This window comes from Chryseobacterium sp. SIMBA_029 (genome assembly GCF_046535275.1).
Taxonomy (GTDB): Bacteria; Bacteroidota; Bacteroidia; order Flavobacteriales; family Weeksellaceae; genus Chryseobacterium.
Genome location: NZ_JAWRXA010000004.1, coordinates 230,687 through 288,357, shown reverse-complemented (window position 1 = coordinate 288,357; position 57,671 = coordinate 230,687). Strand labels below are relative to the sequence as shown.

Annotated in this window: 56 protein-coding genes and 1 tRNA gene (2 of these 57 running past the window's edge); 21 read left to right on the top strand and 36 right to left on the bottom strand. The window is 37.9% G+C overall.

What is annotated here, in order from left to right:
* Positions 1-1,392: the 3' portion of a conjugal transfer protein MobC gene (gene mobC, locus SB679_RS09085; RefSeq protein WP_410701930.1), read on the top strand. The gene continues 609 nt to the left of window position 1, outside the view; the window shows 1,392 of its 2,001 coding nt (coding positions 610-2,001); its start codon lies off the left edge, out of view; the stop codon is at positions 1,390-1,392.
* Between the two features lie 76 nt (positions 1,393-1,468).
* On the opposite strand, the gene SB679_RS09080 is transcribed toward mobC, so the two are convergent.
* Positions 1,469-2,365, bottom strand: coding sequence for a helix-turn-helix domain-containing protein (locus tag SB679_RS09080; RefSeq protein ID WP_410701929.1), 897 nt, complete (start codon positions 2,363-2,365; stop codon positions 1,469-1,471).
* 225 nt (positions 2,366-2,590) lie between these two features.
* Between SB679_RS09080 and SB679_RS09075 the strand changes: the two genes are divergently transcribed.
* From SB679_RS09075 to SB679_RS09060, 4 genes are all read left to right on the top strand, one after another.
* Positions 2,591-3,343: an SDR family NAD(P)-dependent oxidoreductase gene (locus tag SB679_RS09075; protein ID WP_410701928.1), complete on the top strand. Its 753-nt coding sequence runs from the start codon at positions 2,591-2,593 to the stop codon at positions 3,341-3,343.
* Complete coding sequence (locus tag SB679_RS09070; protein WP_410701927.1) at positions 3,321-4,574, top strand: aldo/keto reductase; 1,254 nt, start codon at positions 3,321-3,323, stop codon at positions 4,572-4,574. The genes SB679_RS09075 and SB679_RS09070 overlap by 23 nt, the downstream gene beginning before the upstream one ends.
* A gap of 13 nt (positions 4,575-4,587) precedes the next feature.
* On the top strand, positions 4,588-5,076 hold the full coding sequence (locus SB679_RS09065) for a cupin domain-containing protein (protein ID WP_410701926.1): 489 nt from the start codon (positions 4,588-4,590) through the stop codon (positions 5,074-5,076).
* Positions 5,077-5,152: 76 nt separating this feature from the next.
* Positions 5,153-5,929: a carboxymuconolactone decarboxylase family protein gene (locus SB679_RS09060; protein WP_410701925.1), complete on the top strand. Its 777-nt coding sequence runs from the start codon at positions 5,153-5,155 to the stop codon at positions 5,927-5,929.
* A gap of 61 nt (positions 5,930-5,990) precedes the next feature.
* Here SB679_RS09060 and SB679_RS09055 read toward each other — a convergent pair whose 3' ends face one another.
* On the bottom strand, positions 5,991-6,812 hold the full coding sequence (locus tag SB679_RS09055) for a helix-turn-helix domain-containing protein (RefSeq protein ID WP_410701924.1): 822 nt from the start codon (positions 6,810-6,812) through the stop codon (positions 5,991-5,993).
* 168 nt (positions 6,813-6,980) lie between these two features.
* Between SB679_RS09055 and SB679_RS09050 the strand changes: the two genes are divergently transcribed.
* The 7 genes from SB679_RS09050 to SB679_RS09020 all read left to right on the top strand — a co-directional run bounded on the left by SB679_RS09050 (position 6,981) and on the right by SB679_RS09020 (position 12,903).
* Positions 6,981-8,024: an alpha/beta hydrolase gene (locus SB679_RS09050; RefSeq protein ID WP_410701923.1), complete on the top strand. Its 1,044-nt coding sequence runs from the start codon at positions 6,981-6,983 to the stop codon at positions 8,022-8,024.
* Positions 8,025-8,060: 36 nt separating this feature from the next.
* Positions 8,061-9,041, top strand: coding sequence for a quinone oxidoreductase family protein (locus SB679_RS09045; protein WP_410701922.1), 981 nt, complete (start codon positions 8,061-8,063; stop codon positions 9,039-9,041).
* 61 nt (positions 9,042-9,102) lie between these two features.
* On the top strand, positions 9,103-9,879 hold the full coding sequence (locus SB679_RS09040) for an SDR family NAD(P)-dependent oxidoreductase (protein ID WP_410701921.1): 777 nt from the start codon (positions 9,103-9,105) through the stop codon (positions 9,877-9,879).
* A 129-nt stretch (positions 9,880-10,008) separates the two neighbouring features.
* On the top strand, positions 10,009-10,362 hold the full coding sequence (locus SB679_RS09035) for a hypothetical protein (protein ID WP_410701920.1): 354 nt from the start codon (positions 10,009-10,011) through the stop codon (positions 10,360-10,362).
* Positions 10,353-11,093 (top strand): alpha/beta hydrolase, encoded by a 741-nt coding sequence (locus SB679_RS09030; RefSeq protein WP_410701919.1) that lies wholly within the window; start codon positions 10,353-10,355, stop codon positions 11,091-11,093. The genes SB679_RS09035 and SB679_RS09030 overlap by 10 nt, the downstream gene beginning before the upstream one ends.
* Positions 11,094-11,100: 7 nt before the next feature.
* Entirely contained in the window at positions 11,101-11,835 is a 735-nt protein-coding gene (locus SB679_RS09025) for an SDR family NAD(P)-dependent oxidoreductase (RefSeq protein ID WP_410701918.1), read from the top strand.
* Between the two features lie 12 nt (positions 11,836-11,847).
* A complete protein-coding gene (locus SB679_RS09020) occupies positions 11,848-12,903 on the top strand; it encodes an NAD(P)-dependent alcohol dehydrogenase (protein WP_410701917.1) in 1,056 nt (351 codons plus the stop codon).
* Between the two features lie 422 nt (positions 12,904-13,325).
* Here SB679_RS09020 and SB679_RS09015 read toward each other — a convergent pair whose 3' ends face one another.
* Entirely contained in the window at positions 13,326-13,490 is a 165-nt protein-coding gene (locus SB679_RS09015) for a hypothetical protein (protein WP_410701916.1), read from the bottom strand.
* A gap of 386 nt (positions 13,491-13,876) precedes the next feature.
* On the opposite strand from SB679_RS09015, the gene SB679_RS09010 reads away from it, so the two are divergent.
* Positions 13,877-14,218, top strand: coding sequence for a hypothetical protein (locus SB679_RS09010; protein WP_410701915.1), 342 nt, complete (start codon positions 13,877-13,879; stop codon positions 14,216-14,218).
* A gap of 160 nt (positions 14,219-14,378) precedes the next feature.
* On the opposite strand, the gene SB679_RS09005 is transcribed toward SB679_RS09010, so the two are convergent.
* The 3 genes from SB679_RS09005 to SB679_RS08995 all read right to left on the bottom strand — a co-directional run bounded on the left by SB679_RS09005 (position 14,379) and on the right by SB679_RS08995 (position 20,837).
* A complete protein-coding gene (locus SB679_RS09005; protein ID WP_410701914.1) occupies positions 14,379-15,011 on the bottom strand; it encodes a TetR/AcrR family transcriptional regulator in 633 nt (210 codons plus the stop codon).
* Positions 15,012-15,091: 80 nt separating this feature from the next.
* Positions 15,092-20,413: an N-6 DNA methylase gene (locus SB679_RS09000; RefSeq protein WP_410701913.1), complete on the bottom strand. Its 5,322-nt coding sequence runs from the start codon at positions 20,411-20,413 to the stop codon at positions 15,092-15,094.
* Positions 20,400-20,837: a DUF1896 domain-containing protein gene (locus SB679_RS08995; protein ID WP_410701912.1), complete on the bottom strand. Its 438-nt coding sequence runs from the start codon at positions 20,835-20,837 to the stop codon at positions 20,400-20,402. The genes SB679_RS09000 and SB679_RS08995 overlap by 14 nt, the downstream gene beginning before the upstream one ends.
* Before the next feature lie 147 nt (positions 20,838-20,984).
* On the opposite strand from SB679_RS08995, the gene SB679_RS08990 reads away from it, so the two are divergent.
* On the top strand, positions 20,985-21,161 hold the full coding sequence (locus tag SB679_RS08990) for a histone H1 (RefSeq protein WP_410701911.1): 177 nt from the start codon (positions 20,985-20,987) through the stop codon (positions 21,159-21,161).
* An 81-nt stretch (positions 21,162-21,242) separates the two neighbouring features.
* On the opposite strand, the gene SB679_RS08985 is transcribed toward SB679_RS08990, so the two are convergent.
* The 4 genes from SB679_RS08985 to SB679_RS08970 form a co-directional block, all read right to left on the bottom strand.
* On the bottom strand, positions 21,243-23,327 hold the full coding sequence (locus tag SB679_RS08985) for a DNA topoisomerase 3 (RefSeq protein ID WP_410701910.1): 2,085 nt from the start codon (positions 23,325-23,327) through the stop codon (positions 21,243-21,245).
* Positions 23,328-23,358: 31 nt separating this feature from the next.
* Positions 23,359-24,855 (bottom strand): DUF3945 domain-containing protein, encoded by a 1,497-nt coding sequence (locus tag SB679_RS08980; protein WP_410701909.1) that lies wholly within the window; start codon positions 24,853-24,855, stop codon positions 23,359-23,361.
* Positions 24,856-24,952: 97 nt separating this feature from the next.
* Entirely contained in the window at positions 24,953-25,243 is a 291-nt protein-coding gene (locus tag SB679_RS08975; RefSeq protein WP_410701908.1) for a helix-turn-helix domain-containing protein, read from the bottom strand.
* Between the two features lie 380 nt (positions 25,244-25,623).
* Positions 25,624-26,469 (bottom strand): RteC domain-containing protein, encoded by an 846-nt coding sequence (locus SB679_RS08970; RefSeq protein ID WP_410701907.1) that lies wholly within the window; start codon positions 26,467-26,469, stop codon positions 25,624-25,626.
* Positions 26,470-27,291: 822 nt separating this feature from the next.
* Here SB679_RS08970 and SB679_RS08965 point away from each other — a divergent pair.
* Both SB679_RS08965 and SB679_RS08960 read left to right on the top strand, forming a co-directional pair.
* A complete protein-coding gene (locus SB679_RS08965; RefSeq protein WP_410701906.1) occupies positions 27,292-28,035 on the top strand; it encodes a LytR/AlgR family response regulator transcription factor in 744 nt (247 codons plus the stop codon).
* A 100-nt stretch (positions 28,036-28,135) separates the two neighbouring features.
* Positions 28,136-28,519 carry a carboxypeptidase-like regulatory domain-containing protein gene (locus SB679_RS08960; RefSeq protein ID WP_410701905.1) on the top strand — a complete coding sequence of 128 codons (384 nt, stop codon included), beginning with the start codon at positions 28,136-28,138 and terminating at the stop codon, positions 28,517-28,519.
* A 25-nt stretch (positions 28,520-28,544) separates the two neighbouring features.
* On the opposite strand, the gene SB679_RS08955 is transcribed toward SB679_RS08960, so the two are convergent.
* On the bottom strand, positions 28,545-28,754 hold the full coding sequence (locus SB679_RS08955; RefSeq protein ID WP_123984067.1) for a DUF6965 family protein: 210 nt from the start codon (positions 28,752-28,754) through the stop codon (positions 28,545-28,547).
* A gap of 28 nt (positions 28,755-28,782) precedes the next feature.
* On the opposite strand from SB679_RS08955, the gene SB679_RS08950 reads away from it, so the two are divergent.
* On the top strand, positions 28,783-29,271 hold the full coding sequence (locus SB679_RS08950; protein ID WP_410701904.1) for a helix-turn-helix domain-containing protein: 489 nt from the start codon (positions 28,783-28,785) through the stop codon (positions 29,269-29,271).
* A 306-nt stretch (positions 29,272-29,577) separates the two neighbouring features.
* Here the strand turns inward: SB679_RS08950 and SB679_RS08945 are convergent, their stop codons facing one another.
* The 5 genes from SB679_RS08945 to holA all read right to left on the bottom strand — a co-directional run bounded on the left by SB679_RS08945 (position 29,578) and on the right by holA (position 34,344).
* Positions 29,578-31,056 carry a site-specific integrase gene (locus tag SB679_RS08945; RefSeq protein WP_410701903.1) on the bottom strand — a complete coding sequence of 493 codons (1,479 nt, stop codon included), beginning with the start codon at positions 31,054-31,056 and terminating at the stop codon, positions 29,578-29,580.
* A 273-nt stretch (positions 31,057-31,329) separates the two neighbouring features.
* Positions 31,330-31,414: transfer RNA gene (locus tag SB679_RS08940), tRNA-Ser, on the bottom strand.
* Between the two features lie 198 nt (positions 31,415-31,612).
* Complete coding sequence (locus tag SB679_RS08935) at positions 31,613-31,828, bottom strand: glyceraldehyde-3-phosphate dehydrogenase (RefSeq protein WP_410701902.1); 216 nt, start codon at positions 31,826-31,828, stop codon at positions 31,613-31,615.
* A 294-nt stretch (positions 31,829-32,122) separates the two neighbouring features.
* Complete coding sequence (gene trxB, locus SB679_RS08930; RefSeq protein ID WP_410701901.1) at positions 32,123-33,064, bottom strand: thioredoxin-disulfide reductase; 942 nt, start codon at positions 33,062-33,064, stop codon at positions 32,123-32,125.
* A 242-nt stretch (positions 33,065-33,306) separates the two neighbouring features.
* Complete coding sequence (gene holA, locus SB679_RS08925) at positions 33,307-34,344, bottom strand: DNA polymerase III subunit delta (RefSeq protein WP_410701900.1); 1,038 nt, start codon at positions 34,342-34,344, stop codon at positions 33,307-33,309.
* Positions 34,345-34,351: 7 nt separating this feature from the next.
* Here holA and SB679_RS08920 point away from each other — a divergent pair, with 7 nt between their 5' ends.
* Both SB679_RS08920 and SB679_RS08915 read left to right on the top strand, forming a co-directional pair.
* Entirely contained in the window at positions 34,352-34,783 is a 432-nt protein-coding gene (locus tag SB679_RS08920; protein ID WP_034709750.1) for a type I restriction enzyme HsdR N-terminal domain-containing protein, read from the top strand.
* Between the two features lie 388 nt (positions 34,784-35,171).
* Positions 35,172-35,915, top strand: a complete 744-nt coding sequence (locus tag SB679_RS08915; RefSeq protein WP_410701899.1) for a dienelactone hydrolase family protein — start codon at positions 35,172-35,174, stop codon at positions 35,913-35,915.
* A 184-nt stretch (positions 35,916-36,099) separates the two neighbouring features.
* Here SB679_RS08915 and SB679_RS08910 read toward each other — a convergent pair whose 3' ends face one another.
* The 4 genes from SB679_RS08910 to SB679_RS08895 form a co-directional block, all read right to left on the bottom strand.
* Positions 36,100-36,477 carry a PEGA domain-containing protein gene (locus SB679_RS08910; RefSeq protein ID WP_410701898.1) on the bottom strand — a complete coding sequence of 126 codons (378 nt, stop codon included), beginning with the start codon at positions 36,475-36,477 and terminating at the stop codon, positions 36,100-36,102.
* 152 nt (positions 36,478-36,629) lie between these two features.
* Positions 36,630-36,992 (bottom strand): cupin domain-containing protein, encoded by a 363-nt coding sequence (locus SB679_RS08905; protein WP_034709747.1) that lies wholly within the window; start codon positions 36,990-36,992, stop codon positions 36,630-36,632.
* Positions 36,979-37,518, bottom strand: coding sequence for a GNAT family N-acetyltransferase (locus tag SB679_RS08900; protein ID WP_410701897.1), 540 nt, complete (start codon positions 37,516-37,518; stop codon positions 36,979-36,981). The genes SB679_RS08905 and SB679_RS08900 overlap by 14 nt, the downstream gene beginning before the upstream one ends.
* 4 nt (positions 37,519-37,522) lie before the next feature.
* Positions 37,523-38,128 carry a DUF2911 domain-containing protein gene (locus SB679_RS08895; RefSeq protein ID WP_034709745.1) on the bottom strand — a complete coding sequence of 202 codons (606 nt, stop codon included), beginning with the start codon at positions 38,126-38,128 and terminating at the stop codon, positions 37,523-37,525.
* Between the two features lie 229 nt (positions 38,129-38,357).
* On the opposite strand from SB679_RS08895, the gene SB679_RS08890 reads away from it, so the two are divergent.
* Positions 38,358-39,209, top strand: a complete 852-nt coding sequence (locus SB679_RS08890) for a hypothetical protein (RefSeq protein ID WP_410701896.1) — start codon at positions 38,358-38,360, stop codon at positions 39,207-39,209.
* Positions 39,210-39,294: 85 nt separating this feature from the next.
* Here the strand turns inward: SB679_RS08890 and SB679_RS08885 are convergent, their stop codons facing one another.
* The 8 genes from SB679_RS08885 to SB679_RS08850 form a co-directional block, all read right to left on the bottom strand.
* Complete coding sequence (locus SB679_RS08885; RefSeq protein WP_410701895.1) at positions 39,295-40,344, bottom strand: bifunctional transcriptional activator/DNA repair enzyme AdaA; 1,050 nt, start codon at positions 40,342-40,344, stop codon at positions 39,295-39,297.
* The gene (locus tag SB679_RS08880; RefSeq protein ID WP_410701894.1) at positions 40,341-41,120 is read right to left on the bottom strand and encodes an isocitrate lyase/phosphoenolpyruvate mutase family protein; all 780 of its coding nucleotides are present in this window, start codon (positions 41,118-41,120) and stop codon (positions 40,341-40,343) included. The genes SB679_RS08885 and SB679_RS08880 overlap by 4 nt, the downstream gene beginning before the upstream one ends.
* A 66-nt stretch (positions 41,121-41,186) precedes the next feature.
* A complete protein-coding gene (locus SB679_RS08875) occupies positions 41,187-41,657 on the bottom strand; it encodes a DUF1203 domain-containing protein (protein ID WP_410701893.1) in 471 nt (156 codons plus the stop codon).
* A gap of 91 nt (positions 41,658-41,748) precedes the next feature.
* Positions 41,749-42,609, bottom strand: a complete 861-nt coding sequence (locus SB679_RS08870) for a hypothetical protein (RefSeq protein WP_410701892.1) — start codon at positions 42,607-42,609, stop codon at positions 41,749-41,751.
* Between the two features lies 1 nt (position 42,610).
* The gene (locus SB679_RS08865) at positions 42,611-43,324 is read right to left on the bottom strand and encodes a hypothetical protein (protein ID WP_410701891.1); all 714 of its coding nucleotides are present in this window, start codon (positions 43,322-43,324) and stop codon (positions 42,611-42,613) included.
* Between the two features lie 84 nt (positions 43,325-43,408).
* Positions 43,409-46,591, bottom strand: a complete 3,183-nt coding sequence (gene carB, locus SB679_RS08860; protein ID WP_410701890.1) for a carbamoyl-phosphate synthase large subunit — start codon at positions 46,589-46,591, stop codon at positions 43,409-43,411.
* A 193-nt stretch (positions 46,592-46,784) separates the two neighbouring features.
* Complete coding sequence (locus SB679_RS08855; RefSeq protein ID WP_410701889.1) at positions 46,785-47,858, bottom strand: carbamoyl phosphate synthase small subunit; 1,074 nt, start codon at positions 47,856-47,858, stop codon at positions 46,785-46,787.
* An 82-nt stretch (positions 47,859-47,940) separates the two neighbouring features.
* Positions 47,941-48,831 carry an aspartate carbamoyltransferase catalytic subunit gene (locus SB679_RS08850; protein ID WP_410701888.1) on the bottom strand — a complete coding sequence of 297 codons (891 nt, stop codon included), beginning with the start codon at positions 48,829-48,831 and terminating at the stop codon, positions 47,941-47,943.
* Positions 48,832-49,074: 243 nt separating this feature from the next.
* Between SB679_RS08850 and SB679_RS08845 the strand changes: the two genes are divergently transcribed.
* On the top strand, positions 49,075-49,536 hold the full coding sequence (locus SB679_RS08845) for an Lrp/AsnC family transcriptional regulator (RefSeq protein ID WP_034709737.1): 462 nt from the start codon (positions 49,075-49,077) through the stop codon (positions 49,534-49,536).
* Positions 49,537-49,623: 87 nt separating this feature from the next.
* Here SB679_RS08845 and argH read toward each other — a convergent pair whose 3' ends face one another.
* The 8 genes from argH to SB679_RS08805 all read right to left on the bottom strand — a co-directional run.
* Positions 49,624-50,928 carry an argininosuccinate lyase gene (gene argH / locus SB679_RS08840; RefSeq protein ID WP_410701887.1) on the bottom strand — a complete coding sequence of 435 codons (1,305 nt, stop codon included), beginning with the start codon at positions 50,926-50,928 and terminating at the stop codon, positions 49,624-49,626.
* A gap of 257 nt (positions 50,929-51,185) precedes the next feature.
* On the bottom strand, positions 51,186-52,268 hold the full coding sequence (locus tag SB679_RS08835) for a M20 family metallo-hydrolase (RefSeq protein ID WP_410701886.1): 1,083 nt from the start codon (positions 52,266-52,268) through the stop codon (positions 51,186-51,188).
* Positions 52,243-53,037 (bottom strand): acetylglutamate kinase, encoded by a 795-nt coding sequence (gene argB / locus SB679_RS08830; RefSeq protein WP_410701885.1) that lies wholly within the window; start codon positions 53,035-53,037, stop codon positions 52,243-52,245. The genes SB679_RS08835 and argB overlap by 26 nt, the downstream gene beginning before the upstream one ends.
* 39 nt (positions 53,038-53,076) lie before the next feature.
* Positions 53,077-54,036, bottom strand: a complete 960-nt coding sequence (locus tag SB679_RS08825; protein WP_410701884.1) for an N-acetylornithine carbamoyltransferase — start codon at positions 54,034-54,036, stop codon at positions 53,077-53,079.
* 117 nt (positions 54,037-54,153) lie between these two features.
* Positions 54,154-55,293, bottom strand: coding sequence for an aspartate aminotransferase family protein (locus SB679_RS08820; RefSeq protein ID WP_410701883.1), 1,140 nt, complete (start codon positions 55,291-55,293; stop codon positions 54,154-54,156).
* A 138-nt stretch (positions 55,294-55,431) separates the two neighbouring features.
* The gene (argC, locus tag SB679_RS08815) at positions 55,432-56,394 is read right to left on the bottom strand and encodes an N-acetyl-gamma-glutamyl-phosphate reductase (RefSeq protein WP_410701882.1); all 963 of its coding nucleotides are present in this window, start codon (positions 56,392-56,394) and stop codon (positions 55,432-55,434) included.
* On the bottom strand, positions 56,391-57,587 hold the full coding sequence (locus tag SB679_RS08810; RefSeq protein WP_410701881.1) for an argininosuccinate synthase: 1,197 nt from the start codon (positions 57,585-57,587) through the stop codon (positions 56,391-56,393). Before SB679_RS08810 ends, argC begins: the two co-directional genes overlap by 4 nt.
* Positions 57,559-57,671: the 3' end of a GNAT family N-acetyltransferase gene (locus SB679_RS08805; protein ID WP_410701880.1), read on the bottom strand. Its footprint extends 562 nt past the window's final position; 113 of the gene's 675 nt are visible here — the last part of the coding sequence; its start codon lies beyond the right edge, outside the window — the gene reads right to left on this strand; the stop codon is at positions 57,559-57,561. The genes SB679_RS08810 and SB679_RS08805 overlap by 29 nt, the downstream gene beginning before the upstream one ends.

Here is a 57,671-nt window from a genome sequence, read left to right as displayed (position 1 = left end):
TTGGGTACTCCGGGTTCAGGAAAATCTTATGCAATCGTAAACAATTACATCAAGCAGCAGATTGAGAAAGGCTTCTCAATGTACATCTACGATTTCAAGTTTGACGACCTATCTACCATTGCTTACAACCATTTATTGAAGCATCGGGATAAATACAAAGTTCAGCCGAAATTTTATGTGATAAATTTTGACGACCCACGCAAGAGCCACCGTTGTAATCCTTTGAACCCCGACTTTATGACGGATATTTCGGATGCTTATGAAGCGGCTTATACTATAATGCTTAACCTCAATCGAAGCTGGATACAGAAGCAAGGGGATTTTTTCGTGGAAAGCCCAATTATCCTATTAGCTGCCATTATTTGGTATCTGAAAATCTATGAGGACGGTAAGTATTGTACATTCCCACACGCCATTGAATTACTGAATAAAAAGTATTCGGACGTATTCACGATTTTAACTTCCTATCCCGACTTAGAAAACTATTTATCGCCGTTTATGGATGCGTGGCAAGGCGGAGCGCAAGACCAATTACAGGGACAGATTGCATCTGCCAAAATTCCTTTGTCAAGAATGATTAGCCCACAATTGTATTGGGTTATGACTGGCGATGACTTTTCACTTGACATCAACAACCCGAAAGAACCTAAAATTTTGTGCGTTGGTAACAATCCCGACCGTCAAAATATCTATTCCGCAGCATTGGGTTTATACAATTCAAGAATTGTAAAGCTCATCAACAAAAAGGGACAATTAAAGAGTTCAGTAATCATAGATGAGTTGCCTACGATATATTTTAGAGGACTGGACAATCTTATCGCAACAGCAAGAAGTAATAAGGTAGCAGTCTGTTTGGGCTTTCAGGATTTCTCGCAATTAACAAGGGATTACGGCGACAAGGAAAGCAAGGTAATTCAGAATACCGTTGGTAATATTTTCTCCGGGCAGGTAGTTGGCGAAACGGCAAAAAGCCTTTCGGAACGTTTCGGAAAAGTATTGCAGAAACGCCAAAGTATGACGATTAACAGGAATGATAAATCTACCTCTATTTCCACACAGTTAGATAGCCTTATTCCGGCTTCCAAAATTTCAACGCTTACACAAGGTATGTTCGTGGGTTCTGTATCAGACAACTTCGATGAGCGCATTGAGCAAAAAATCTTCCACGCTGAAATCGTGGTGGATAATGAAAAGGTCGCTTCCGAAACCAAAGCCTATCAAAAGATACCTCAAATTTTATCATTTGTAGATGAGCAGGGCGAGGATAAAATGAAACAGCAAATTGAAAGCAATTACCGTCAGATAAAATCGGATATTCTGCATATTGTTGAAAGCGAATTGGAACGCATCAAGAATGACCCGGATTTGCAACATTTGGTACAACAGGGATAGGCAATCAAAATGAACAAATAAAAAAGGGGCTTTTTTTTCAAAGTCCCTTTTTTATTCATCTAAACTAAAGTACACCTTAATTCAATGACCTGTATTCGATGGGCGTAATGCCTGTACTCTTTTTGAAAGCCCTCGTAAAATGTGCCGGATATTTAAACCCCAAGTCGTAAGCAATCTCATTGATAGTTTTTTGATTATCCAATATCTTTTGTTTAGCCAACGCCATTATTTTCAATTGGATGTATTCCAAAGCCGTTTTACCTGTTTCCTTTTTTATCAAATCGCCAAAATAATTGGTAGAAAGATTTAATTGCGCCGCACACCAGGTAACAGATGGCAAGCCTATCGTTTGCGGTTTATCGGATTGGTAATATTCGCTCAATAACTTTTCAAACTGAACTAATAAATCGGTATTGGCATCATTCCGTGAAATGAACTGGCGGTCATAAAACCGTATGCAATAGTTTAAAAACAATTCAATATTATCAACAATCAGCATTTTGCTATGCTTATCCACACCACGTTCCAATTCATAGCTGATTTTTTCGAAACAATCCAGTACAATTTTTCTTTCCCTTTCAGACAAGTGCAACGCTTCATTCGATTGGTAAGAAAAGAACGTATATTCATCAATGTGCCTGCCCAATGATGTGCCACGTATCAGGTCAGGATGGAACAGCAAAGCGTAGCCCTGCGGTTTATAATCCTTGTTAATATCCACGTTGATGATTTGCCCCGGAGCAACAAAAACCAATGTCCTGTCCTGATAGTCATAGGTATGCTTTCCGTATTTCATATCACCGCACATCACTTCCTTTAAATACACGGCATAAAAACCAAAATTCATTTTGGACGCATAGATTTCCGGCACTCTGCCGTCAAAATCCATAATGCTTACCAATGGATGTAAATTCTCCTTATGGTAAAAAGCATCGTGCTGGCTAACCGTATCAATTCTTAAAATCTCGTCCATTTCAATTGCGTTTAAAATCAATACAAATTTATCCATTATTTCTTCCCCTGTATGCAAATAGGTGCAAATCAGTGAAAATGGTAGCACAATCCGTGGATTGTATAAGGAAAATGTATTAATAAGATAAGAACTTTGTAATGTAAACTTATAGGGTGATGCAAATCACGGTAAACAGAAACAATATTTTTAACAATAATATTAAATAAGGAATTGATTATGAAACTGATGGAAAACAAAGTTGTTCTTATTACGGGAGCAGCACAAGGTATCGGATTTGCCACTGCAAAAGCATTCGCAGAGGCAGGTGCATCGGTAGCATTAGCTGATTTTGATAAAGATTTGGTAAACCAAGCGGCAGACCAGCTAACGGCAGCTGGTTACAAAACGCTCGCTATCGTTTGCGATGTTTCAGATGATGCACAGGTAAAGGTAATGGTTGATAAAACCGTAGAGACATTCGGAAGACTGGATGCAGCCTATAACAACGCAGGTATTCAAAATGTACTGGCGGATGCGGCAGACCAGACGATGGAAGATTTTGACAGGGTGATAGGTGTAAACCTGCGTGGCGAGTGGAGCTGTATGAAATATGAATTACAGCAAATGCGTAAACAAGGAAGCGGAGCGATTGTAAACTGTTCGTCCATCGGTGGGATTTTGGGCGGTGCGCAGAGAGGAACATACCATGCAGCCAAACACGGCGTAATCGGGCTTACCAAAAGTGCAGCGTTGGAGTATGCCCCACATGGGATACGGATTAATTCAATCTGTCCCGGTCTAATCCATACCCCGATGGCAGATAAAATGATGGCAGGGGGTCAGCAGGATGCACTGGATGCGATGTTAGCAGCCGTACCCGTTGGTCGTCTCGGTCGCCCCGAAGAAATAGCTAATGCCGTGGTATTCCTATGCAGTGATGCGGCAAGCCTTATTGTAGGTCATACCTTGGTAGTGGATGGCGGCTACAGTATTCAATAAAAAAGTGTTTAATCATCAAAAGAATATAGATATGGATAACAAAAAAGAACTTCAAAATCAGGAAAAAAGCAACCCGTCCAACCGCCGGGATTTCTTAAAGAGTGCCGCCCTTTTCGGAGCGGCTGCCTGTGTTCCTACTGTATTGGTATCAAGCTGTACAGGTACAGAACAAAAAACAACATCTTCTAACCAAAGTCAAAATGAGAATACTATGCCTGTTATTACACAACGCCGTACTTTGGGAAAAGGCAGTGCCTCAATGGAAGTTTCGGCATTGGGTTTTGGTGTTATGGGAATGAATTACCACCGTGGCGCACATCCCGATGAAAAAGCCATGATAAAACTGGCTCATGAAGTAGTGGAGCGTGGCGTTACCCTCTTTGACACGGCAGAGACCTACGGCCCGTTCTTCAACGAAGAACTGGCAGGCAAGGCACTTGCCGAGTTTAAGGGCAAGATTGCCGTTACCACAAAATTCGGCTTCAACTATGCCGGAAACAAAAAGAACGAGATGCCTGCCCAACCAAACAGCAAGCCTGAACGCATCCGTGAAATGGTGGAAGCATCGTTGAAACGCCTGAATATTGATGTGATAGAATTGTTGTATCAACATCGTTTAGACCCCAACGTACCCATTGAAGAGGTGGCGGGAACAGTGAAAGACCTGATTGCCGAGGGAAAAGTAAAACACTTTGGTCTTTGTGAGGTCGGGGTAGAAACTATCCGCAAGGCACACGCCGTACAGCCTGTTACAGCCATACAGAGTGAATACCATTTGATGTGGCGTGAAGTGGAAAAAGAAGTGCTGCCCTTATGTGAAGAATTGGGTATCGGTTTTGTGCCATACAGTCCTTTTAACCGTGGTTTCCTCACAGGAGCCATTAACGAATATACAAGTTTCAGTTCCGGCAACGATAATCGTAATATCCTGCCGCGTTTTACCCCCGAAGCGATACGGTCAAACCTTAAAATTGTGGAAGAACTGAACAAGTTCGGCCGTACAAGAGGTGTAACCGCTGCACAGGTAGCATTGGGATGGTTGCTGCAAAAAGCACCGTTTATCGTCCCTATTCCCGGAACGACCAAACTCTCACATTTAGAAGAAAACCTAAGAACATTGGATTTCACTTTTAGCACACAGGAATGGAAAGAGCTTGAAGCAGCCGTGTCAAACATTACTATTGTTGGCGACCGTTATCCTGCTTCCGAGCAAAAACAGGTGCAGAGTTAAAGAAACAGAATATATGACAAAGTCAATAACAATAGCATTGATAACGGTAACCTTAATGCTGTTCTCTTGCAACAATTCAAAAGATAAAACAATGGAAACGCCAAACAACGAACTATTCCCTATTGGCGACAAAATCACCAACGGATATTTTACTGGAAATGCTTTTTTATGTCTCCTGCAAGAAAAGGATAAAAACAATGATTTTGCATTGGGCAACGTAACCTTTGAACCGGGAGCAAGAACAAATTGGCATACCCATCCCAGAGGACAGGTATTGATTGTTACCGAGGGTAAAGGCTGGTATCAGGAAAAGGGAAAACCTGCACAGGTCATTAAGAAAGGCGATGTTGTAAATATTCCCGAAAACGTGGAGCATTGGCACGGAGCATCTGCTGATAGCAAGATGATACACATTGCCATCACCAACTATCAGGGCGAGGAAAATGTAACCTGGCTACAACCCGTAACGGATGCAGACTATAATGAGGTCAATAAAAATTAAACAATCAAGTATGCTACACTTCAAGTCCTTTTGGCAATGGATAGTCCTTTTTGCTTTAATCCTAAACGTAAATACAATGAATGCACAAACGAAAACGGATACTTTGAACGCACGGCAACAAAGCATCGTTGCCATTTCCGCACTTACGGCGACAGGCGATTTGGAAAGCCTGAAAATCCAGCTAAATGTTGGACTGGATGCAGGGATTACCGTCAATGAATTGAAGGAAACATTGGTACAATTGTATGCTTATTGTGGTTTTCCGAGAAGCCTGAACGGTATCAGTACATTTATGGATGTGCTGAAAGAAAGGAAAGCCAAAGGTATTGCAGACAAGCAGGGCAAAGAAATCATAGCAAGCAACAATACAGGTGATAATTACGAACAGGGCAGAAAAGTTTTAGAACAATTGACCAAAATCCCGCAGGCAAAACCTGCACCCGGTTTTGGAGAGTTTACCCCACGCATTGATGCCTTTCTGAAAGAACATCTATTTGCCGATATTTTCGATAGTGATGTGCTTACCTATCAGCAGAGGGAATTGGTAACCATTTCCGCATTGGCGGCTATGACAGGTGTCGAACCACAGTTACAATCCCATATCAGCATGGGCATCAATACAGGCATCACTGCAAGCCAGTTGGAACAGGTTGCAGAATTGATAGAAAATCATATCAGTAGAAAGCAGGCTAACTCACTAAGAAAATTATTATTGAAACCAATCGTCTCGGTTGTAGAGCCGGGTATCATGGTACGTATCTCCGAAATTGAAATCCTGCCCGAATATTTGAAAGAATACAATGCCATTTTAAAAGAAGAAGCATCGGCTTCCGTAAAATTGTCAGATAGCTAATTTCTACCGAAACAGTTTAGTATAAAAATGCTTGAACCGGATAAAGGACAGGCATTTTTATTTACAGCCGCTCTCTGTATTCTTTCGGACTTACACCCAACAGCTTTTTTACATAGCGGGTAAAGAACGAACGGCTCGAAAATTCCATTTCATCGGCAATTTCCGAAATATTCAGGTTTTTGTCCTGCAATAGAAGTGTTATCCGCTCTTTCGCATAGCGCTGTATCCACTGCGAAGCCGTAATATGGGTATTGACCTTACAGATATAGTTGAGGTATTTGGGAGTGATGTTCAGCTTATCGCTGTAAAAACGAACTTCCCGTTCTTTCATACAATGTTCCTGTACCAGTTGCGTAAATCGTTCATATAATGTGCCGCTTTGCAGGCTTCGCTTACGCCTGTCAAGTTCATCGGTAAATATGTGCCACATTTCCAAAATGAACAGTTGCATTTGAAGTTTCAATACTTCCTCATGAAAACGGTGGTTTGTTTCCTGTGATTTATCATACAATAATTGGAAGTTCTTTAATATTTTTTCGGTGTCTTTCTTTTCAGGATGTAAAATCGGATTTTCTTTGGAATGCAAAATGGCATCAATACTTCCGGTTAAACTTGGAAAGTTTTCGGTTAATAAATCCCTGTCCACGAACAATACCGTAGCGGTAAAATTCTCCGAGAAAGACAGGTCTGAAACGTCAAGCCCGGCAAGCCAAAAGATAAATTCACCTTTTTTGCAATGATACGTTTGACCATTGAATACAAATTTTACACTTCCACGCTGGCAATAAAGGTGCGTGTGGAAACGGGTTTGAAAGCCTTCGGGAAATTGAGCTGTTAAAGCAGCTTTATACAGGATAATCTTTTGATTTTCTACCATGTTCATTCCAGTAATTAAATTTTATCAAAAATACGTATTATTTGATATTATTTGAGTAATAAATGTAATATAGTGCTTGTTCCTTGTCTGTACCTTTGTATCGTAATCAAATTTGGTAATCGGGTATGAATAGAATGTATTTAACCCTTTTGGTGAAATTAAATAATTATATAAATGAAAGAGTTAACAGTATTGGCAATCGCATTCCTTATGATAACGGGACAGACTTTTGCCCAATTAAATAAAACAAGCAATATGAAACAATCAGAACAAACCGACTATTATACTTTTAAATTAAGTGATAAGGTCACAAGGCAGAAAGTTTCGTTCAAGAACAGGTATGGAATTACAATTGCAGCAGACTTGTACCTGCCAAAACGTATTGATACCACTAAACAATATGCAGCCATTATTGTGGGTCCCCCTTATGGCGGTGTTAAGGAACAAACTGCAGGAATTTATGCTCAAAATATGGCAGAACGTGGTTTTGTTACCATTGCATTTGACCCTTCGTACAAAGGATACAGCAGTGGTGAGCCGAGAAACACGTCTTCGCCGGATATTTTTGCGGAAGATTTTAGTGCAGGTGTAGATTTTATTGGTACACAACCATTTGTTGATAGAACAAAAATCGGCGTCATAGGGCTATGTGGCAGTGGTGGTTTTGCTTTGAGTGCAGCACAGGTTGACACACGCATCAAAGCAATTGCTACGATAAGCATGTACGACATAAGCCGGGTAGAAGCCAATGGCTGGAAAGATGCAATGACACGGGAGGAACGTAAGAAAAAATTGGACGCTATCGGTGAACTGCGTTGGAAAGAATTTGGAAGCAATGAGCCGACATTATCACCAAGAGGTGCGCCACTAGAATTCGATAAAAACACAGACCCTATAAGCCGTGAATTTGCAGAATATTATTCTACACCGCGAGGACAACACCCCAACTCATTGACCCAACATACCGTAGCAAGCAGTATGTCAATGATGAATTTTCCGTCATTGAGCCACCTCAAAGAAATATCACCAAGACCAATCCTTTTAATAATGGGAGAAAATGCGCATTCACGATATTTTACTGAAGACATATATAAAATGGCAGCAGAACCAAAAGAACTGTATGTCGTTCCAAAAGCGGGGCATGTAGATTTGTATGACAAAACAGATTTGATACCCTTTGATAAGCTGAAATCATTCTTCACTGAATATCTGAAATGAGATTTTAAAATGATATTCAATAAAACTTAAAATATAATGAAAAGAATAGTAGCAAGGGAACACGGCTCCTCGGAAGTGATGAAGATAGAAGACGTTGAACTTGGTCACCCAACAGTAGGTCAAATCAAGGTTCGTAATTATGCGATTGGTGTAAACTATACGGATGTTTATACCCGTCAGGGCAATGAAACCTATATGCGTGGTAAAGAAGTCCGAGCATACACTCCCGGCAAAGAGGGAGCAGGGATTGTTCTTGAGGTCGGAGAAAATGTAGAAAACTTCAAGCCCGGTGACCGTGTGGTTTATACGCAATCATTAGGAGCGTATGGAGAAGAACATATCGTTTCGGCTAACTTAACGATGCCTTTACCGGAAGAATTGAGCTTTGAAAAAGCAGCAAGCATTACGTTAAGAGGCTTAACAGCGCATTATCTGGCACATTATACCTATCCTATCCAAAAAGGCGAGATTGCTATCGTACATGCTGCCACGGGTGGTGTCGGTTCGATACTTACACAGTGGATAAAGAGTAAAGGAGCAACGGTAATTGCAACTGTTGATGCGGAGGATAAAAAAGAAATCGCCAAAGAACTTGGTGCTGACTTTGTTATCAATACGCTGGCAGAAGATGTTGCTGCGAAAGTTAAAGAGTTTACCAATGGACAGGGCGTTCATGTTGTTTACGATGGTCTTGGAATAGCAGTAACAGAAGCATCGCTCAAATCATTACGAAATTTTGGTTACTACGTGAATTATGGTATGGTAACCGGAGCCGTAAGCATTGATTTGTGGGATTTAGCGGCTCACGGTTCTTTATATGCCACATTTCCCGACTTAGACCATCACGTAAGTGATTATGGTAAATTGCTTTCTATGGCAGATGATTTATATACTGCCATAATTAACGGAACTATTAAAATAGATGAGCCTTTGGCGCTCCGATTGGAAGAAGCACCTAAAGCGCACGATTTGCTCACCTCATCTAAGAGAACTGGAACAATAGTGTTAATTCCTTAAAAGAACGACCTATTATCAAATAATGGATTAAAACAAATAAGAAGCTTAAAAAATCAAAAAAATGGAAAATCAAAAAAATGGAAAATTCGCAGGTAAGGTTGTAATCATTACCGGAGCCGCAACAGGCATCGGACGCTCCACTGCACTGGAATTAATTGCAGAGGGAGCACGTGTTGGCATAACAGATATTAATGCCAATGCTTTGGAAGAAACAGCCGAAATGATTAAGAATGCTGGCGGAGAGGTGATTGCGATAGCTGGAGACATTGTTGAAGCTGATACTATCGACATATTGGCTTCCAAAGTTGTAGAGGCTTTCGGGCGTATCGACGGTCTTGTAAATAATGCTGGAATAGTGATGGGTAAGCCAATCCTTGAGCACACCAAAGAGGATTTTGATAAAATTGTAGGCGTCAATACCTGGTCTTATCTGCTTACAGCAAAGCGTGTGGTTCCTGAAATGCAAAAGAATGGTAAGGGGTCGGTAGTTAATGTAGCTTCGGTAGGTGCATCTGTTGCCATTCCACAGCTTGGCGTGTATTGTACATCCAAAGCTGCCGTGCTGGGACTTACCCGCTCAATGGCCTACGACCTTGGCCCGGAAATTCGTGTCAACGCAATATCCCCCGGAGGGGTTCTAACTCCTATGGCGGAAGAAGATTTCGCCAATTATCCAAGCAGGGAGGCGGCACTGGAAGTTCGTGCAGGTGAACAAATTCAGAAACGCTATGCTGACCCTGAAGAACTTGCTAAAGGTATCGTCTTCCTTTTGAGCGATAGTTCATCGTTCATGACTGGTTCTGAAATGAAAATGGATGGCGGATGGACTGCGTGGTAGGGTACTGCAAATATTGAACAGGAAAAACCTGTTCTCTGAAATTTACGGACAAGGCTTTTAATAAGGTTACAGGAAAGAACAATATATTTTAAGCCACTCATTATTTATGGATTTTAAACAACAGTAAAGATGAAAAAAATAATTATTGGAATGGCAGCTTCCCTGTTCATATTAGGAGCTTGCCAGCAACCACAGAAAGAAGAACACAAAGAGCAATCACAAAAAACAGAAACTATGGAACAAATATCAGCAAAAGACTTTACCACCTTTACGGTAAGTGATAGCGTGGAAATGTACAGGGTATCATTTCCCAACCAATATAAAATGAATGTCGTTGGGCACCTGTTTATACCAAAAAGTTTCGACAAAAACCAAAAGCATCCCGCAATCATTGAAGGCATCCGATGGGAGCCGTTAAGGAACAAAGTGCGGACGTTTATGCTTCCACCCTTGCAGAGCGTGGATTTATCACAATGGCGATAGATTTATCATTTTGGGGTGAAAGCGATGGCGAACCGAAAAATGCCATTTCACCCGATATGTTTTCAGAAAGTTTCAATGCAGCCGTTGATTTCTTAGGCACACGCCCTTTTGTGGATAGGGAAAATATCGGTGTCTTAGGCGTTTGTGGCAGTGGCGGTTTTGTAATCAGTGCTGCAAAGATAGACCCACGAATGAAAGCCATTGCTACTATCAGTATGTACGATATGGGTTCGGTTACCCGTAATGGATATGGCAAATCAAGAACGGTTGAGCAGCGCAAAGAATTGATAGCGCAAGCGGCACAGCAACGCTATGAAGAATATACAACAGGCAAACAGATTTTTATGAATTATCTGCCCGTTGAACTGCCTGAAAATGCTGACCCTGTAACACGTATGTATCACGGCTTTTATAGAACAGACCGGGGTATTCATATCCCTAAAGGCAGAACGCTCGAAACAACACAGAACCGTACACTTGTAGGCGAAATGAAATTCAATAATTTCTATCCGTTTGTTGACATCGAAACCATTTCACCACGCCCATTGCTTTTTATTGCAGGCGACAAGGCACACTCAAAAGAGTTTAGCGAAGATGCCTACCAAAAAGCGGCACAGCCAAAAGAACTGTATTATGTAAAGGATGCAGACCATGTGGATTTGTACGACAATGTTACAGGCAAAGCACCATTTGACAAGTTGGAAACATTTTTTAAGGAGCATTTGAAATAGGAAAAAGATGGCAAAAATATTTATTACGGGTTCTTCAGACGGACTTGGACTTTTGGCAGCAAAAGCACTTATTGCTGATGGCCATCGTGTAGTCCTTCACGCAAAAAATGAAAAACGTAAAGAAGAAACAATTCAAAAAGTACAGGGTGCAGAAACTGTCCTAACAGCCGATTTGTCAAACATCCAAGAAACAAAAGCACTTGCAGCAGCAGTAAATAATTTAGGTGATTTTGATGCTGTAATCCACAATGCGGGCGTTTACGGTAATGCCCCCGCACAACAGATTTTTGCAGTCAATGTATTGGCTCCCTATATGCTGACAGCCCTTATAAATAAACCGAAAAGGTTGATTTATATAAGTTCTGATATGCACCTGCAAGGAGAAACCAAGTTCGATGAGCTGAAATCAGATATTGAAAAGCTGAATTATTCTGACAGCAAGTTGCTGGTGCTGATGCTCTGTAAAGCGGTTGCCCGGAAATGGGAAGACGTATGTTCAAATGCCGTTAATCCCGGTTGGGTTCCAACTAAAATGGGTGGAAGCAATGCTCCCGATGACCTCCAAAAAGGCTACGAAACCCAACTATGGCTGGCAATAAGCGATGATGAACAAGCCAAAACAAGCGGTGGGTATTATTTCCATCAAAAAGTAAGCCCTTACCACTCCGATGCAGGCAATGTTGCATTACAGGAAAATTTCTTGGAGTGGTGTAGAGAAATAACAGGAGTTTCTTTTGATTAAACTTGATTAAAGATGAACACACATAGTATAAAAGCATACGGTACTGTATCGGCTACACAGCCATTACAGGAGATGGACATTAACCGCAGGGCGGTACTGGCTCACGATGTGGAATTGGAAATATTGTATTGCGGTATTTGCCATTCAGACCTGCACAGCATACATAATGATTGGGGAGGCACAACCTATCCCATTGTTCCCGGACACGAAATTCTTGGTCGTGTAACAAAAATTGGCGAGCACGTTAAAAATTTTAAAATTGAGGAACTTGTAGGCGTTGGCTGCATTGTGGACAGTTGTGGACATTGTGAATACTGCGAAGATGGCATCGAGCAATTTTGCGATGAGGGCGTAACTTTTTCATTCAACAGTCCCGATAAAATTTCAGGAGGTATGACATATGGCGGCTTTGCAAAAACTTATGTATGCAATGAAAAATATGTAGTGCATATGCCTGAATTTAAAGACTTGGCAGCCGCAGCATCTTTATTATGCGCCGGAATAACCGTGTATTCGCCATTGAAACATTGGGGAGCAGCACCGGGCAAGAAAATAGGGATTTTAGGTATCGGTGGTCTGGGGCATTTAGCCATCAAAATTGCAAAGGCTATGGGAGCAGAAGTAATCGTATTTACAACATCGCCATCCAAAGTAGAAGATGCAAAAAGATTGGGAGCAGATGAAGCCGTATTGTCTTCTGATGCAGAAGCAATGGCTAAATACAACCGAAAGTTACATTTCATTATTGATACTGTTTCGGCGAAACACGACGTAAATACCTATCTCAATTTACTGCGCCACGATGGAACGGTAGTTATGGTAGGACTACCCGTAGAACCATTGGAAATAAGTGCTTTTGACGTGGTTCACGGACGAAGAAGTTTTGCAGGTTCCAATATCGGCGGGATTGCCGAAACACAAGAAATGTTAGACTTCTGTTTCGAGCACAACATTACTGCCGAAAGCGAAATTATTAATATTCAAGATGTAAATACTGCTTTTGACCGTTTGGAAAAAGGCGATGTGAAATACCGTTTTGTCATTGATATGGCTTCACTGAAAAACTAAACACATAAATAAGATATAAAACGATGGTAATAGCTCTTTTTTATCACCATCGTTATCATATATATCTGTATTATAGTTAATTATAATAATTTAATGGTGTATTGCTCAAATCTAATTAATCCATAGCATAGTCTTTTAGAGGTTCTCACTATTTGTTTCGGAGTTGCAACTGTTGTTGGTATGCCAAAATTTGGAAATAAAGTTTGAAAAAATCTCACAGGCTCCCCACAGTGTGGGAATTTTTTTCAAAGATTTTTCTATTCACACCAATGAAAAAGGGTAAAGTACATTGGTACTTTACCCTTTTATTTTTTTATATTTGCAGTAATGATTTACAAGGTAATCAGATGAAAGCGAGTGCGGTAAGCACCATTACTAAATCGTTACCGATAGAGTTCCTCTCTCTTGTAAACTACTATTTATTAGCCACTTTGGGCTATATTAATCTTTTTTTCTAAAAAGATACTATCCTTATTTGAATCTCTGCTTTTTAATCTTTTTACTTCATCAGAAACCTCTTCTTCGATGTTTTCCTTTTCTAATTGCGGCTGTTTTTTTGAACCAAATAAATTATTAAATATTCCCATAGAATTTTTATTCAAGTATTAAGCATAAGCCCATTCAACAAATTGTTTAAAGGCATTCTTTATTTTGTTTTTGCGATTCTTTTCTTAGTGCTTATCATTGCTCATAATGATCACAAAACTTGATTCAGTTTTACTGTACCTCTCCATTTCAAAGGTTCCATAGTATTTCCATGGATTCTAACTGAACATTAGAAATATGTTTTGAATCAAACATACGATTACACATATCGGCTCAAAGACTTCGAATATTGTTATTAAAGATGCAAATATAAAGTCTCACTTGTGTGAATTATTATTTAATTCCAATTTTAATCACGAAATACAAGATGATCATACTCTACTTATGAATACATAGAATCGATTATTTATCACTTAAAAAGAAAAACATGAAACATTTATTTATTGCATTAATTTGCACATTAATAGGATTTAGCGCTTCAGCTAGTGATCTTACCCCTAAAAAGAATCTTCCTTTACCGAATAAGGTAGAAATAAAAATAACTTCGAAAGAGAATAAAATTTACGTAGCAATAGCATCAACCAAAAACAATAGTCAAACAATTTCTGCTCGTCGTCAGAAAAAGTTTCTTCTAGAAGATGCATGTGGTCAGATGTGGATTATTTATGTATCCGGGCCTGATAATGTGTCCGATTCAACAATGTACTACGTCGCTCGAAATGCTTTTGCAAATGGGTTTGATAACGATGGATGCTTTAATGGACTATAATCATCTATAAAGCAGTCAAGAACATTATAATTTAGTTTTGATTAAAAGGCAGGGTAGTTACTCAAAAGGCCCCGGGAATCCCGGGGTTAATTATAACGTAATGAATAAACTCTAATATTTTAATCAATTGAAACTCCTTCTGAAAGGCGTTGTACCAATACTAGGCATAGGCCCATTCAACTATTTGTTTGAGGGTTTTCTTTATTTCCAGCTGTGCCTCTTCTTTTCTTATGTCGATTCCACAAATAAGACCATTATTGGTATGCGCAAATAAGGTGATATAATAAATTCCTCCTATAAGAAGAGCTACTACAGGCCGAATCTTCTTATCCTTATCATTAAAGTATTCATCTGCAATTTCACTAAAGAATTGCTCACCAAACTGTTCACGCTTATCATTTAACTCTTCTAAAGATTTCGAACTTTCACTCAATCCCCAGCTTATAATCTTGCGCATTTCTTCGTTAATTACTAATGAATTAAGCTGGTTTTCTAACATGTTCAGTATTGTCTCTTTGCCAAAGTCCTCTTTACTATTTTCAATGATTACCTCAGTATGCTCCGTATTATTGGTCCAATAATCACGGCTGTTTAAATAATCTCTAACGAGTCCTTCTAACCCACCAAAATATTCGTAAATAAGTTTCCTGTTAACCTTTGCTTTTAAAGCTACCTGGCTTACATTTAAACCTGTAAAACCCTCTTCTTTTAGGATTAGTCCGACTGCGGTCAAAAATTTGTCCTTTGTTCTTTCCTTATCTCTGATAGGGCCACTAGTAATCTTTCTGCTCATTTCTCAAGGGTTTATATTGCAATTTCTGATTTTTCCTTATATAATTCAAGTTATTATTGCATCATATATTTTTTCCCTTCTCAAAGTTTAGCCTTACTAGTAAGATCTGTTGGCTTCCCTATATCTTGCGTAGAAATATTTGAAAGTTGATTAGTCTGCTCTTCTTTTTCATTTTCGGTATGAATAGATAACATGATTTTTCTGTCGATTGCCGCTAATTCCGTTTTTAGGTCACTAAGTGACACTTCTTTATTCCAGCTGGAATTAGAAATATCCTCTAACACCGCAAGGTCTTTTTCATGTTCAGAAATGTTTCCCCGTTCCTGTTCCATTAAAGCAGGTATTTTAGCAAGCGCATTGAGAAAGTTCATAGATGCCAGTTTTGGATCAGTAGCCATTTGACCATTATTAAAAGAATATTTTAGATTGCTTTCACCCATCACAAAAAAACGGTTCACTTTAACGTTGACCCCTTCCTTTTGTGAAACTTCTGTTTTAACAAGAAGCGAAAAACCATAGAGTGTTCCAATTTCCTCATACTCTCCTGCCGTTCTGGATTTGTCAGCAAGATCATTGAGTTTAGTCCCCACCTGTTTAAAATCTGCGTTATCAGGCAACCCAAGTAATTTAACAGCATTGATTATAGAACCATCGCTTTGCTTTTGTATTCTACTTTGTAGATTGCTCCAATCTAGTGCAAACCTTTCCAGTCTCGATTTTGATTCTGTTAAATTACTCAAAGTATCATCAAGCTTATATTTAGACAAAAATTTAGACCTTATAAACGTCTGTCTTTCACTTTCCAGACTCGCAATCTGCTTTTCAATTTTGGCCTTGTCCAATAAATCGGTATTTCCTGAGAGTATTGCTACATATTCAGAATAATTCATGCCTGATTTTTCGTCGCCGCCCCCCTCATCTATTGTACGTTTTGCCAGATTATTATTTTTAAGCTGACTGATGAAAAGCTGTTTATTAAATAAAAGGTTAAACTTATAGCTGTCCAAGGATTTTTCAACGGCATAAATGAGAATATCCACTTTATTATTCGCAAAATGTTTTGCAATCCGGTTGCCTTTTCTGACAGCCCTTCCATGACGTTGTTCCAGATCACTCGGACGCCATGGCGTATCCAGATCATGTACGGCCACAGCACGTTCCTGCGCATTGACTGCCGTCCCAAGCATTTCGGTCGAACCGACCATCACCCTAATCCGCCCTTCATTCATTGCCGTAATAAAATCTTTCCGCATCTTATCATTCTTAGCTTCCTGAATAAACCGTATTTCATGGGCAGGAATACCATAATCATTAACCAGTTTACGTTTGATCTCGGAATAGATATTCCATTCATCCGGCTTGTAAGTACCCAAATCTGAAAACACGAACTGAGTACCCTTCTGAGCATTAAATTTCCTATAATACTTTTCAATACTGGCAGCACAGTGTGAGGCTTTGTTGTCGGGATGGTCTCCATATTCGGAGCTGATTAAGCGCATATCCAGCGACATTTTACGTGCATAATCAGTTGCAATCAGCATTTTCGCTTTTTCTTCTGACTTTGACAATGGAGGCCTGCCAAGAAGTTTAGCATCCCCGGTCTTAGCAAACTGCATCAGTTTTTTTATAAAGTCTTCCTGGTCGGGTGTTGGTGGGATGTTATAAAAGATCTCGTTTTTTTCAGGCCGATCAATACCAATATCTTTTGCGGTTCGATAATCTGTGATTTCTGAGTAAAACTGTGCCAATTCCGGCACCTTAATAAAATAACGGAAACGTTCCTTTTGAACTATATTATTGGCGACTGAAAATTCGTAATCTGAGGTTTTTCTTGCGTAAATAGCTGCCCAGGCGTCAAAACACGTAATCCCCTGCTTCTCCATTGCTTTCGGGCGAAGGTATTTGAACAGTAGGAAAAGCTCTGTAAGAGAATTGCTAATGGTTGTTCCTGATAGAAAAGTAGCACCCAAATCTTTGCCCGTCCTTTCCTGAATAGTACGAAGGGCAAATAGGAGATTCATTGCCTTTTGACTGCCTTGCATATTACCAAGGCCGGAAACACGATTGTGCCTGGTATTAAACATTAAATTTTTGAACTTATGACTTTCATCGACCAGCAAATGATCTATCCCCATCATTTTAAAATCGACGACATCATCTTTGCGCGTTTGAATATCATGCTCCAGCGTTTTGAGTTTAACTTCAAGATTTTTCTTTCGCACAATAACACCTTTAAGCATGGCTCTTGAAATCTCTTTACCCTGAGCATTTAATGCATCCAAATTGTCCTCCACACTTTGAAGCTCTGCCTCCAGTATTTCTTTCTGCATTTCTGGCGATTGGGGAATCATTCCAAATTGATCGTGCGTCAAGATAATGCAGTCCCAGTCATTGTTTTTAATATCTCCAAAAATTCTCTGGCGCTTCCCTGGCGTAAAATCTTCTTTGCCGGGATAGAGAATCTTAGCATGTGGATAGGCTTTGCGATAAGTGTCCGCGATCTCATGTACATTGGCCTTAAGACCAATAATCATCGGTTTATGTGCAAGTCCCAATCTTTTCATCTCCTGTGCTGCACAGCACATAATCAATGTTTTGCCTGCACCCACTTCATGATCACAGATTGCCCCTCCATTGAGCTTAATCATCCATACTGCATCTTTTTGACTGGAATAAAGATCCTCGATTCCCAACGCCCTTCGGTCCAGACCTGGAAAGTCCTGATGACTGCCATCGTATTGGGGTCTTACAAAACAGTTAAATGTATCATTGTACTTATCTGAAAGTTCCCTTTTAAAGTCGATACTTTGTTCATGTAGCCAATCTGTAAAAGCTTTCCTAATTACATCTATCTTCGAGTTAGCCATTTGTATCGCTTCCATATCGCGTACCTTGACCTCCTGATCGCCAAGCTGAACGGTTTTGGTTATATCCGGGGTCGTATTGACTAATGCGTTTTTAAGAAGAGCGATACCATCAAAGGTTCGGCTTTCGGATTTTACAGCATGCTTTTCAGTTATTATGATGTTTTTTTTCTCGCACGCTATGGAAAAATCATCAGTTTTCTCACTGTAATAAACCCGCACCTCAGTATCAAAAAGGTGAGAAGCAAACTTGCTGTAAATATCGGTTTGTATCCAACGCTCCCCCAAATTAAAATCCAGTTCCTCAAATTCAATTTGCCGAGGCATGGCCTGCTTTAAGATTTTTGCACTTTCTTTAGCTTCCTTATCAGTTGGGTTTCCTAATAGATAATCTTCAATTTCATTGATCTTTTCAATGACATTCCCAGAAATAAACCGTTCTGAAACCTCATATTCCTTCGCTATAGGATTAAAGAATATTCTTCCTTCAAGTCTTGCCTTTAGTTCCAGCTCCGAAAGATTACTGATCCGAGACATATACTTCAGATTGACCGTACCATAGCGGTTCAACGAGGCAGACAATGCCTCATCAGGGTTATCTGTTGCAAGAGTTGTTGTTGAAAAACTTACCGGATGATGGAAAATATCAGCCTTATGAATGACGCCGCCCACAACCCGTTCGAGGTAAGGAACTTCTTTTCCAGCACTATCTGTTTTTATCAGTTTTATATTTTCAGCGGTGTTTAGATGCCCAAACTTTTTCACATAAGAATCATAAGCCCTGTTCAGTACTTCTCTTTCCTCTCGATATTCAATATGATTTTCAGCTTCCTTTTCGTATAGATCGATATAGGTATCTCTTAATAAGACATAAGCCTCAGCTCGGCTTTTCTGAAGAAAAGATAAAGTCAGAGGATGGAAAAATGCATTTACTCTGTCCGATTTAATGCTTTTCAGATAACCTACTAATCCATTATCAATGACCAAACTATCATTGCGGTGAAATTTTTGAATTTTCCCTCCATATGGTTCCGGGCCCATAATAGCATCTGTGCGCTTGCTTTCCTCGTTACTAGTAGATATAGAGAATAAATTCCCGACAACTTCAATTCTACTTACATCTTTTGGCTGGTAGGCGGATAAAGTCTTAGATTTTGGCACATCACTAAACAAATCTGATTGATAAGAAGCAGAGGGCTTTTTCTTCTGGTTTTTGTATTTTTTACTTGGAAGTGCTTTTGCAACAGGTTTTACAAAATTGTCTTCAAAAAGTTCAAAAAGGCTTAGTTGGACCTCATTTACGACAGCTGGCATGGCCGGTTTTACGGCTATAGGATTTATTACTTCTGATGTAATAGCAATTTCTCTAGCAGCCGTATTATTTCGCTCCCTTCCGTATAATTTTAAATCAAGGAGTTTACTGAAATCATCTTCCAGCATATACTTGAGATCATTTGAAATCCCATTTAATCCGCCATCGTGAGTATAAATCATAGCAGGATGCCCGTAAGGATCAGTAGCTACAGCCTGTGAGGTATGTACAATTCTGTGATTATCCTGAAAATAAGCGTTACCAGGTGTATTGTACTCGGTAAGACGGCTTTGACAAAACAGTTCTTCCGCTGCCGTTAATTCTTTTTTGAGGCTGTTTTTTTGGAGAACAATTAGATCACTACCTACTTCTGTTCCTGCATAATCTGAAAACAAATTATTTGGCAGACGAACGGCAGAAAGGAGAATATTACCCTTCATTAAAGCCCTGCGAATAGGCTCATTTTTAGAGCTATTTAGTACCCCCTGGGAGGTAATAAAAGGCAGTATCCCACCCTCACGAAGCATATCAACTCCTTTCAAAAAGAAGTAATTATGTACACTTCTCGCTGCTTGAATTCTTGCCTCATCCCGGCTTCTGGAAAATAATAGGTCGAAAACAGAAATATCTCCAAATGGAATATTACTGCACACCACATCATAGGTGGATTTCTCCATTTCATCTATATCCTCAAAACCACCGGTCCTGATATCATAATCAGGATATAGCTGTTTAAGCACCAGTGCTGTCAGCAGATCCTTTTCATATGCTGTCACCTGCCTTATGTTTTGACGAGAAAAAGAATTTAAAAAAGCACCGATACCAGCAGATGGTTCAAGAAACTTCTGAATGTTTACACCCTCGTTTTCTAAACTATCAGCAATCACATCAATGATTTCCGGCGGAGTATAAAAGGCTGACAAAACCGAACTCCTCATACTCTCAACGAAACGTCGGTACTGCTTTTCATCCGAAGCATTATTTTTTAGAAGCCGGTGCAACTCCTGCGTAAGTGCAAAAAATTCCTGTTCCGTTTTTCGCCATTGGTTGATATCAGTCTCTTTTTCCACCGGATTTAGGATAAATTTCAACCCACCAAATCCACTATATTGAAGTAAAAGTTTCTGTTCAGTTTTATTAACTGGTCGTTTTTCTTTCTCTAGCAGGAAGGCAGTGGAAAGGGCTAAAATATTCTGACGAAGATGCTCCTTTTTATTGAAGGCCATGTTCCTCAATCCAGAGTTGAATCCTGCCTGTTAGCTCTGTATATAGTGCATCATAGCTTATACTGTATGCAAAGTCATCAGCTAGTTCATAACAATTAAAAACAGATTCACAAACCCGGAACATTTGTAAAGCAAATGGCCGCAGTTCCTCATCTGCCATAATCGTGTCGAACTCATTGCAGATTACACTGAATATCGTATCGAACTTTGAAAAATGCAGATTTTCAAATAAGATAAAATCTGAAATTTCATTACATTGTTCAATGGAATTCCCTGAAAGGAACGCGCCTTCATATGCGTTAGCGGCCAAAGCGGATCGCTGGTTAATAAATGGGTGATCTCCAGATAATTCAGGAAAACTTGTATTAATATGTTCCTGTAATCTTAAGTTGAAATATGAAAGGTCATTTTGTTTTGTTCTCATGATATGTTGTCTTGGATTGTTCTATTTATTTAAGTGAAATACCGTGGCTCATGACTTTGAGATTTAGTATAATATTTTTAGTATTCTCTATTGACTTGCATATGTAGTATTTCATAATTTCGCCTGTAATCATTAGAAAATTATTTTATGAAAGAATTGATTGAGCAAATCAAAGCCGAGTTTGAAAAATTCAAAACAGACGCTGATCTACAAGTGGAAAAAGGAAATAAGGCAGCAGGAACGAGAGCACGCAAATCAGCTCTGGAACTTAGTAAGTTATGCAAGGATTTTAGAAAAATTTCTGTAGAGGAAGCTAAAAAGTAAAAATAATCCCTGTTTTGCAACAGGGATTTTCCTTAGCTTCATTTTCAGCTGGGAAGGTTACAACTTCTCCTCATTTTCTGATTATTTTTTTAAAAATTTGTTATTTTCAAATTCAAAAGCTGTCTCTGCTTTTCCATTCAGGATGATACGGGCATCGAATTTCTTACCTGCCCTACTCGTCATTCCTTTTAAAAGTGATGTTTTACCTTTCTTAATAAGATTTTCGACCTCCTTTAAATCCAGTTGCACCCCACAGATGTTTCGAAACAACACCCATTTACAAACGACATCAGGGCACTTTACAATCTTATCTCTGATTATTAAATGTCTGGTTTTGCATTTTGGACAAATTAAATCTGGAATTTTCTCAGTCTCCAAGGAGGCAGATAATAATTCCTGGGTAATCAATCTCGTATAGGTTTCAATACCCAATTGAAAATCGTTAGCGCTTATTTCTCCATTTTCAATCTTTCCTAACGAAAGTTCCCACTCCCCTGTCATCGATACATCTGCAATTTTCTTATCCTTAATAAAGTCATAAACTTTGAGCCCCTTTTCTGTCGGAAGAAGTGATTTTTTTTCACGTTTGATATAATCCCTGTTAAATAAAGTTTCTATAATAGCTGCCCTGGTTGCTGGTGTACCAATGCCCACATTTTGAAGCGCTTTTCTTTCCTCTTTATTCTCAATCTCCCTTCCGCAGTTTTCCATAGCAGAAAGTAAACTCGCCTCCGTAAATAAAGAAGGCGCTTTAGTCTGTTTTTCGAGAACATCCGCTTCCTTAATCATTAGATCATCACCAGTATTGAGTACTGGAAGTAACTCTATAGCATCATCATTTTCCTCACTAAAGTTTCCATAAATAATGCGCCAGCCTGGTTCTTTAATCTGAATTCCTTTTGATAAAAATTCGTAATGGAGAACTTCCAGCTTGATGGTTGTTATTTCCTTTTGGCAAGGCGCACAAACAGACTCTAACATCCGCATCGCTATCATATCGTAAACGGCAGATGCCGCGCCGGTTAGCGCAGAAGGGATTTTCTCTGTAATTAACAATCCATGATGGTCAGTTACTTTTAAATCGTTAACAATCTTCTTATTTAACGGACCACCCTTCATTTTGCCTAATGGTTCATTCAAAGAAGCGCGATCATATAATGCTTTAATAAGGTGTGGGATTTCTGGCCAGACATCTTCTGGAATATAACAACTTCCAGTACGCGGATACGTAATAAATTGCTTTTCGTATAGACTTTGGGCAATATTTAAAGTTTCATCTGCCGATAAATTGAGTTTCTTGTTGCATTCTTTTTGTAAACCTGTCAAATCGAACAGCAAAGGAGCCTGCTCCGAAACTTTTCTGGTTTCCACATCCTTTACTGTTGCGCTTCCAGCGCGAAGGATCGTTTTTAAAGCATCTTCAGCCTTTTTCTTATCATCCCACTTGTTTTGTGCGGAGCTTTTGAAATCATTATAATCTTTTCTGTGATTTAACTGAATCTGCCAGTACTTTTGCACCAAAAAGTTTTTATTATCAAAGTATCTTTTACAAATCAAAGCGAAGGTCGGCGTTTGTACTCTGCCTAATGAATAAATTCCAGATCCCGCAGAAATGGTCAACGCTTGTGAACCGTTGATCCCTACAAGCCAATCAGCTCTACTTCTACTTTGGGCAGCATAATATAAATTATCAAAGTCACTACCAGGTTTAAGGTTCATGAATCCCTGTTTGATCGCTTTTTCCGTCAGAGAGCTAATCCACAGACGTTCGAACGGTTTGTTGCATTTTAAATATTGATAGATATAGCGAAAGATCAGTTCACCCTCCCGTCCAGCATCTGTTGCAACAATGATGCTGTCACACTCTTTTATTTTCCTTGCAATGACTTTTAATTGTTTTGATGCGCCAGGATCGGCGATATAAGACTGATCCTTTTTAATTTTACGTACGATTAATTCAAATGGATCAGGCATGATGGGCAGAGATTCTCTGTCGAAACCTGCTATCCCATAATCTTCCGGCATGGCAAGGGTAATCAGATGCCCAAATGCCCACGTTACACAATATGAATTTCCAGCTAAGTAACCTTCATTTTTCTCTGAAGCTCCTAATAGTGCAGCAATCTCGCGGGCAACACTCGGCTTTTCTGCGATAACTAATTTCATCTTGATTATTTTTTAATGTTACTATCCCGAATTAAGCTCTAAGGCGTCTTTTTTTAGGAGGCGTATTTTTCTCTGCTTGTTGCTTCACTTGTTTCTTATCATCTGGCGCTGTTTGCCCTGATTTTAATGGTTCCTTAATGTTTTTTGTAGCCTCATTGGTCTTTCCTTCTGAATTGACAGCAACCTGCGTCTTGTGCTCTTCTGCGGGCTGAGCATTAACTTTAACATCATTCGGATTTTTAAAATCAAAATCTGTTTTTCCAGTTTCTTTATTAAAATTGATGTAACCTTTGTACTCTTTTCCATTTCGGTCGATCAAGCCATCTATATACACCGTTTTTCCTTCTTTGAGATTTTGATACTGTTCATCACTCAGATCTTTTCCCCTGAATATTTTATTAGGTTCCGTAGCTATATTTTGCTGAAGTTTATCTACAATAGGATCATCAAACAAGAACTGCACATAACGTTTTTCAGCATTAAACTGTACACGGCCGCCAAAAGGCTCCCCTTTATTCGAAGTCATCCCTTCCAAATAAAGAGGCTTGCCATCCATTAAAGTCTGTTTTTGCTCAGTATTCAGTTCAAGACCTTTAAGGGTATCTGGAATTTTAATCTTGTCTGTTCTTAAAGCCACGATTTCCTGCGTTAGCTTATCAATACTAATGATCGAAGGAATTTTCTCACCAGTTTTAAGATTATCAAGTTCAACAACTCGTCCCATATTTCCTGTTTCGCGCAAATTCTTTTTATCTTCCTTGGTGAACTCGTGCCCGAAGAATTTGTAATCTAAATTGGGCTCTTTACGGATTCCGTGAATGGCAACAGTTACTTCGCCTTCACCATTCCTTTGCAGTGATAGTCTTGCATCCAATCGGGTGATAACAGTACCAAGATTAAGGCTTACAGGAATTAATTTATCTGTTTTAAAGCCCTTTAATAAGTCTTCCAAGACATTCATTTTCTCTAGTTTTTCCTGATTAAGACCTAATTTACCCATAGTATCCCAGTCGATTTCTTCTGGCTTATAGCGCGTTTCAGTCGCTGCCGGCGCATTTTGATTTTCCGCAGGTGTAGGTTGCTCTGCTGGTTGGTTGGTTTGTTGCGTTTCCATATTATTCTGATTTTGAGATTTATTTTCCTGCTGACCCTCAGCATTTATTAGATACTTTGAAAGTATTTCGCCTCCCTTTACAGAGGGGGCATTAATAGTCTTTTGGATTTCCGCTGCAGTTTTAACTGCAGTTTTAGCGGGTACTTTAAAGAATGAAAAATTGGTTGGGTTTTTAAGTTGACTGATAAAATTGGAAAAGAAGTTGGAAAAGACATCTCCATGTTTATCTACTCTCATAAACTGGTTCTCATTCTTCTTATCGGTTGGAACGGTCTCCAGCTCACCATTTTTCCCAATCCCTTTAACAGCCTCAATTCTCATTTTCTCCTTGTTCAAAACCAGCAAAATGTCTGACAGCTGATCCGGAGATAGATTATTCGGAGCTTCTTTTATAGGCGTTTCTAATGCACTCATGATTTGATTATTTAAGTATTTGTGCTCAAAAGTATAAGCCAGAACCGCCGTAGCCTTAAAGTGGCATCAGACGGCTACTATTTGTCTTTCTCTGGCACTATTTTGAAATCATGCTGGAGCTGTTGTGTATAAAACTCCTTACATCAGATAGTTTGTAATACAATTTGCCGCTAATGGTGAAGTATTTTAATTTTCCTGATGAGCGGTAACGCTGTAAAGTGCGCTGGCTGATTTTAAGGTTATGCATTACATCCTGATTATCCAGTAACTCCTCTTCATCCAGCACCATACGATCCCTGGCTTTCGCACTCACTTGATCAGAAAGGATATCAAATCGTTGCATAATTCTTTTCATCCAAAAGCTGAATTCCATTTTGTCTATTTCCATGATTATAATTTTATGGTTAATAAATTCTTAATGTCATTCCCGTACTTTACTATATGAGGAATGCACAACAAAATTGAAAAGACAGCATATCTTTTCTTGCCAAGTTTTCGATAAAAGAAAATGGGTGAATAGAAAATATGATAAAAGAAATTAGATTCAATAATTCCTGCTACTAGCCGAAAAAGAGTTAAAATGCAATTGGTTGTTGCATATCTATAGTGAGAAAATGATTACTAAAAAGAGCAATTTACCAATGGGCTATCATGGGTAAATCGGAGAGGAAAAGAATAGTATTAAATAAACCAAGAAATAATACCCTAAGTTATCAATGAAAAGCACTTTCATTAATACGGGTCTTTATTTAATCAATCAGGCAAAAACTACATAAATTCTTTATCCATATATTGTTCCAGGGAAGATTTTATACGCTCTAGAAACAGCGTGCGGTTTCCGGCACGGTATTTCATACGGTGAAAAGCATGGTGAACATCACCAAGCTCAATATGGAAAAGGCTTTGAAATGCGAGTGCAACCTTTCTTATTCCAACATTGCCACTACCAAGGCACTCCGAAGCGTATAATGCGTAAATAAGTTCAATAAGCGCATTCTTTGAGCCAGTCCACTGAATAGATTGCTCGCCGGAATTTGAAAAAATAATGCCGTTATCTATACCAGCTTCGGTACGCATTAGGAGATATTCATAAAGCAGATCATTTTCAATGATCCGGGACACTTTATAATCATAATAGGTAGAGAACATCGGATCTGATTCAAAAAAATGACTTTGGAGGCCAGAATTAAAATCCATTTTTCCGCGGGTAAAGTAAACATCATCTTTTGCTCGGCTACCTGACCGATAATAACGATAAAATTCTGAATTGGAAATATTTGTCTTGTAATTATGTTCTAAATGCTCCAACTCACTCAAAAAATAGCTTTTATTGATGCTACCGAAACTAGCAGGTCTGCTAATTTCAAGACGGAACACTTTATTATAGAATAAAAGTTTCCCTTGAACCTCGGGTTTCATGGACCTGAAAAATTCAATTTCTTCACGCTCATTCCTAAATTCTCTCTTGAGTACTCTTTCTCTCAATTCACTGAGCAACTCCTTTAGCAAAATTGCCATTCTTCTGGATTCTTCAATAGCGTTTTGAGCATCCAAGCTTAATTCTAATTCGGCGGATTTAATTTTCTCCCGAATGTTATTATAAAAGAGCTCCATAATTAATATAGTTTGGTTCAACAATTATTTAAGCACAGCACATTAATGATTTTTTACTTAATTATTTCTCGTATATCTCACAAGTGAGACATATAAAAAAAATGTAGTTTTTCTCACAAATAAATATTTATATAAATTCATGTCCTGATATTTTACTGTATAAGCAGTAATCAAAATAATTCGACTGTATAAAAATCGATAAAAATTTGCGTGGCAAAATTGTAAGAATGTGTACTTTATATGTTATCAAACTATAAAGCATGAAAATTAGTAAGCAAAATGTGATTTAACAGTATATACCAATCTTTAATAAGATTCTTGTTAAGTTCATACGTCTGTTTATTTCATAAAGAGAAATATAACCAAAGTGAGTATTGTTAAACCACCCGTAAATTCAGTAAGCCAAACTCCTGACAACTATGTATGCAACGTAAATCAAAAAATAATGCCTTTAACGGTCAGCACTTAAATATATAAACTGAGTTATCTAAAAAAAAGAACTAATTTATATTCGTGATAATTTAATGATAAAAAGTATCCTTTCATGCTATATCTGTGAATATCTAAATTACTTTTAAAAAACAAAATTAGGTACATACCTCGTAAATAGATAACCACATTTATGTCGACAAAAACAAAAAACTGACGATTAACAAAATCTTCGCTCCTTATTTAATTATTGAAATTTCTAATCAACATATACACTTATTTATAGAAATTATTATATGTTTGTTATTCTATCCCACCCACATCCCACATTTCCAACATTTTAAAATTTATATGCGAATGCAATAATGCCTTCGCATCTGTACTTTAGTAATAATGATAAGATACAAGTGTGTAATCATTGATGATGATGTAAAATCTATAGATTATCTGACTCAATTAATCAGGATGTCGTTTAACCTGGAACTAGTGGCTGCTTTTCAAAACCCCATATTAGCTCTTGAATCACTAAAAAAAAACCAAAGTATTGATTTCTTATTTTTAGATATTGAAATTGGGACGGTATCTGGCTTGGATTTAGTCCCTATCGTCAGGCAGTATACAAAGCATATAATTATCGTAACAGCACACTCAAAGTACGCCATTAATGCCTTTCAAATTAATGCAGATCAGTTTATTCTGAAACCATATAATGAACTTCGATTCTTTACGGTAATTAATCATCTTATTGATGGGTTTTCCGAAGATCAAGCGTCTCAAGTTCCCTCGAAATTGTTTTATTTAAAGGGACCTAACAAAAACACGTTTAGTCAATTTAACGTAGATACAATAATTGCAATAGAAGCTACAAAAAATTATGTGAATGTTTATACCTCCTCTCAGACTATAATCGGTTATCATCCTTTAAAAGAAATGCATGAATCCTTAGTGGGTTTTCCTGATTTTATGAAAATTCATAAGTCATTTATTATAAATACTAAGCACATTCAGTCTGTTGAGGTTGATACAGTAAAAATGACAAACGACCTCATTATTCCTATTGCAGCCAGTCAAATGCAAACATTTAGAAAATTCCTAAGAGAAAGGACTTTCATTGCAAAAAGAAAAGTGGCAGTTTAGCCTAGTACAGGGTTTCTATTAAATTGCAATATGGAACAGATCGCAATGGTAGCCCGAAATATGGTAAAGGAAAGTCCATAAGGCTGTTAAAATAATTTCTATGAAAAAGCAACTAATAATACTTAGTTTTTCAATAATTACAATTTCACTATTAGGCTGTTTAGTACAACAAAATGGTACTTATACGAAAACACAATTAAAAACTAAAAGTGATAAAGTAATAGTCACCGGAACGGTTTATGATACAGATAAAAATAATAGAACATTACCAGGCGCAGCTATAAAATCTACTGATACTACATTTTTAACAAGCACTGATAAGAATGGCAAATATCATATTGAGTTATCGCCTGGTAAGCATATTCTTCGTGCAACCTACATTGGTTATCGACTGAATTCCACTAAGCCAATCAATCTTGTAAAGGGTGATTCTATAATTCTAGATTTTTTCTTAAAAGATGCTAAACAGCATACAACAAATTAATTGATTGGTACTAGTGCATCTTGCATTACATATTAGATTCAATTAAAAGCTTCATCTGCTTCAATCTAATTAGCAATGGCTGATTAATTTTCGTATCAGGATTAGCTTTAAGCGGTGAGAAATGGCTATCGAGAAACTTCTCGTAGTCATTAACCCTCGTAGCATTATTCAGCATTATTGGCATCTCTGGTCGAGGTGCCTTTTCAAACCAAATTTCAAGTTCTGATATCGTCATAGCACGAAGATATAAAAGGATAGGCAATATGTCAGGTTGCGTACAACATCATTATGTAAATATTGAAATTGTAGCGGGATTATTAAATAAATTACACATCACCAGCAAGATCTGCGTATCAAAAAAAGCTAAAAATCTTTTAATTCTTACTGGTCAACTAAGGCCAAACAGCGGCCGTATCGGCCAAAAGCCATCAGAGGGTTCTGTGGGCGATTATATTTACAATCTCGTAAATAATAATCATATGGAAAACATTACACAAAATGATCTGCGCCAATTCAGGATGCTTCTATTAAATGACATAGAAAAACTTATCGACGAAAAAATACAAATTAAGCCGAATGTTCAACCGAACGAATGGCTTAGAAGTAAATCAATACGTGAAATAATGAATGTCTCACCAGCGACGCTGCAAAACATCCGTATCACTGGAAAAATCCGTTTCAGAAAGGTTATGGGTTCCTATTACTACAGTAGAACAGATCTCTTAAAGCTATTTGGGGATGGAAACAAGTAGTGCAGATCGATGGTTAACATTTTTAAAGAAAGCAACAAAAGATGCCAGACTAAATGTTTGGCATCTTTCTCTATTACTCTCTTTAGTTCAGCTTGCATATCTTCAAAAGGAGAACAAAATAATACATGTAAGTAGAAGCAAACTAATTCAACTATCCCACATATACACACTAACTACATATCATAGATATTTTAAACAGCTTCAGGATTTTGGATATATAAAATATATCCCTTCCTACCATCCAGGCTATCGAAGCACTGTAGAGTTTTTAAATATTTAAAAACCTAATTTTTTTTTGAAAGTTAGCTACTTATAGTTTATCTCATTGACGGCCGGTAAAACTTTTCTTATATTCATACGATCTCTCTTAATAGCAACCGGTAAAAAACTTACTTCAGAGGTTTCAGAATAGTTATTCAGAACCTTCACTGCATTATGTAACTTTCCGATCATCTGCTCAAATATTTGGGACTTAACTGTTGAATCACCTTCCTCGAAATCCTTTAATTCACTTCTGAGCTTTGAAAAAAATGCTTTATAATCAACTTCACTATCTTGCGTCTGTCTTTCAAATAGACGCTCACGCAGAGCTGTCATCTCCTTATTTACCAATTCCTGTTCTGTGATAGCATATTCCTCTGTCTGTTTGATTGAATGATGACCCAGCATTTCTTTGACAACATGAAGCGAAACGCCATTATTTAACGTAACAGTACTGGCAAACGTACGTCTGGCTTTATGAGTATTTAGTTTACTATATACACCACATAGTTCGGCAATTTCTGTGAGGTACTCATTCATTTTCTGGTTTGATTTAACCGGAAGTACCGATCCTCGTTTTATACAGACCGGGTGACATTTATATTTTTCCAAAATCTCAATGGCTTTGGGAAGAAGTGGTATATCTGTACTGGACTTTGTTTTTTGCCTTTTACTCATGATCCATAACCTTCCGTCAACTCCCCGTTTAATATCTTGTTTTTTTAATTGAAAAACATCAATGTATGCAAGTCCGGTATAGCATTGGAAAATAAAAGTATCTCGAATGGTATCAAGTCTTTCACTGGCAAAATCCTTATGTTCAATCAAATTCAATTCATCTCTTGTTAATGGATATTTTTTAATTTTAATCTTTTTGCTTTTAAACAGTTTAAAAGGATCTTTAGGAATGATTTCCTTCGCAACAGCTCGTAATACAATTTTCTTGAAATTCGATATATATTTTAATGCAGTATTATGTGCACAGTTTCGTACAGTTTTTAAATAAAACTCATAGTCTGTCGCAAATTCATAATTGAGTTCTCGAAATTCAAGATCTTTCTTTTTATACTTAAAAGCTATGAATTCCTCAACATGAGACCGTGCGGTCACATAACGTGTATGAGTTCCTTTCGCAAACTCTTTCTTTTCTACCAATTTCTCCATTTCATCATTATGGAGCTGAAACTCTTCAAGTACCTTATTTCTAGAAACAGTTTTTCCTTGAACAAAATCAATTATTTCGCTAGCAGTAATGGTTTTCTCGGCAGAAATTAATTGGGTTTTAAATTGGCTTATTTTAGTGGTCAGCGTTTCAAGGAAAGAGTTGATTGTACGCGCGTCTTCTTTAATACCTACCGCACGGCCAGTAACCTGATCCCATCTGCGTTCATCCCACTTTTGCTTAGTTGAAGTTTCTTTCGGGACTCCATCCACCGTAATTCGTAGGTAGATAATTCTAAGCATTGTACCTTTCTTTTTTGGGCTTTTCAAAAAGAAATTTATCCCGTAGCTTTTTTCTAACATAATTCAACATTTTAAAGGTTAATAAATGTAGAACTAAAGGATCTTTAAGTCAAGTCGTAGCCCCCTGCTACATGTTGTTTTACAGCATGTTACATGGTTTTTCGTGGCACTTTTTATCAAAATTTAAAAGTGCCACGATTATGCCACGAACATTATGAGCATTTTTGAAAATTATAGCAATCTCTTGGATAAAAGAAAAGCCTGCAATTTTCAAAAATTGCAGGCTTTATCAGCTTGTTTTACGCTTGAAGAGATTCTTCTTTCGTAATGTTGCGGAGAGAGAGGGATTCGAACCCCCGGACCTGTTACAGTCAATAGTTTTCAAGACTATCGCAATCGACCACTCTGCCATCTCTCCTGAATAACGGTGATACTGTCGTTTTCAGTGGTGCAAATATATAACGTTTTTTATTTCTGGCAAAACATTTCCTGAATAAATTTCAACAAAGCTTAATAATGGACTTAAAATCAGGTGAATTATTTTCAGTAACACTTTAACCTTATATTTCAAAAGTAAATATATTGTCTTAAATGAGTATTTTTTGTTTAGCTCGCTCTACTCTTCCCGGTCTACTATGGCAATGAAACTATTTTTTATAAGATCTGATGGATACACAAACTGATCTCCATTTTCTCCTTTCACTACAATGGCACCCTGTTCATCGTTCAGGCATTTGTCCAGCTGTGCTTTCATTTCATTAAGGCTTCCATCCGGAACATCAACAATATAAGTACCTGTGATGTGTTTGATTTTTATGACTTTTATATTCATATTATTTTTTTAGATTGGGAACTAAATTTAGGGATTTTACTTTAAGTAAGAAGAAAAATATACACTCAAAATAAATACTATTTTTGAATCATAATACTTCCAGGCAATTGATGCGTGATTGCGTTTTTATGTGGTTTATGAGAGCTTTCTTAAATGTTCACTTTTTAAACCACCCCATCAAATCTTTGATTTGCCACCCCTCCGAGGGAGGGGAATGTGACTTTTGTGGTTCATCAATATTTCCATAAAAAAAGTGCACCCGGTGGGTACGCTTTGTATGATACAATTTGAAGATTAATGTAATTCAGCAAGGTATTTCTCTGCATCCATTGCGGCCATACATCCGCTTCCTGCTGCTGTAATCGCCTGTCTGTAGATATGATCCTGAACATCTCCTGCAGCAAAAACTCCTGGAAGGTTGGTTCTTGTGGACCCTTTTTCCGTTGCAATATATCCGTTCTCATCAAGATCTATCTGTCCTGCAAAAATATCAGTATTCGGTTTGTGTCCGATGGCGATAAAGATTCCATGTACATCTACTGTAGATTTTTCCTGAGTCTGATTGTTGATTACCACCGCTCTTTCTACCAGGTTGTTTTCTCCTTCAATACCGATTAATTCATGGTAGAATTTCACTTCAATATTAGGAGTATTATGTACTCTGTGGATCATTGCTTTGGAAGCTCTGAACTCCCCTTTTCTCACCAACATGGTTACTTTATTCACCAGTTTTGCAAGGTAAGTAGCCTCTTCTGCTGCTGTATCTCCGGCACCCACCACTACTACATCTTTTCCTCTGTAGAAAAATCCGTCGCAAGTCGCGCATGCAGAAACTCCGCCGCCATTATATTTTTTCTCATCATCAAGACCTAAATATTTTGCTGTAGCTCCTGTAGAAATAATAACCGATTTTGCAAAAATTTCTTTGTTTCCGGCGTATAATATATGAACTCCTCCTACTTCTTTAGAAAGCTCTACTTTCGTGATCATTTCATAATGCACTTTGGTATCAAACCTTTCTGCCTGCTTCTGCAGATCCATCATCATTTCAGGCCCTGTAATTCCGTTTGGATATCCTGGAAAGTTGTCAACTTCAGTAGTTGTTGTTAACTGTCCGCCTGGTTCTAATCCTGTATATAATTCGGGTTTTAAGTCTGCTCTTGCTGCATAAATTGCCGCTGTGAAACCAGAAGGTCCAGATCCAACGATCACACAATCTAAAATGTTTTGCTCCATAATTTACTTGTTCAAAAGATTGAAATTAACGTCCGCTAATTTCGGAATTTTTAATGTTTTATTAAAGTTATTTTAATGATACTTGTCAATAGTAAGTATGTGGTTTTTCGATAGGGATTGGTTGATTGTTGATGGGTATTAGTTTTTAGTTTTTGGTGTTTAGCTTTTTGGTAAAAATGGAAATAAATTTCCCCAATATTAAAAACCTATCAACTATAACTAACTGTCAACCATCACCCAAACTATACTTTCATCTTAATCTTATCTACATTAATAATCTTGTACACCAGTTCTTTAATCAGTTCGGCTTCGCTCATATTAACGGCTCCAAGACCTTTTCCTTTCATATCGAATTCCCTTAAAATAGAGATCACTCTTGTCGCATGTTTCAGAGGATACAGTCTTGCAGATTCGGCGTAATCTTTAATGAAATAAGGATTAATTCCCATCTGCGAGGCGATCACCTGCTGTGGCTGCCCCATCATGGTCTGATAAATAATCACATTGGAAAAATAGGAATATAAACTTGCCAGCATCATTACAAAAGGATTATTCTTAGGATTTTTACCCATAAAATGAGCAATCTTAAATGCCGCACTGGCATTTTTAGTTCCCAACGCCTTTTGAAGTTCAAAAACATTGTATTCTTTGCTTATTCCGATGTGGTTTTCAATGATCGTTCCGTCTAATATCTGCCCTTCTTTAAGAATGATCTTTAATTTATTCAGTTCATTGGCAATCCTGGAAAGATCATTCCCGAGGTATTCTGCTAAAAGATGGGAAATATTGGGTGCGGTTTTTATTTTTAAAGCCACACATTCATCGGCGATCCATTTGGGAAGATTACTTTCTTTCACAGATTCGCTTAAAAACAGTGCTTTTGCTTTATCTAATGCTTTTGCAGCCTTTTTACGGCTGTCCAGCTTTTTATGTTTGTGGGCAAAAACTAATACCGTAGAGGGTACATGGTTTTCTATATAGGCTTCAAGTGCCTTATTTTCTTCTTCATTCAGCTTCAGATCCTGAGCTTCTTTTACAATTATTAACTGCCTGTCTCCCATCATCGGAAACTGTCTTGCCAGAGAAAGGATCTCCTGATAGGAGGTATCTTTTCCGTACACCACAGTTTGGTTAAAAGCTTTTTCATCTTCCGCCAGTAAGTCGTGTTCAAACGATTTTACGGCAACATCAATAAAGTAAGCTTCTTCTCCGTGTAAAAAATAAATCGGTAAAACTTCTTTATTTTTAATATTTTTGAGGATTAAATCTAATTCTTTCATCTTATTAATGGAACTTCCAACACTGAATTTTCAGGAAACTTTTGATTTTAAATTCAAGAAAGACAAAGATAAGTTTTTTATTTATGATTTAGTTCGTAAAACTTACCTTCTCCTTACCCCCGAAGAATGGGTAAGACAGCACTGGGTGCACTATTATCTCACCGTAAAAGCGTATTCTCCATCAGCCTTAATCACTGAAAAAAAGATTGTTTTAAACGGCCTTACGAAAAGGATTGATCTTCTGGTTACGGAAAAAACCGAACCTATTATTTTAATTGAATGTAAAGCTCCGCATATTAAATTAACGGAGAAAACATTCGAGCAAACGGCAAGGTATAATTCTATTGTTGGAGCTAAGGAAATTATCCTGACGAATGGGTTGCAGCACATTAATGCCTATTATGAAAACGGACAGTATCAGTTTTATAAAAAAGACTAGTCTTTTAACAAGGATTGCTTTAGCATAAAGTTTTTGTGATTTTTTTAACCACAGATTTCTCTGATCTGCACAGATGATTGTGCTTTTAGCTCGCGCAGATTATGCTAATTGAGCAGATTTTCTCTTTGTGGTTTTAATTAGCATAGATGAAAGGTTTGTTGCTTTTTTTGACCACCCCGTCAAATCTTTGATTTGCCACCCCTCCGAGGGAGGGGAATGTGATCCTATAAATTAGAGTTGACTTAACAATTAAATAAAACGACATTCTATAATAGTCTCTGTCTGTTTATTATAACTTATTTTCACTAATTTAGATGAGGATTTTATTAATCTACAAAGATTCTCTTTGTAATGGCATTTACTTAACACCGACAAACAATAACAACTTATGACACGTTCAATCTTATTTACTGCATGTATGATGGCAACAGGAACTTTATTCAGTCAGAACTTTAAAAAGGTTTCTTATCAGGATGGTACTCAAAAGCTGAATGGCCTGGTCACTTCCAATGCCGGGAAAAAACTTCCGGGAGTATTGATACTTCCCGCCTGGAAAGGGATTGATGATGAAGCAAAAGCTGCCGCTGCAGAGCTGGAAAAACAGGGTTATATTGCTTTTGTAGCAGATATTTACGGGGAAGGGAATATTCCGGCGGACAATGCTGCTGCTGGTAAAACCGCGGGTTATTACAAACAGAATTATGAAGCGTATCAAAAACGCATCACACTTGCATTGGATCAGCTTAAGAAAAGCGGAGCAGTCGCCAATAAAATTGCCGTAATCGGATATTGCTTTGGCGGAACCGGCGCACTGGAATCCGCAAGGGGAAGCTTACCTGTTGCTGGCGTTGTTTCCATCCATGGAAGCATCGGCAAGGATCAAACGAGAAAAAACGGTCCTATATCTACTAAAATTCTTGTCGAAAATCCAGCGGATGATCAAGGGGTGACACCGGAAGATTATAATAACCTCATCAAAGAAATGAACGAAGGAAATGCAGACTGGCAAATCATTACGTATGCCCATTCCAAACACACCTTTACGGATCCCAAGTCACCGGATTATAATGAAGTGATGGCAAAAAGAGCGTGGAACCATACGCTGATGTTTTTAAAGGAGATTTTGAAATAACTTATTAATGTAATAATCTAGTAATGTAACAGTATAACAATGTTATACTTTAATAATAAGTAATCTATTGTTTACATAATAAAAAATATGCTTCGGCTTTGCTCTATGTGGTTTTGTGATGCGGTTCCTACCGTTTATTAATTGTTGTACAGAACAGAGCCGAAGCATTTTAATTTAACTATTCTTATTTAGCTTCCAGTTCAACGGCATATGCCTTTGGAGAATATTTTGTAAGAGAACCTGTAGCTGCGTCAATTCCAATACCGATCGCTCCTCCAAAAAGGATATTCAGCAGGGTTACGGCATTAAAGTTTTTCTGTAGTTTTACTTCTTTGCTCGCAAAGCCTTCTTTTTCAAAGGTTACCATCTGCTTACTTAATGATCTTGGTATTTCAGCTGTGCAAGGAGTTGTACATTTTTCGATTCCTTTGTGAATTACTTTAGCCCCGTCCGGAGTTGAAGTAAAGGATATTGAATCTTTTGTTCCCGTAAACATAGATGCGCATGAAGTGGTAGAAAGCGCGATTCCCAATAATAATACAATTGATAAATTGTGTTTCATATATTAATTTTTAGCGCGGCGAACTTACAAAAATAATAAAACAATAAAGTGTTGTTATCGGATAATATTTCACTTATGTTACGAGCATAAAAAAGCCGAAACTCCTATGGTTACGGCCTTTTTACTATTTCGTTTTATTCTAACAGGAAATTCTATTCTTCCTCCCTATTCACAAGATCGATGGAAAAGGCGGGAAGACAAATAGCAATATATTCGCAGGCTTCAGAGAAAGGATTGCTATAGCGCACTCTGGCTCCTTTTTCAACCAGAATGCTTTGTCCTTTTTCTAAAACAACAATTTCACCGTCTATTTCAAACTGCTTTTTACCGGAAACAATAATAGTAAACTCATCAAACTGCGGAGTCTGATGGGGTTCACTCCAATCCGGCGGAGCTACCATATGGGCAATGGAGATATTAGGGTTCTGAGTAGAGTTCCCCCAGTGTTCTTCAATCAGTTTTCCGTCTGTGGTAGGTACTACAAACGGTGATTTTTGAATTTTATATTTTTTCATTGTGCCAGTTTTCTTTTTTTATTTCATACACAAAATTGGTTCTGGTAGGTTCCGCGAAATAGGCAACTTCCTCTTCGGCAATCTTTTCCCCTCCTAATCTTTCTAGGGCAATCTGCGAACGGAAATTTTCTTTTCCGATATGGAAGTGTGCTTTATCTACGAACTGAAAGATATAATCCAGCATCAGCTTCTTAACCTGTGGATTAATGCCCTTTCCCCAGGATTTTGTTCCATAAAAAGTATATCCTATAAAGATGCTGTTTTCCTGTTCATCAAAATTATAGAACCTTGTACTTCCCAAGACTTCTCCTGAAGATTTTTCTATGATTTTGAAAGCGCCTTCACTCTCCATCGCACCTTTGAAAAAGTTTTCAAAAACTTCTCTTTTATAGCGGTCTTTATTGGGATGCTGTTCCCAAACTTTCGGATCGGAAGCAGTTTCATACACAGACTCAAAATCCCCTTGCTGTAAGGGGATTAATTGATATTCCTGATTTTCTAAAATAGGTTGAATCGAAAAATTCATATGCTTAGCTTTTTGCTTTTGCAGCGTCAGATTCTATTTTTTTAATTTCTTTCAGTTTATCTGTAATTTTGATAACAGCATCTGGTTTTGCAGGTTTCAAAGCAACTTCTGCCTGAGCAAAATCCCACTTAATAACCAGATTCCCGGAATTTTCATCTGTAGGGTTTAAGGTTATTTCAAACCACTCCTGCTTGTCTGCCAGTTTATTAACAGGTACGGTAACATCCAGTACATCCTGTTTTGCATCATAGGTATAAGCTCCCCACTGCTGGAAATCTTTATTTAGAATAACCTTCCATTCTTTTTCTGTAGGTACAATAAACAAACCGTATGTTCCGGCAGGAATTATTTTCCCTCCGAAATTCACAGACTGTCCGAATGTAATTTTTGTTGATGAATTGGCACCTGCTCTCCAAACCTGACCGTAAGGAACGAGTTCTCCGAAGATTTTACGTCCTTTAACGCCTGGTCTTCCGTAATCGATTGTGATTTTAGACATTGAAAATTGCTGTTCTACCACCTGACGCGGACTTGCTGCCGGTACGGAATAGTCTTGTGCAAAACTGAAAGCTGAAGCTGATATGCAAAGTGCAAATAGTAACTTTTTCACGTGTAAATTTTTGTTTAAAAGTACGAAATTAAAATAAAATGCTTTCTATCATTGCAATAGATTTTACCTTCTGTACTGTCTATTAAGTTGATGGTTAATGCCTATAAAATTAATTAATACCCAGAAGAATTGTACGTTTTTTCAATTTTTAACCCTGTATCGCTTTTCTGTTCCGAAAATAAAGGGTACTTTTCTCATTCTAAAGTTTTTAACTCCTAACCGTTTTTATATGTTAAAAAAAATAAGTTTATTATGCATTCTGTCCGCAGGGTTTTTCACCATCACAGCGCAGGAAAAAATCCCTTTCCGGATGACCAAACATAATAACATCATTATAAAAACTCTGGTGAATGGTAAGGATTCACTGGATCTGATGTTTCAAATCGCTATGGAAGATGCCTCCATCTCTCCGGAGCGGCAGAGAAAAGCGGATCATATTATCTTTGATAAGGACGATATCAGTAAAAATAACACAGTGAAAATCGGAAAATTAACCAAGAAAAATGTGCTGTTTTATAATAATGAACTGACCGGACATGAAGCTGACGGAAAAATAGGAACAGGACTTTTTGCCGGAAAGGCGTTTAAAATAGATTATGATCATAATGAATTTGTAAGCTATGATCAACTACCTGACCTGAAAGGATATGAGCCGATTCAATTGCTTCTGCAAAACGGACAGCTTTTTATTGCCGGGGATAATGTTATTGACGGAAGGCAGCACGAAGCGTATTTTCTTCTTCAATCGGGTTATTCCGGAGGACTGCTGTACAGTAATCAGTTTTCAGACGAAAAAGATTTGGAGAAAAAACTAAAGGTTACCGGCGAAAAGACTTTACGGAATTCCAGCGGACAAAGTGTGACTACTAAAAACGGTGTTCTTCCTTTTTTCAAATTAGGAAAAATTGTTTTAAAAGATGTAAGTGCCGGATTTTTCACAGGAAACCTGAAAACCCAGCGAGCCAATTATTTTGGAGCTGATGTCATCCGTAGATTTATATGGATCATTGATGCTGACCGGAAAATGGCTTACATTAAACCCAGCCAATATTTTTCAGCCCCCTACTATAAGCTTAATTAAAAATAGGGCTGCTGCAATTATAGCATTGAGATAAGGATTTTTTTAATGCAACTCTTTACCTCTATCTATTGTATACGTTCCATTTCTATTTTAAATCTAAAATAGCACCTTCCAGTTCTAATAATTTCTGTTTCCGCCATATTCCTCCTGCATAGCCTACGAGTTCTCCACTTGACCCGATGACCCGGTGACAGGGAATAATAATGGCAATTTTATTAATCCCGTTTGCGGTTCCTACGGCACGGACGGCTTTGGGATTTCCAAATAATACTGACTGCTGTTTGTAGGTACGGGTTTCTCCAATCGGTATTTCGCTTAATAATTTCCATATTTTCTTTTGAAATTCTGTTCCTGTAGTGTATAACGGAACATCAAACTGAATTCTACCCCCTTCAAAGTATTCTTTCAATTCTTTTTCAAGCTGTACAAAGTGTTTGTTTTCTCCCTGGACGATTTCAGCATTCATTGCTTTAGATAATGAATGAAACTGTTTTTCAATATTTTTCCGGTCTGTGAATTCAAGCAGGCAAATTCCTTCCTCCACGGCACAGGCGAACATGGTTCCTAAAGGGGTTTCAATTCGTTTAAGATCAATAATGTTCTGTTTTTGAGTGTTTTTTGGAGAAATTCCTAATATTCCTTTAAAACGTTCATTAAAACCGCTTAAGCTTTCGTATCCTGAATCTAAGGCCACCTCAATAATACTTTCTCCGTTTTTAATTTTCTTAAATGCTTTATTGATCCTGAATTCTCTTTGGAAAGCCTGAAAAGTCATGCCATGATTTTTCAGAAACCAGCGGCGGACGGTTACGGGCTCAATATTTCTTTCCACCAAATCTGAATCTTTGATTTTTAAGGATGCATCCTGCTGCAATTCATCCAATAATTCCTGAATGTAAGCCGGAGTTTCATTCAATTTATCTAAAGGTTTGCATATTTTACAGGCTCTATAGCCTTTTTCTATCGCTTTTTCGGGATCGAAAAAGAATTCTACATTTTCTTTTTTCGGTTTTCTGGCTGTACAAGTCGGCCGGCAGAATATACCCGTTGTTTTTACGGCCATCCAATAGCTGCCTTCAAATGAGGAATCTTTGTCTAAAGATGCCTGATACATCCTGTCTTCTGTCAATTTCATAATGATATAAAAATTGGTGAGAAATTTTGTTCGGCACTGATTTTCAGGACAGCAGCCTCCAACTGATCATAAATATACCCATTTAAAAAGTTACCGGAAGAGATTCTTTTTACGCCCAATTCCTGAAGGGTTTTAAAATCAGGAAGATCAGGCATACACATCACACTAAACGGAAGTTGTGCAGCATGAATAACGTGTTTAATATCCTGTACTTCTGTAATGCATGGAACAAAAATTCCGTCCGCTCCCACTTCCTCAATGATTTTCATCCGCTGAAGGGTTTCTTCCACTGCATTTTCTACGCCTAACAAAAATGGATCTATCCTTACATTGACGAAGATTTCAATATTCTGTTCTTTAAGTTTCTCAATAATGGTATTTAATTTTTCAAAAAAATCCTCTGCACTTAATAATCTTCTGGTTCCGTCAATGATGACACTATCTTCAATGTTGACGCCTACAACACCAGCCTTCGCCAGTCTGGAAATGTTTAAAACAATCTCCTCAGCAGTTTTCCCATAGCCTCCTTCCAGATCAACGGATAATGGAATGGATACCGACTTCAGGATTCTTTCCACGATGTAGAAATATTCTTCAAAGCTCATATTTTCTCCGTCTTCATAGCCCAGGCTAAATGCTACAGCCGAGCTTGAAGTCGCTATTGCCTTGTAGCCTGATTTTTCATAGACCTTAGCACTCTGAACATTCCAAACGTTTCCTATCAATAAGGGTTCATTCTGCTCATGCAGTTCTTTGAATTTCTGAATTGCTGTCATTTTTAATTTTTTATCAAAAGTAATAGGGATGCTGTTTTTATGCAACCGAAAAATGGACAAGTATTTTTATATTCTTTTTACGACACAGTTAAAACATCCCGGTTTCGCATTGTGAAGATGGATGTATTCAATTTCCGGATTTTCCAGCATTTGTGAAAGTTTTTCCTTTAACAATTTTCCTTCGGAAACATCCGCAGCAATCATCATTGCCTCTTTATTGTAACCACGAATTGAAAGTAATCTGTGATGGAACATGATCGGAATTTCGTTGATTTCATATGTTTTGGTTACTTGATTTGCCCTTACAAAAACAGGTCCGTTTGCCCGGTATGGAGAATTCACATTATGAAAATCATAGTTGAAAAGATAAACCGTTTCACCGATCGCAGCATCTTCCAAAGTAATCCTGCAAGGAAATCCCGGGAATTTATCTGCTTTTATTTTCTTAATATTATGCTCTGAAAGTTCAGTTTCTGATACATTATTCAAATAGTTAAAATTCGAATGATGCAATGCTTCCAATTTAAAATTATTCATTTTCTTTTTTTACAAATTTAAATTGCCTGCATTCATGATTACAACCGAAAAGTGGACATGTATTTTTTAAGAATTTTATATGAGTTGTACTTTATTTTTTATGCTTAATCACATAATTGAATTTCAGCACTTTTTTATGCCAAAGTGTTAACGTTTGTTCTGCTGAAATACATTCACCCGCTGTATTTATAATTAATTTATCCCGGAAAGATCTAATAAATTGGGACCAATATTCACCTTTAGAGTCTTTTAACAGAAAGTAAAATCCGGCATCTCCAAATTTATTTCCTGATGAATCTAATATCAGTTCCCCATTTTCTCCAACACCAGGATTCATAATAACGGTTGCATTTCCATTGGGTAAAGGGAAAACTGCTTTTATACAGGTTTTCCCTGACGGAAGCGTACAAACTCCATATATTCCTGAATAGACAACTTTACGGCTTGATTTAATGGATCTAAACCAAAAGGTGTACTTTACTTCATTCGAAACAGGATCAATAAGTGTGATGATTTCACTGTTTAAAGATTCACCGTCTTTACTATTTTCCGTTGGAATATTTAACTGATTGATTCTTATACTGAATAATTTGTTTACCAATACTCCGAAAAGTTTAAAATAGGGATTCCATTGTATGGAGAAGTTTAAATCATAATCAGCTGTATTTTCATAAAATAATCTGACTTGTTCAGATAGGTTTGAGAATTCAATTTCTGATAAATTAAGTTTTTTCATCGATGGAATTAAGCCTCGTGATGGAGTTTCCCTGTCAATAATGAGGTTTTCCTGATGAGCGAAATTTCTGATAAAATCATCGCCATTTGACTCTAAATTTCCAAAAGGACCCACTAACCAGGGGAAATCATGAGCATTAATTTTCCTGCCTCTCAGGATGACCCATTGCTGGGTAAACCAATCCTGAAATTTCTGCATCGGATACGCAAGTGCCATCTTAATTGTTATTGGTAAGATTGGGTATAAAATTCTTTTGTCCTTTCCATTCTCCAAATTCAGAAATCGGTTGGAAACGCAGGGTGGTAAATTCAAAATGAAAATCTTTTCTTTTTCTTTCTTTCATCGCATTAACGTGTTTTTTAGATTGAGGACCTGTACTATGCCCATGTACCATATCTGTCATTTCCTTTTGCGATTTCCAAATGGAAAATGTGGAGACGGTACGGGGAAATCTAATGGAAGCTAAAGATAAGGTTGTTCCCGGATGATCCCGAACCTGTTTTTCTACAGGTCTTCCCCAACGAATAAATCTTGGAATTTCGGGAAGTTTCATTCTCGCAATGGTAACTGCAACCACAGGAGCTTCCGGTGATTCTAGTTCGGACATTTCAGTTGGAATCTTAAATCCCGTTATGCTTCCCCACTGTCTTAGAAAAGCTAATTTGGTATACCATCCTTTGGCTAATATTCTACCCAACTTGTTTTCGGACATAAAATGGTCAATTACTGCTTCGTTTTCCCATTGCGCAAATACTGCAATTTCTCTTACGAGCATCCGCGATGGTGAAAAAACAGGAGAACCCAGCGTCATTGCAGTCATATATTCTGCATGAATCAAACCTTTAACATTCTGAGGTATGGGCGGGAATACAATAGCCTTAAGGGCTGACCAATAAGATGTTCTTACAAGATGATAAGTGAATATACTCATGTTCAAATGTATCTAATTAATTTCCAAAATAAAAATCCCCGTAAATTTCTTTACAGGGATTAAGATATATATTTTCTTTCGAAATTACATTGCATTCATTTTAAAGGTCATGCTTTCGATTACCTTTAAAATTGCTTCTACAGTGTCCATAGAAGTCAGACAAGGCACTCCGTTTTCAACACTCATTCTTCTGATCTGGAATCCGTCTCTTTCGGACTGCTTTCCTTTCGTCATGGTATTGACTACATACTGCACTTTTCCTTTTTGGATCAGGTCGATAAGATTAACATCGTCTTCTCCTATTTTATATCCTATTTTACAAGGAATTCCTTTTTCTGCAAAGAACTTAGCGGTTCCTTCAGTAGCCCAGATTCTGAACCCTACTTCATGGAATCTTGCAGCCAGATCTGCTGCTTCCTGCTTATGTTTGTCTGCAACAGTGAACAGAATGGATCCGTGCATCGGAACTTTTCTTCCTGCCGCGATTAATCCTTTGTAAAGCGCTTTTTCAAGTGTTGTATCTTTCCCCATTACTTCTCCTGTAGACTTCATTTCAGGCCCTAGCGAGATATCTACCTTCGTTAGTTTAGAGAATGAGAATACCGGAACTTTTACAAAGACTCCTTCTTTATTAGGAACCAATCCGTTTTTGTAGCCTAAATCTTTCAGTTTCTGTCCTAAGATGGCTTTTGTTGCCAGGTTAGCCATCGGCACATCCGTGATTTTAGAAAGGAAAGGAACCGTTCTTGATGAACGTGGGTTTACTTCGATCACGAATACATTTCCATCAAGTAACACATACTGGATGTTCATTAATCCGATTACATTCAATCCTTTGGCCAGTCTTTGAGTATAATCTACCAAAGTGTCAATTTCTGCCTGGGATACATTTTGTGGCGGATACACAGCAATTGAATCTCCGGAGTGAACTCCTGCTCTTTCGATATGTTCCATAATTCCCGGAATAATCACCGTTTCACCATCGCAGATGGCATCAACCTCTACTTCTTTTCCGGTAATATAACGGTCGATCAGGATTGGATGTTCAGAGTTTTCCTGTACCGCATTGTTCATGTAATACGTAAGTTCCTTGTCATCGTACACAATTTCCATGGCTCTTCCTCCCAACACATAGCTTGGACGAACCAATACCGGGAAGCCAATTTCGTTGGCAATCACTAACGCTTCATCTTTAGTGAAACAGGTTTTTCCTAACGGCTGAGGAATTCCCATTTCCTGAAGTGCTTTTTCAAATTTATCTCTGTTTTCAGCTCTGTCAAGATCTTCCAGGGTAGTTCCCAGGATTTTCACTCCATAACTTGCCAATTTATCTGCTAAGTTAATCGCGGTCTGTCCTCCAAACTGTACCACTACTCCTTTTGGTTTTTCAAGATCAATGATGTTCATTACATCTTCTTCCGTAAGCGGCTCGAAGTATAATTTATCCGAGATCGAGAAGTCTGTAGAAACCGTCTCCGGGTTATTGTTGATGATAATTGCTTCGTAACCCATCTCTTTGATCGCCCAAACTGAATGGACCGTTGCGTAATCAAATTCAACTCCCTGACCGATTCTGATAGGTCCTGAACCCAAAACAATGATCTTTTCTTTATCGGTAACAACACTTTCGTTTTCTTCTTCGTAGGTTCCGTAGAAATAAGGGGTTTCACTTTCAAATTCCGCTGCACAGGTATCTACCATTTTGAAAACCGGCAGTACTTTGTGTTCCTGTCTGAAATTATACACATCACGTTGAGAAACTTCCCAAAGATGAGCGATATTCAAATCGGCAAAACCTAGTTTTTTAGCTTTAATTAAAGTCTCTAAGTCGAATTTGTTATCAGCAATTACTTTTTCGAAATCGATGAGTTTTTTCATTTTCCAGATGAAGAATTTATCGATTTTGCTCCATTCTACGATCTGCTCCCAGTCGTATCCTCTTCTTAACGCATCTCCGATGATGAATAATCTTTCATCATCACATACTCTGATTCTTCTTTCGATTTCTTCATCCGTTAGAGCGTCAGCCTGCTTTTTCTTTAATCCTAAATGTCTGATTCCGGTTTCCAGAGAACGGATTGCTTTCTGAAGAGATTCTTCAAAGTTTCTTCCGATTGCCATTACTTCTCCAGTTGCTTTCATCTGCGTTGAAAGTCTTCTGTCCGCAGTTTCGAATTTATCGAAAGGGAATCTCGGGAATTTAGTTACGACATAATCCAACGCCGGCTCAAAACAAGCGTACGTTTTACCGGTCACCGGGTTCATGATTTCATCCAGCGTTAATCCTACTGCAATCTTAGCCGCAATCTTAGCAATCGGGTATCCTGTTGCTTTACTTGCCAGGGCTGAAGAACGGGAAACTCTTGGATTCACTTCGATGATGTAGTAATCAAATGAGTGAGGATCCAGGGCCAACTGCACGTTACATCCGCCTTCAATTCCTAATGCTCTGATGATTTTCAGGGAAGCATTTCTCAGTAACTGGTATTCTCTGTCCGAAAGCGTCTGTGAAGGCGCTACCACAATAGAATCTCCTGTATGGACTCCTACCGGATCTATATTTTCCATGTTACAAACCACAATCGCATTGTCGTTTGCATCACGCATTACTTCATATTCTATTTCTTTGAAACCTGCGATGGATCTTTCAATAAGACACTGGGTAACCGGGCTGTATTTAAGACCCAATTCAGAAATCTCTTTCAATTCAGCTTCAGTGGAAGCAATTCCACCTCCTGTTCCTCCCATGGTAAATGCAGGGCGAACAATCACCGGATATCCGATTTCTTCAGCGAAACGCAATGCACCCTCTACGGTATTTACAATATCAGATTCAGGCACCGGTTCGTTCAGCTCTCTCATCAGCTCACGGAAAAGATCTCTGTCTTCCGCTCTGTTGATGGCTGAAAGTGTAGTTCCCAGTACTTCTACTTTACATTCTTCAAGAATCCCTGAGTTTTGTAATTCTACCGCCATATTCAGTCCGGTCTGACCTCCCAATGTAGGAAGTAATGCGTCAGGACGTTCTTTTCTGATGATGTGGCTTACAAACTGAAGTGAAATCGGCTCGATATATACTTTATCAGCGATTTCAACATCCGTCATAATCGTTGCAGGGTTTGAGTTGATCAAAATAACCTTGTAGCCTTCTTCTCTTAAAGACAAACAAGCCTGCGTTCCTGCGTAATCGAATTCTGCTGCCTGACCGATGATGATTGGTCCGGAACCGATTACTAAAATTGTTTTTATATCTGTACGTTTTGCCATTTTTCTTTTGTTAGATACCAGATGTTAGATTTCAGACTTCCAGTATTGTATTTTTTACTTTTTACTTGACTTATTTTTTCATCCTTTGTCATTCCGAGGTACGAGGAATCTGGTTTTTAATTCAAAAGATTCTTCACTGTGCTTTCGCTTCGTTCTGAATGACAGATTCACTGTCTATTTATTGATGTCTCTCTTATTTCTTAAAATCTTCCATCAATGTAATGAACTCATCAAACAAGTAGTTTGCATCTTCAGGGCCGGGGCTTGCTTCCGGGTGGTACTGAACAGAGAAACAAGGATGGATCTTGTGTTTTAATCCTTCGTTTGTTCTGTCATTCAATGCGATGTGTGTTTCTACAAGGTCTGTTCCTTTAAGACTTTCCTGGTCTACTGCATATCCATGGTTTTGGGAAGTGATGGAAACCGTGTTTTTTGCTAAATCTAAAACCGGGTGGTTTCCGCCTCTGTGTCCGAACTTTAATTTGAACGTTTTTGCGCCGCATGCCAGACCTATCAGCTGATGTCCTAAACAGATTCCGAAAATTGGAACTTTGCCTAATAATCCACGGATCATTTCCAACGCCTGCTGGTTATCTTCAGGGTCACCAGGACCGTTTGAAAGCATAATTCCATCCGGATCCATTAATAGGATCTCTTCTGCTGTTGTATCGTGTGATACGACAATGATATCGCAGTTTCTGTGAGACAGCTCTCTGATGATTCCCAATTTGGAACCGAAATCTACCAATACCACTTTGAAACCTCTTCCCGGGTTGGCGTACGGTGTTTTTGTAGAAACCATTTCCACCTGGTTGGTTGGGAAAGTTGTTCCTTTTAATTCTTCAATAACAGCATTTTGATCAGCATCATCATTTACGATCTTTCCTTTTACAACTCCGGAGTTACGAAGAATCCTTGTCAGTCTTCTTGTGTCAATTCCTGAAATCCCTGAAAGATTTTTCTTTTTGAATAATTCGTCTAAAGTAATCTGCGTACGGAAGTTGGAAGGCAGGTCACAAAGTTCTTTTACGATAAGACCTTTAATAGCCGGTTCAATACTTTCGTAGTCATCACGGTTGATTCCGTAGTTTCCGATCAGTGGATAGGTCATACAAACGATCTGCCCGCAGTAAGACGGATCGGAGATCAGCTCCTGATATCCTGTCATCCCGGTATTAAAAACCACTTCACCAGCAGTATCCAACTCTGTTCCGAAACCTTCTCCGTGAAAAACCTCTCCGGATTCTAATATTAATTTCTTTTTCATTTTTACTTTTTTTGTACAATGTCATTGGTAAGATGTACTCTGTATTCTTACTTTTTACATTGTACATTATACTTTTTACAATCTATTTAAATTTAAATCCTTTTTCTTCCAACGCTTCTTTAAGAATGGCCATTCTTGCGAAAACTCCGTTCTGCATCTGCTTAAAGATCCTTGAACGTTCACACTCTACAAGATCTGTATCAATCTCCACGCCTCTGTTGATGGGCGCCGGATGCATGATGATCGCTTCTTTTTTCATCAGCTGTTCTCGTTCTTTCGTCAATCCATATTTTCTATGGTATTCTGAAGCGGAGAAACTCATTTGTGCATCGTGTCTTTCGTGCTGTATTCTCAGCAGCATTAATACATCCACATCTTTGATCATTTCATCTACGGAAAGATAGGTTCCATTAATTAGTGCCCCTTCATCAAACCATTGTTCAGGTCCTGAGAAATACACTTTAGCACCCAGTCTTCTTAGTGCTTCTGCATTGGAGTTGGCCACACGGCTGTGTTTTACATCTCCCACAATCCCTACTTTCAATCCTTCAAATTTTCCAAACTCCTGGTAGATCGTGAGCAGATCCAGCATGCATTGTGATGGGTGGTTTCCCGTTCCGTCTCCCCCGTTGATCACCGGAATGCTGATATTTTTTAATTCTTCAAAATACCGGTCTTTTTTATCTCTGATTACGACCAGGTTTACGCCTACGCTCTCCACTGTTTTTACAGTATCATACAAACTCTCGCCTTTGTTTACAGAACTGTGGGAAGCATCGAAAGGAACGACCTGCAATCCTAATTTTCTTTCAGCAATATCAAAGCTTGTTTTTGTTCTTGTACTGTCTTCAAAGAAGAGATTTGAACAAAAAACTTCTCCTTCAATTTTAGCAGTTTTTCCTTCAGCAAAAGCCTTGGCTTCTGTCAGTATACTGTTGATTCTCTCGGTACTTAGTTCTGTAATCGTAAACATAATATCTTAATTTTTTTACATAAAAAAAGCGAAGACAAAAATCTTCGCTTAATAACAATAAATATCGTAAAGGGCGCTTTCGCCCGGTAAATCTAATGATATAAATACTTTTTTATTCATTAGGTGCAAAGATATAACATTTTCCCGATATGACAAAACTAAAGTTCCAAAAAAATTAAAAACCTTCAATCACACACTATTCTCATTTTTTCTTAATATTTTTGTTATCTATCAAACTAATGTATGGACGCTAAAGACAAAATGATTCTCAGTATTATTCAGGAAGACTCTACTTATTCTGTAAAAGAAATCTCAGAAAAGATTGGTCTTACTTTTACCCCAACATATGAACGTATTAAACAGCTGGAAAAACAGGGAATCATTGAAAAATATGTAGGTCTTTTAAACCGCGAAAAATTAGGTCTTAACATTGTGGTGTATTGCAATGTCCGTCTCAAAGAACAGTCTCAAAAAGTACTTGAAACTTTTGAAAAAAACATTGAAAAACATGATGAAGTTCAGGAAATCATCAGCCTTTCAGGCGAATATGATTATATGCTGAAAATCATTGCGAAAGACATTAATTCTTATAATGATTTTGCGGTTAACGTTATTTCAAATATCCCTAATATCGGGCAATATCACAGCTCTATTGTTCTGCATGAGGTGAAAAAATCCACCAAATTTAAAATTGATCTGGACTAATTTTCAGTAGTAATTTTATAAACCATTAAGATTTTTAAAGTGGTTAAGATCAGACTTAAAAACTTCAATACTCCTAATGGTTTATCATCAACCCAATATTTTATTTTTCAGTTTATTAAACTGATATTCAATCTTATCTAAACAGAGATTTCCTATACTTCCCTGATGGGTATGGCTGAGTTTTCCTGCTTCAAATTCAAACTCATTATTTTCAATTTCCTGCCCTATTTTCACATAGGCATCACGGAAAGAACTGCCTTTCTTAACTTCTTCATTGATCTTTTCTACACTGAAGAGGTATTTGTATTTTTCATCTTCCAGAATCCCGTCTCTCACCTGGATATTGGGTAAAGTATAATTTAAAATTTCCAAACATTCTTTTAAAGAATCTATCGCAGGGAAAAGTATTTCCTTCGTTAGCTGTACATCTCTGTGATACCCTGAAGGGAGATTGCTGGTAAGCAGTATGAGTTCATTCGGTAATGACTGAATTCTGTTACAACGTGCTCTTACCAATTCGAAGATATCCGGATTTTTTTTATGCGGCATAATGCTACTTCCCGTGGTAAATTCTTTCGGAAAGCTTATAAAATCGAAGTTCTGACTAAGATACAGACATACATCATATGCAAATTTCCCAAGCGTTCCGGCTAAGGTAGCCATCGCCATGGCAAGCATTTTTTCAGACTTTCCTCGGGTCATTTGCGCATATACGGAATTGTAGTTCATCGACTGAAATCCTAAGTTATACGTCGTACTTTCCCGGTTGATCGGAAAAGAAGAACCATATCCTGCAGCCGAACCTAAAGGATTTTTATTGATGATATTTTTCACGGAAAAAAGCATTTCCACATCATCCAGCAATGCTTCTGCATACGCTCCCAGCCAAAGTCCGAAAGAAGACGGCATTGCAATCTGAAGATGGGTGTAGCCCGGAAGCAATACTTCTTTATGCTGTTCGGCCAACTGAATCAGCGTTTGAAAAAAACCGTCTGTAAGGGTTGTAATTTCACGGATTTCATCTAAAAGATAGAGTTTGATATCCAGCAGCACCTGATCGTTTCTGGATCGTGCCGTATGGATTTTTTTTCCTGTATCTCCTAATTTCTCTATTAAAATCGCTTCGATCTGGGAATGGATATCTTCTGCCGAGGCATCAATCTCAAAGGTTCCTGCTTTAATATCTTCTAAGACAAGTTCCAGAACAGAGAGCATCTGTTCAGATTCTTCTATTGAAATAATTCCCACTTCTGCAAGCATTTTGCAGTGTGCCATAGAACCATTAACGTCATATTTCGCTAAACGTTCATCAAAGTCAAGGTCTTTACCTACTGTAAATGTATTGACTGCTATATTGGTGGCCAGGTTGTCCTTCTGCCATATTTTTTTCATAATTTCTTTTATTTAAATAACTGAGTGCAAACACTCAAGTTTATTTTGACTTCGCCCGGTATGGCTTCCTTTTATTATTGAAAAATTGTAACAATTTCCACATTCAATAAAAAACCATGTTCCTAATTCTGTTTTTTGCATAAATCTTTATTAAAAACGATCCGCTGCATTACTGCCATACAGGGCTGGGTCAAAACATTTTTTGTATTAGACTTCAGATGTTAGATTTCAGACTTTGAAATATGTACGTCTGATGTCTACAAGACTTTTTCTAAAATTTGGATATATATTTCAATCCCTTCTTCTATTTCTTTTACTTCTATAAATTCATCTGCTGTATGGGAGCGCCTGCTGTCCCCGGGTCCAATTTTCACTGAGGTACAGGGAATAATAGCCTGATCGGATGATGTGGGTGATCCGTAACTGGTCCTTCCAATAGCCAATCCTGCCTGTACAAAAGGATGATCCCTTTCTATTTTTGAAGAATTTAACCTGAAAGATCTCGCCGTCAACGTAGATTTCATCTGTGCCTGAATGATTTCAAAAGCTTCCTGGTTGGTGTATTCATCCGTAACCCTCACATCGAGCGTAAAATGACAAGCTTCAGGAACTACGTTATGCTGTACTCCAGCCTGAATTCCTGACAATGTTATTTTCACTTCACCCAAATAATCCGAAACCTTTGGGAATTTGAAATTCACAATATGCTGAAGGTCTTCAAGACATTTTACAATCGCATTGTCATTATTCGGATGGGCGGCATGGGAAGGAGTTCCTTTCATTTCTCCATCAATCACCAGGAGTCCTTTTTCTGCGATGGCCAGATTCATCTGCGTTGGTTCTCCTACAATGGCCAATTCTATCTTTGGAAGTTGAGGGAAAAGTCCTTCTATTCCATCAAACCCTGAAATTTCTTCTTCCGCTGTCAAAGCAATTACCAGATTATAATTCAGATCATTTCTTTCATAGAAATGCAAAAAAACCTGTGCCATAGATACCAACGAAGCGCCTGCATCATTACTTCCCAGGCCATATAATCTTCCTTCTTTTTCAATGGCTACAAAAGGATCCAGCGTATAGGCTTTGTTAGGTTTTACGGTATCATGGTGGGTATTAAGTAACACAGATGGTTTAGCATCATCAAAGTGCTTATTAAGGGCCCAGATATTATTTTTATAACGTTCTGTAGAAACCTGATGCTTTTTAAAAAAGTTTTCGATTTCTACAGAGGTGTTGTATTCGTCTTTACTGAATGAAGGAATTTCAATCAGTTTCTTCAGCAGTTCAATCGCATTGTTAAACAGCTCTTCTTTACTATAAACAGATTTCAGTTCCTGCATGATGGTTTTGTATATGGTTTTTCAGTTCAGTTTCTTTGATCAGGAATACTTTAGATACCTTATTTTTCACGGCTCCTAGTGCATTTTCAAGTTTGGGAAGAATTCCTTTATGGAGTTTTCCAGCTTCTTTTAAAACAGAAAATTCTTCTTCAGAAATATTTTTAATAACAGATTTAGGATTTTCCACGTCCTCCAGCACTCCTTCTTTATCAAAACAATACAATAATTCTACCTCATATTTTGAAGATAAAGCCTGAGCAAGTACTGAAGCAATCGTATCTGCGTTTGTATTAAAAAGATTTCCTTTTTTATCATGGGTAATCGCTGAAAACACGGGGACAAGTTTTAGTTTAATCAATTTTGAAATCAACTTTTTGTTCACACTTTTCTTCTCAATATCGCCTACAAATCCGAAATCTATTTCTGCATGTTCTCTTTTTTTGGCTTTAATTAAATTTGCATCAGCACCGGAAAAACCTATTGCCTTGCATTTTTTCTGCTGCAGTTTGGCCACTATATTTTTATTGATTCCTCCTGCATACACCATCGCCACAATATCAAGCGTTTCTTTATCTGTGATTCTTCGCCCGTTGATCATCTTTTGTTCAACACCTAATTTATCAGCCAACGTGGTTGCCAGTTTTCCGCCTCCGTGAACCAGAATTTTCTTTTCCGTAATTTCAGAAAACTGCTCTAAAAACTCGTTCAATAATGCCTCATCATCAATTAAATTACCGCCGATTTTTATGATGTATAATTTTTCTTTCATTGTAAACGTTTTTTTACGAATGTAAACCTAGGTTTGATTTTATTTAGATTTTAATTCATCTAAAATCTCTGAAAAAACTGCCTGTGCAGAGAAAATACGGTTTTTCGCCTGCTGATAGATGATAGAGTTTTCCCCATCCATTACCTCATCGCTTAATTCTACGTTACGACGAACCGGAAGACAGTGCATTACTTTAGCTTTGCTGGTGTTTTCCAGTTTTTCAGCGGTCAGCATCCAGCTTTCTTTCACTTCCGGCATGGTTGCATATTCGTCAAAAGATGACCAGTTTTTAACATAAACAAAATCAGCATCCTGTAGTGCTTCATCTTGGTTATGAAACACTTTTGTATCTTTTGTAAAGTTTTCATCAAGATCATACCCTTCGGGGTTGGCAATCACAAAGTCCACATCCATTTCCTGCATCCATTCTGTAAAAGAATTTCCTACCGCCTGTGCGATAGGCTTAATGTGTGGCGCCCAAGTCAGCACTACTTTCGGCTTACGCTCTTCTTTCCAATGTTCTGTAATCGTGATGCAGTCGGCAAGACTTTGCAATGGGTGGCGGGTTGCTGATTCAAGGGATACAACAGGAACTTTTGCATGTTTTTCAAACTGGCTCAGAATACTTTCATTCACATCATCTTCCTTACTTTTCATTCCCGCAAAACAACGCACTGCAATAATATCGCAGTATTGGTTTAATACTTCAATGGCGTCTTTGATATGCTCTACCGTATCCCCGTTCATTATAGCTCCGTCGGCAAATTCAAGATTCCAGGCTTCCTGGGCAGCATTTAATGTCAGTACATTAAGTCCTAAATTCTGTGCAGCGATCTGGCTGCTTAAACGCGTTCTTAAGCTTGAATTTAAAAATACAAGACCTATTGTTTTCCCTTTTCCTTTTTCTGTTTCGGAAAGAGAGTTTTCTTTAATTTGTAACGCTTTTTTTATAATGTCCTGTAAGTTTTCAATATCGCTTACAGAGGTGAAATTTTTCATTGTTTTAATGTTTAAAGATTTTTTATCTTATTTATTGTATTGATTTAAACCACAAAAGTTTTTTAATACTTAAACTTTTATCAGTTAAACTATACAGCATAAGAAGTACACATAAGGTTAAATAGCATTCAATACCGTTTGTAAGGCATCGATGAAAAGATCAGTTTCCTGGGTTCCGATATTCAGTGCCGGAAGAATCCTCAATACACTTTTATCATTGGAATTACCCGTAAAAATATGATGATCATATAATAATTCTTTCCTCACTTCCGAACAGTCCCTATCCAGTTCTATTCCGATCATCAAGCCTTTCCTTCGTATCGATTTAATATGTGGAAAATCTTTAATTTTCTGTTCAATATAATCGCCCATATGCTGGGCATTTTCCATAAGTTTTTCCTCTGTCATAACATCCAACACAGCGATTGCTGCTGCACATGCCAGATGATTTCCGCCAAACGTTGTTCCTAAAAGACCATTGCTTGCTTCAAATTTCGGATGAATCAAAACACCGCCGATCGGAAAGCCATTTCCCATTCCTTTTGCCGTGGTAATAATATCCGGCTGAATTTCAAATTCCTGATGGGCAAAGAAATACCCGGATCTTCCGTATCCCGACTGTACTTCATCCATAATCAACACTGCATTATATTCATCACAAAGCGCTTTAATTTTAGATAAAAATTCCTGGGTGGGGATCATAATACCTCCTACTCCCTGAATTCCTTCAATAATAACAGATGAAATGTCATTTCCCTGCGTCTTAAAAATTTCTTCAAGCTGTTCAATATCATTCCAGTCTGATCTAATAAACCGTTCAGAATAATTAACAGGCGCAACAATTTTAGGATTATCCGTTACAGAAACTGCCGCGGAAGTTCTCCCGTGAAACGAACCTGAAAAGTACAGGACTTTGCTTTTTCCGTTATGAAAAGAAGCCAGTTTTAAAGCATTTTCGTTGGCTTCAGCTCCGGAATTACATAAGAAAAGATTATAATTTTCATATCCTGAGAGTTTTCCCAGTTTATCTGCCAGCTCAGTCTGCAGTTCATTCTGCACAGAATTGGAATAGAATGATATTTTTTCGAGTTGGTCTTTCAGTTTCCCCTTATAATAAGGATGATTATGCCCGATAGAAATTACGGCATGACCTCCGTAGAAATCAAGATATTTTTCTCCTTTTTCGTCCCAAAGAAAAGATCCTTTGGCTTTTACAGGATGTATGTTGAATAATGGATATACGTTGAATAAATTCATTTTGGTTGATGGTTCTTGGTTGATAGGTGATAGTGTTTGGTGTTTGGTGTTTGGTGTTTGGTGTTTGGTGTTTGGTAAAAAAACTGACTTTTCACTTTTTACATTGTACATGATACTTTTTACACTTTACATTTTACATCAAAAAGCTATCGGTTTTAAATGTAATCCCAGATTTTCTTCCCAGCCCATGGCGATGTTCATATTTTGTACAGCCTGTCCGGAAGCTCCTTTTAACAAATTGTCAATCGCTGAGTGAATAACGACTACATTTCCACTTTTCTCAATTTGAATCACACAGCGATTCGTATTGACAACCTGTTTCAGATCAATTGCCCTGCTGCTAACCGTTACAAACGGCTCATCTTCATAAAAATCCCGGTACAACTGATCAATATCCGAAAGTTCAAGCTCTGTTTTTAAGGTTGAACTTGTAAAAATTCCTCTTGCAAAATCCCCGCGCCATGGCACAAAATGAAGGTTAACTTCACTGTTATTCAATGAAACCAACTGTTGTAAAATTTCATCCACATGCTGATGAGCCAATGTCTTATAGGCTGATATATTATCGTTTCGCCACGTAAAATGGGTGGTTGCCTGTAAAGACTGACCCGCCCCGGTAGAACCGGTAATTCCCGTGGTGTACACCTCATTCAATAAGCCTTTTCCCGCCAGCGGAAGCAATGCCAGCTGAATCGCTGTAGCAAAACATCCGGGATTCGCAATACTTTTGGCTCCCAAAAGATTTTTTTTATTGATTTCGGGAAGTCCGTAGATAAAATTTCTGTTTCCAAAATTTCCTTCCAGACGGAAGTCATTTCCTAAATCAATAACCAATGTTTCTTCTTTCACGGAGTTTTGCCCCAGCCAATTCTGGCTTTCTTTATGCGGAAGGCATAGAAAAAGAATATCTACTTCTTTTGGTGTATCCGTTAAAACCATTTCGCAAACTGTTCCTAAATCCGGGTACAGATCAGAAATCTTTGTACCCGAATTGGAACGACTATATAAAAAACTCAATGTCACATTGGGATGAAAAGCCAGCACGCGAACCAGTTCGCTTCCTGTGTATCCGTTGGCTCCCACAATTCCTACCGTCTTCATATTTTCCCTGCGTTTATCTGATGATATATATTTAAAGAATTGCTTACAATTTTAGTATATCCTTTCACATCTTCTCCTGTCCATGCTCTGTTTGCCTCTCCGTAACTTCCGAATTTATCGGACATTAAATCATGCACAGATTCAATTCCATTTAAAATAAACCGGTACGGATGCAGGGTTACAAATACTTTTCCACTTACCGTTTCCTGAGAATCCGTTAAAAAGGATTCTATATTTCTCATCACAGGATCCAGGAATAATGCTTCATGAAGCCAGTTCCCATACCAGTCGGATAACTGTGATTTCATCATCTGCTGATATTTTGAAAGGGTATGTTTTTCCAATAAATGATGTGCTTTAATGATCACTGATGCAGCAGCCGCTTCAAATCCTACCCGTCCTTTAATCCCAACAATAGTATCTCCAACGTGGGTATCACGACCGATTCCATATGCCGAAGCTAAAGCCTCAATTTTCTGGATAGCTTCTACAGAATGTTTAAAGTGTTCACCATTTATCCCTACCACTTCACCATTTTTAAATTCAATCTCCAGTTCTGAAGGCACCGTTTCTTTGATCTGCGAAGGATAAGCTTCTTCAGGAAGGTTGTATCGAGAAGTCAATGTCTCTTTTCCTCCAACTGAAGTTCCCCAAAGGCCTTTATTTACAGAATACTGGGCTTTATGAAATTCCATGTCATAGCCGTAGTTTTTTAGAAACTCAATTTCTTCTTCTCTGGAAAGAGCCATATCGCGGATAGGCGTAATGATTTCCACCTCCGGGCACATCACCTGGAAAATCAGATCAAAACGAACCTGATCATTTCCAGCTCCCGTACTTCCATGAGCAATAGCATCAGCCCCGATTTCAATGGCATATTTTGCAATATCCTGGGCCTGAATGGTACGTTCAGCACTTACAGACAGCGGATAAGTATTGTTTTTCAATACATTCCCGAAGATCAGATATTTTACACATGAATTGTAGTAATCTTCCTGAGCGTTAATGCACCTGTATTCTTTTACCCCAAGATTGAAGGCTTTTTTTTCAAGTTCTTTTTCTTCTTCTTTAGAAAAACCTCCTGTATTCACAGTTACTGCATACACATCATATCCTAATGTTTCACTAAGATATTTTGCACAGTAAGAGGTATCCAATCCACCACTAAACGCTAAGACTACTTTCTTTTTCATCTGTATTCTTTTTATTATTATTCATTATAAGAGGTAATTCTTCCGCAGATTTTTCCTCTGCCCGGTTTACCTCATTACTTTCTT

Excerpts from the sequence above, each read along its gene's own strand:
- SB679_RS08825 (WP_410701884.1), bottom strand. The coding sequence starts at position 54,036 with ATGAAAAATTTCACCTCTGTAAGCGATATTGAAAACTTACAGGACATT.
- SB679_RS09020 (WP_410701917.1), top strand. The coding sequence starts at position 11,848 with ATGAACACACATAGTATAAAAGCATACGGTACTGTATCGGCTACACAG.
- SB679_RS08960 (WP_410701905.1), top strand. The coding sequence starts at position 28,136 with ATGAAAAAGCAACTAATAATACTTAGTTTTTCAATAATTACAATTTCA.
- SB679_RS09050 (WP_410701923.1), top strand. The coding sequence starts at position 6,981 with ATGAAAGAGTTAACAGTATTGGCAATCGCATTCCTTATGATAACGGGA.
- SB679_RS08990 (WP_410701911.1), top strand. The coding sequence starts at position 20,985 with ATGAAAGAATTGATTGAGCAAATCAAAGCCGAGTTTGAAAAATTCAAA.
- carB (WP_410701890.1), bottom strand. The coding sequence starts at position 46,591 with ATGGCAAAACGTACAGATATAAAAACAATTTTAGTAATCGGTTCCGGA.
- SB679_RS08910 (WP_410701898.1), bottom strand. The coding sequence starts at position 36,477 with ATGAAACACAATTTATCAATTGTATTATTATTGGGAATCGCGCTTTCT.
- SB679_RS08890 (WP_410701896.1), top strand. The coding sequence starts at position 38,358 with ATGTTAAAAAAAATAAGTTTATTATGCATTCTGTCCGCAGGGTTTTTC.
- SB679_RS09045 (WP_410701922.1), top strand. The coding sequence starts at position 8,061 with ATGAAAAGAATAGTAGCAAGGGAACACGGCTCCTCGGAAGTGATGAAG.
- SB679_RS08880 (WP_410701894.1), bottom strand. The coding sequence starts at position 41,120 with ATGACAGCAATTCAGAAATTCAAAGAACTGCATGAGCAGAATGAACCC.
- SB679_RS09040 (WP_410701921.1), top strand. The coding sequence starts at position 9,103 with ATGGAAAATCAAAAAAATGGAAAATTCGCAGGTAAGGTTGTAATCATT.
- SB679_RS08995 (WP_410701912.1), bottom strand. The coding sequence starts at position 20,837 with ATGAGAACAAAACAAAATGACCTTTCATATTTCAACTTAAGATTACAG.
- SB679_RS08905 (WP_034709747.1), bottom strand. The coding sequence starts at position 36,992 with ATGAAAAAATATAAAATTCAAAAATCACCGTTTGTAGTACCTACCACA.
- SB679_RS08870 (WP_410701892.1), bottom strand. The coding sequence starts at position 42,609 with ATGGCACTTGCGTATCCGATGCAGAAATTTCAGGATTGGTTTACCCAG.
- SB679_RS08885 (WP_410701895.1), bottom strand. The coding sequence starts at position 40,344 with ATGAAATTGACAGAAGACAGGATGTATCAGGCATCTTTAGACAAAGAT.
- SB679_RS09065 (WP_410701926.1), top strand. The coding sequence starts at position 4,588 with ATGACAAAGTCAATAACAATAGCATTGATAACGGTAACCTTAATGCTG.
- SB679_RS08980 (WP_410701909.1), bottom strand. The coding sequence starts at position 24,855 with ATGAGTGCATTAGAAACGCCTATAAAAGAAGCTCCGAATAATCTATCT.
- SB679_RS09060 (WP_410701925.1), top strand. The coding sequence starts at position 5,153 with ATGAATGCACAAACGAAAACGGATACTTTGAACGCACGGCAACAAAGC.
- SB679_RS09010 (WP_410701915.1), top strand. The coding sequence starts at position 13,877 with ATGAAACATTTATTTATTGCATTAATTTGCACATTAATAGGATTTAGC.
- SB679_RS08810 (WP_410701881.1), bottom strand. The coding sequence starts at position 57,587 with ATGAAAAAGAAAGTAGTCTTAGCGTTTAGTGGTGGATTGGATACCTCT.
- SB679_RS08970 (WP_410701907.1), bottom strand. The coding sequence starts at position 26,469 with ATGGAGCTCTTTTATAATAACATTCGGGAGAAAATTAAATCCGCCGAA.
- argC (WP_410701882.1), bottom strand. The coding sequence starts at position 56,394 with ATGAAGACGGTAGGAATTGTGGGAGCCAACGGATACACAGGAAGCGAA.
- SB679_RS08920 (WP_034709750.1), top strand. The coding sequence starts at position 34,352 with ATGGAACTTCCAACACTGAATTTTCAGGAAACTTTTGATTTTAAATTC.
- SB679_RS08985 (WP_410701910.1), bottom strand. The coding sequence starts at position 23,327 with ATGAAATTAGTTATCGCAGAAAAGCCGAGTGTTGCCCGCGAGATTGCT.
- SB679_RS08855 (WP_410701889.1), bottom strand. The coding sequence starts at position 47,858 with ATGAAAAAGAAATTAATATTAGAATCCGGAGAGGTTTTTCACGGAGAA.
- SB679_RS08900 (WP_410701897.1), bottom strand. The coding sequence starts at position 37,518 with ATGAATTTTTCGATTCAACCTATTTTAGAAAATCAGGAATATCAATTA.
- SB679_RS08945 (WP_410701903.1), bottom strand. The coding sequence starts at position 31,056 with ATGTTAGAAAAAAGCTACGGGATAAATTTCTTTTTGAAAAGCCCAAAA.
- SB679_RS09080 (WP_410701929.1), bottom strand. The coding sequence starts at position 2,365 with ATGGACGAGATTTTAAGAATTGATACGGTTAGCCAGCACGATGCTTTT.
- SB679_RS09055 (WP_410701924.1), bottom strand. The coding sequence starts at position 6,812 with ATGAACATGGTAGAAAATCAAAAGATTATCCTGTATAAAGCTGCTTTA.
- SB679_RS08820 (WP_410701883.1), bottom strand. The coding sequence starts at position 55,293 with ATGAATTTATTCAACGTATATCCATTATTCAACATACATCCTGTAAAA.
- SB679_RS09025 (WP_410701918.1), top strand. The coding sequence starts at position 11,101 with ATGGCAAAAATATTTATTACGGGTTCTTCAGACGGACTTGGACTTTTG.
- SB679_RS08850 (WP_410701888.1), bottom strand. The coding sequence starts at position 48,831 with ATGTTTACGATTACAGAACTAAGTACCGAGAGAATCAACAGTATACTG.
- SB679_RS09070 (WP_410701927.1), top strand. The coding sequence starts at position 3,321 with ATGGCGGCTACAGTATTCAATAAAAAAGTGTTTAATCATCAAAAGAAT.
- SB679_RS08845 (WP_034709737.1), top strand. The coding sequence starts at position 49,075 with ATGGACGCTAAAGACAAAATGATTCTCAGTATTATTCAGGAAGACTCT.
- SB679_RS09000 (WP_410701913.1), bottom strand. The coding sequence starts at position 20,413 with ATGGCCTTCAATAAAAAGGAGCATCTTCGTCAGAATATTTTAGCCCTT.
- SB679_RS08915 (WP_410701899.1), top strand. The coding sequence starts at position 35,172 with ATGACACGTTCAATCTTATTTACTGCATGTATGATGGCAACAGGAACT.
- argH (WP_410701887.1), bottom strand. The coding sequence starts at position 50,928 with ATGAAAAAAATATGGCAGAAGGACAACCTGGCCACCAATATAGCAGTC.
- SB679_RS09035 (WP_410701920.1), top strand. The coding sequence starts at position 10,009 with ATGAAAAAAATAATTATTGGAATGGCAGCTTCCCTGTTCATATTAGGA.
- SB679_RS08955 (WP_123984067.1), bottom strand. The coding sequence starts at position 28,754 with ATGACGATATCAGAACTTGAAATTTGGTTTGAAAAGGCACCTCGACCA.
- SB679_RS09030 (WP_410701919.1), top strand. The coding sequence starts at position 10,353 with ATGGCGATAGATTTATCATTTTGGGGTGAAAGCGATGGCGAACCGAAA.
- trxB (WP_410701901.1), bottom strand. The coding sequence starts at position 33,064 with ATGGAGCAAAACATTTTAGATTGTGTGATCGTTGGATCTGGACCTTCT.
- SB679_RS08935 (WP_410701902.1), bottom strand. The coding sequence starts at position 31,828 with ATGAATATAAAAGTCATAAAAATCAAACACATCACAGGTACTTATATT.
- holA (WP_410701900.1), bottom strand. The coding sequence starts at position 34,344 with ATGAAAGAATTAGATTTAATCCTCAAAAATATTAAAAATAAAGAAGTT.
- SB679_RS09015 (WP_410701916.1), bottom strand. The coding sequence starts at position 13,490 with ATGGGAATATTTAATAATTTATTTGGTTCAAAAAAACAGCCGCAATTA.
- SB679_RS08835 (WP_410701886.1), bottom strand. The coding sequence starts at position 52,268 with ATGCAGGAACTGAAATCTGTTTATAGTAAAGAAGAGCTGTTTAACAAT.
- SB679_RS09075 (WP_410701928.1), top strand. The coding sequence starts at position 2,591 with ATGGAAAACAAAGTTGTTCTTATTACGGGAGCAGCACAAGGTATCGGA.
- SB679_RS08865 (WP_410701891.1), bottom strand. The coding sequence starts at position 43,324 with ATGAGTATATTCACTTATCATCTTGTAAGAACATCTTATTGGTCAGCC.
- SB679_RS08875 (WP_410701893.1), bottom strand. The coding sequence starts at position 41,657 with ATGAATAATTTTAAATTGGAAGCATTGCATCATTCGAATTTTAACTAT.
- SB679_RS08950 (WP_410701904.1), top strand. The coding sequence starts at position 28,783 with ATGTCAGGTTGCGTACAACATCATTATGTAAATATTGAAATTGTAGCG.
- SB679_RS09005 (WP_410701914.1), bottom strand. The coding sequence starts at position 15,011 with ATGAGCAGAAAGATTACTAGTGGCCCTATCAGAGATAAGGAAAGAACA.
- argB (WP_410701885.1), bottom strand. The coding sequence starts at position 53,037 with ATGAAAGAAAAATTATACATCATAAAAATCGGCGGTAATTTAATTGAT.
- SB679_RS08975 (WP_410701908.1), bottom strand. The coding sequence starts at position 25,243 with ATGGAAATAGACAAAATGGAATTCAGCTTTTGGATGAAAAGAATTATG.
- SB679_RS08965 (WP_410701906.1), top strand. The coding sequence starts at position 27,292 with ATGATAAGATACAAGTGTGTAATCATTGATGATGATGTAAAATCTATA.